General features: G+C 62.3%; 51 protein-coding genes and 3 tRNA genes (1 of these 54 running past the window's edge). 21 read left to right on the top strand and 33 right to left on the bottom strand.

Annotation, left to right across the window (positions count from 1 at the left end; all coding sequences use genetic code 11):
* From A9D15_RS16685 to A9D15_RS00345, 6 genes are all read left to right on the top strand, one after another.
* Positions 1–3872, top strand: a 3872-nt coding sequence (locus A9D15_RS16685; protein WP_216634364.1) for a DUF5801 repeats-in-toxin domain-containing protein, incomplete at its 5' end; no start/stop codon positions are given.
* Positions 3873–3905: 33 nt separating this feature from the next.
* Complete coding sequence (locus A9D15_RS17100; protein WP_066760682.1) at positions 3906–4601, top strand: OmpA family protein; 696 nt, start codon at positions 3906–3908, stop codon at positions 4599–4601.
* Positions 4602–4613: 12 nt separating this feature from the next.
* Positions 4614–6014 (top strand): TolC family protein, encoded by a 1401-nt coding sequence (locus A9D15_RS00330; protein WP_066760683.1) that lies wholly within the window; start codon positions 4614–4616, stop codon positions 6012–6014.
* Positions 6015–6053: 39 nt separating this feature from the next.
* Positions 6054–8225, top strand: a complete 2172-nt coding sequence (locus tag A9D15_RS00335; RefSeq protein WP_082924156.1) for a type I secretion system permease/ATPase — start codon at positions 6054–6056, stop codon at positions 8223–8225.
* Entirely contained in the window at positions 8200–9285 is a 1086-nt protein-coding gene (locus A9D15_RS00340; protein WP_066760687.1) for a cell wall hydrolase, read from the top strand. The genes A9D15_RS00335 and A9D15_RS00340 overlap by 26 nt, the downstream gene beginning before the upstream one ends.
* Entirely contained in the window at positions 9282–10553 is a 1272-nt protein-coding gene (locus A9D15_RS00345; protein WP_066760689.1) for an HlyD family type I secretion periplasmic adaptor subunit, read from the top strand. The genes A9D15_RS00340 and A9D15_RS00345 overlap by 4 nt, the downstream gene beginning before the upstream one ends.
* Before the next feature lie 26 nt (positions 10554–10579).
* On the opposite strand, the gene A9D15_RS00350 is transcribed toward A9D15_RS00345, so the two are convergent.
* The 4 genes from A9D15_RS00350 to A9D15_RS00365 form a co-directional block, all read right to left on the bottom strand.
* The gene (locus A9D15_RS00350; protein WP_216634365.1) at positions 10580–11557 is read right to left on the bottom strand and encodes a transglutaminase-like cysteine peptidase; all 978 of its coding nucleotides are present in this window, start codon (positions 11555–11557) and stop codon (positions 10580–10582) included.
* Between the two features lie 266 nt (positions 11558–11823).
* Positions 11824–12153, bottom strand: coding sequence for a 2Fe-2S iron-sulfur cluster-binding protein (locus A9D15_RS00355; protein ID WP_066760691.1), 330 nt, complete (start codon positions 12151–12153; stop codon positions 11824–11826).
* A 4-nt stretch (positions 12154–12157) separates the two neighbouring features.
* Positions 12158–13246: a cysteine desulfurase family protein gene (locus tag A9D15_RS00360; RefSeq protein WP_066760693.1), complete on the bottom strand. Its 1089-nt coding sequence runs from the start codon at positions 13244–13246 to the stop codon at positions 12158–12160.
* Positions 13243–14295: a cysteine desulfurase family protein gene (locus tag A9D15_RS00365; protein ID WP_066760695.1), complete on the bottom strand. Its 1053-nt coding sequence runs from the start codon at positions 14293–14295 to the stop codon at positions 13243–13245. The genes A9D15_RS00360 and A9D15_RS00365 overlap by 4 nt, the downstream gene beginning before the upstream one ends.
* A 161-nt stretch (positions 14296–14456) precedes the next feature.
* Between A9D15_RS00365 and A9D15_RS00370 the strand changes: the two genes are divergently transcribed.
* Positions 14457–15113 (top strand): alpha/beta hydrolase, encoded by a 657-nt coding sequence (locus tag A9D15_RS00370; protein WP_066760699.1) that lies wholly within the window; start codon positions 14457–14459, stop codon positions 15111–15113.
* Between the two features lie 4 nt (positions 15114–15117).
* Here A9D15_RS00370 and A9D15_RS00375 read toward each other — a convergent pair whose 3' ends face one another.
* The 7 genes from A9D15_RS00375 to A9D15_RS00410 form a co-directional block, all read right to left on the bottom strand.
* Complete coding sequence (locus A9D15_RS00375) at positions 15118–15468, bottom strand: PilZ domain-containing protein (protein WP_082924157.1); 351 nt, start codon at positions 15466–15468, stop codon at positions 15118–15120.
* A gap of 110 nt (positions 15469–15578) precedes the next feature.
* A complete protein-coding gene (locus tag A9D15_RS00380; RefSeq protein WP_066760704.1) occupies positions 15579–16910 on the bottom strand; it encodes an alkaline phosphatase PhoX in 1332 nt (443 codons plus the stop codon).
* Positions 16907–17914, bottom strand: a complete 1008-nt coding sequence (locus A9D15_RS00385) for a phytase (protein WP_066760706.1) — start codon at positions 17912–17914, stop codon at positions 16907–16909. Before A9D15_RS00385 ends, A9D15_RS00380 begins: the two co-directional genes overlap by 4 nt.
* Complete coding sequence (locus A9D15_RS00390; protein ID WP_066760707.1) at positions 17914–20772, bottom strand: TonB-dependent receptor; 2859 nt, start codon at positions 20770–20772, stop codon at positions 17914–17916. The genes A9D15_RS00385 and A9D15_RS00390 overlap by 1 nt, the downstream gene beginning before the upstream one ends.
* Positions 20773–20930: 158 nt before the next feature.
* Positions 20931–21164 (bottom strand): DUF6894 family protein, encoded by a 234-nt coding sequence (locus A9D15_RS00395; RefSeq protein ID WP_066760708.1) that lies wholly within the window; start codon positions 21162–21164, stop codon positions 20931–20933.
* Positions 21165–21642: 478 nt separating this feature from the next.
* A complete protein-coding gene (locus A9D15_RS00400) occupies positions 21643–22443 on the bottom strand; it encodes a hypothetical protein (RefSeq protein WP_156521591.1) in 801 nt (266 codons plus the stop codon).
* Between the two features lie 19 nt (positions 22444–22462).
* Complete coding sequence (locus tag A9D15_RS00410; protein WP_066760712.1) at positions 22463–22819, bottom strand: helix-turn-helix domain-containing protein; 357 nt, start codon at positions 22817–22819, stop codon at positions 22463–22465.
* A 472-nt stretch (positions 22820–23291) separates the two neighbouring features.
* Between A9D15_RS00410 and A9D15_RS00415 the strand changes: the two genes are divergently transcribed.
* A tRNA-Gly gene (locus tag A9D15_RS00415) sits at positions 23292–23365 on the top strand.
* Positions 23366–23426: 61 nt separating this feature from the next.
* On the opposite strand, the gene A9D15_RS00420 is transcribed toward A9D15_RS00415, so the two are convergent.
* Positions 23427–23502: transfer RNA gene (locus tag A9D15_RS00420), tRNA-Val, on the bottom strand.
* A gap of 86 nt (positions 23503–23588) precedes the next feature.
* Between A9D15_RS00420 and A9D15_RS00425 the strand changes: the two genes are divergently transcribed.
* Together A9D15_RS00425 and A9D15_RS00430 are read left to right on the top strand one after the other, a co-directional pair.
* Positions 23589–25307, top strand: a complete 1719-nt coding sequence (locus A9D15_RS00425; RefSeq protein WP_082924158.1) for a mechanosensitive ion channel family protein — start codon at positions 23589–23591, stop codon at positions 25305–25307.
* A gap of 44 nt (positions 25308–25351) precedes the next feature.
* Positions 25352–26410 carry an RNA-binding protein gene (locus A9D15_RS00430; RefSeq protein WP_066760714.1) on the top strand — a complete coding sequence of 353 codons (1059 nt, stop codon included), beginning with the start codon at positions 25352–25354 and terminating at the stop codon, positions 26408–26410.
* Here the strand turns inward: A9D15_RS00430 and A9D15_RS00435 are convergent.
* From A9D15_RS00435 to hemF, 3 genes are all read right to left on the bottom strand, one after another.
* The gene (locus tag A9D15_RS00435) at positions 26407–28497 is read right to left on the bottom strand and encodes a RelA/SpoT family protein (protein ID WP_066760719.1); all 2091 of its coding nucleotides are present in this window, start codon (positions 28495–28497) and stop codon (positions 26407–26409) included. The genes A9D15_RS00430 and A9D15_RS00435 overlap by 4 nt on opposite strands.
* A 150-nt stretch (positions 28498–28647) precedes the next feature.
* Positions 28648–29775, bottom strand: coding sequence for an MlaA family lipoprotein (locus tag A9D15_RS00440; RefSeq protein ID WP_229660343.1), 1128 nt, complete (start codon positions 29773–29775; stop codon positions 28648–28650).
* Between the two features lie 231 nt (positions 29776–30006).
* Positions 30007–30864 (bottom strand): oxygen-dependent coproporphyrinogen oxidase, encoded by an 858-nt coding sequence (gene hemF / locus A9D15_RS00445; RefSeq protein ID WP_066760722.1) that lies wholly within the window; start codon positions 30862–30864, stop codon positions 30007–30009.
* A gap of 46 nt (positions 30865–30910) precedes the next feature.
* Between hemF and pdeM the strand changes: the two genes are divergently transcribed.
* Positions 30911–31609, top strand: a complete 699-nt coding sequence (gene pdeM, locus A9D15_RS00450; protein ID WP_066760725.1) for a ligase-associated DNA damage response endonuclease PdeM — start codon at positions 30911–30913, stop codon at positions 31607–31609.
* Between the two features lie 196 nt (positions 31610–31805).
* Entirely contained in the window at positions 31806–32324 is a 519-nt protein-coding gene (infC, locus tag A9D15_RS00455; protein WP_066760726.1) for a translation initiation factor IF-3, read from the top strand.
* 30 nt (positions 32325–32354) lie between these two features.
* Here the strand turns inward: infC and A9D15_RS00460 are convergent, their stop codons facing one another.
* Positions 32355–32747, bottom strand: a complete 393-nt coding sequence (locus A9D15_RS00460; protein WP_066760728.1) for a VOC family protein — start codon at positions 32745–32747, stop codon at positions 32355–32357.
* Between the two features lie 113 nt (positions 32748–32860).
* Between A9D15_RS00460 and A9D15_RS00465 the strand changes: the two genes are divergently transcribed.
* Positions 32861–34234 carry an SLC13 family permease gene (locus tag A9D15_RS00465; RefSeq protein ID WP_066760730.1) on the top strand — a complete coding sequence of 458 codons (1374 nt, stop codon included), beginning with the start codon at positions 32861–32863 and terminating at the stop codon, positions 34232–34234.
* Here the strand turns inward: A9D15_RS00465 and mltG are convergent.
* The 4 genes from mltG to aspS form a co-directional block, all read right to left on the bottom strand.
* Positions 34231–35205: an endolytic transglycosylase MltG gene (gene mltG, locus A9D15_RS00470; RefSeq protein ID WP_066760732.1), complete on the bottom strand. Its 975-nt coding sequence runs from the start codon at positions 35203–35205 to the stop codon at positions 34231–34233. The two genes, A9D15_RS00465 and mltG, sit on opposite strands and share 4 nt — an antisense overlap.
* Before the next feature lie 5 nt (positions 35206–35210).
* Positions 35211–36470, bottom strand: a complete 1260-nt coding sequence (fabF, locus tag A9D15_RS00475) for a beta-ketoacyl-ACP synthase II (protein ID WP_066760734.1) — start codon at positions 36468–36470, stop codon at positions 35211–35213.
* A 123-nt stretch (positions 36471–36593) separates the two neighbouring features.
* Positions 36594–36830, bottom strand: a complete 237-nt coding sequence (locus A9D15_RS00480; RefSeq protein ID WP_047821044.1) for an acyl carrier protein — start codon at positions 36828–36830, stop codon at positions 36594–36596.
* 190 nt (positions 36831–37020) lie between these two features.
* On the bottom strand, positions 37021–38838 hold the full coding sequence (gene aspS / locus A9D15_RS00485) for an aspartate--tRNA ligase (protein WP_066760736.1): 1818 nt from the start codon (positions 38836–38838) through the stop codon (positions 37021–37023).
* Between the two features lie 185 nt (positions 38839–39023).
* Between aspS and A9D15_RS00490 the strand changes: the two genes are divergently transcribed.
* The 4 genes from A9D15_RS00490 (at position 39024) to A9D15_RS00505 (ending at position 43149) form a co-directional block, all read left to right on the top strand.
* Positions 39024–39989: a hypothetical protein gene (locus A9D15_RS00490; RefSeq protein WP_066760738.1), complete on the top strand. Its 966-nt coding sequence runs from the start codon at positions 39024–39026 to the stop codon at positions 39987–39989.
* Between the two features lie 10 nt (positions 39990–39999).
* Positions 40000–40965 carry a hypothetical protein gene (locus A9D15_RS00495; RefSeq protein WP_066760740.1) on the top strand — a complete coding sequence of 322 codons (966 nt, stop codon included), beginning with the start codon at positions 40000–40002 and terminating at the stop codon, positions 40963–40965.
* A gap of 85 nt (positions 40966–41050) precedes the next feature.
* Positions 41051–42253, top strand: a complete 1203-nt coding sequence (gene rnd, locus A9D15_RS00500; protein WP_066760742.1) for a ribonuclease D — start codon at positions 41051–41053, stop codon at positions 42251–42253.
* Positions 42250–43149: a hydrogen peroxide-inducible genes activator gene (locus A9D15_RS00505; RefSeq protein ID WP_066760744.1), complete on the top strand. Its 900-nt coding sequence runs from the start codon at positions 42250–42252 to the stop codon at positions 43147–43149. Before rnd ends, A9D15_RS00505 begins: the two co-directional genes overlap by 4 nt.
* 3 nt (positions 43150–43152) lie before the next feature.
* On the opposite strand, the gene A9D15_RS00510 is transcribed toward A9D15_RS00505, so the two are convergent.
* The 4 genes from A9D15_RS00510 to A9D15_RS00525 all read right to left on the bottom strand — a co-directional run bounded on the left by A9D15_RS00510 (position 43153) and on the right by A9D15_RS00525 (position 45935).
* A complete protein-coding gene (locus A9D15_RS00510; protein WP_066760746.1) occupies positions 43153–44694 on the bottom strand; it encodes a phospholipase D-like domain-containing protein in 1542 nt (513 codons plus the stop codon).
* Between the two features lie 46 nt (positions 44695–44740).
* Entirely contained in the window at positions 44741–45232 is a 492-nt protein-coding gene (locus A9D15_RS00515) for a hemerythrin domain-containing protein (RefSeq protein ID WP_066760748.1), read from the bottom strand.
* Between the two features lie 150 nt (positions 45233–45382).
* Positions 45383–45459, bottom strand: a tRNA-Arg gene (locus A9D15_RS00520).
* A 56-nt stretch (positions 45460–45515) separates the two neighbouring features.
* Positions 45516–45935: a (deoxy)nucleoside triphosphate pyrophosphohydrolase gene (locus tag A9D15_RS00525; protein ID WP_066760749.1), complete on the bottom strand. Its 420-nt coding sequence runs from the start codon at positions 45933–45935 to the stop codon at positions 45516–45518.
* 125 nt (positions 45936–46060) lie between these two features.
* On the opposite strand from A9D15_RS00525, the gene A9D15_RS00530 reads away from it, so the two are divergent.
* Both A9D15_RS00530 and A9D15_RS16015 read left to right on the top strand, forming a co-directional pair.
* The gene (locus tag A9D15_RS00530) at positions 46061–46246 is read left to right on the top strand and encodes a Flp family type IVb pilin (protein ID WP_066760750.1); all 186 of its coding nucleotides are present in this window, start codon (positions 46061–46063) and stop codon (positions 46244–46246) included.
* Between the two features lie 134 nt (positions 46247–46380).
* Positions 46381–46557: a Flp family type IVb pilin gene (locus A9D15_RS16015; protein WP_082924159.1), complete on the top strand. Its 177-nt coding sequence runs from the start codon at positions 46381–46383 to the stop codon at positions 46555–46557.
* A gap of 144 nt (positions 46558–46701) precedes the next feature.
* Here A9D15_RS16015 and A9D15_RS00535 read toward each other — a convergent pair whose 3' ends face one another.
* The 5 genes from A9D15_RS00535 to A9D15_RS16350 all read right to left on the bottom strand — a co-directional run bounded on the left by A9D15_RS00535 (position 46702) and on the right by A9D15_RS16350 (position 52301).
* A complete protein-coding gene (locus A9D15_RS00535; RefSeq protein WP_066761210.1) occupies positions 46702–48207 on the bottom strand; it encodes a M48 family metalloprotease in 1506 nt (501 codons plus the stop codon).
* Positions 48208–48333: 126 nt separating this feature from the next.
* Positions 48334–49302: an acetyl-CoA carboxylase carboxyltransferase subunit alpha gene (locus A9D15_RS00540; RefSeq protein ID WP_066760752.1), complete on the bottom strand. Its 969-nt coding sequence runs from the start codon at positions 49300–49302 to the stop codon at positions 48334–48336.
* Positions 49303–49312: 10 nt separating this feature from the next.
* On the bottom strand, positions 49313–50218 hold the full coding sequence (locus tag A9D15_RS00545) for a tyrosine recombinase (RefSeq protein ID WP_156521592.1): 906 nt from the start codon (positions 50216–50218) through the stop codon (positions 49313–49315).
* Between the two features lie 14 nt (positions 50219–50232).
* Positions 50233–52089, bottom strand: a complete 1857-nt coding sequence (locus A9D15_RS00550) for a hypothetical protein (RefSeq protein WP_066760756.1) — start codon at positions 52087–52089, stop codon at positions 50233–50235.
* A 56-nt stretch (positions 52090–52145) separates the two neighbouring features.
* Positions 52146–52301: a hypothetical protein gene (locus tag A9D15_RS16350; protein WP_156521593.1), complete on the bottom strand. Its 156-nt coding sequence runs from the start codon at positions 52299–52301 to the stop codon at positions 52146–52148.
* A gap of 110 nt (positions 52302–52411) precedes the next feature.
* Here A9D15_RS16350 and A9D15_RS00555 point away from each other — a divergent pair, with 110 nt between their 5' ends.
* A complete protein-coding gene (locus A9D15_RS00555; RefSeq protein WP_229660344.1) occupies positions 52412–53047 on the top strand; it encodes a shikimate kinase in 636 nt (211 codons plus the stop codon).
* A gap of 5 nt (positions 53048–53052) precedes the next feature.
* Entirely contained in the window at positions 53053–54174 is a 1122-nt protein-coding gene (gene aroB, locus A9D15_RS00560; protein WP_066761212.1) for a 3-dehydroquinate synthase, read from the top strand.
* On the opposite strand, the gene A9D15_RS00565 is transcribed toward aroB, so the two are convergent.
* The 4 genes in view from A9D15_RS00565 to A9D15_RS00580 are tightly spaced (at most 35 nt apart) and all read right to left on the bottom strand, a layout consistent with a single transcriptional unit that may run on beyond the window.
* On the bottom strand, positions 54149–54670 hold the full coding sequence (locus A9D15_RS00565; protein WP_066760757.1) for a DUF421 domain-containing protein: 522 nt from the start codon (positions 54668–54670) through the stop codon (positions 54149–54151). The genes aroB and A9D15_RS00565 overlap by 26 nt on opposite strands.
* Positions 54671–54705: 35 nt before the next feature.
* Positions 54706–55146: a DUF488 domain-containing protein gene (locus A9D15_RS00570; RefSeq protein ID WP_066760758.1), complete on the bottom strand. Its 441-nt coding sequence runs from the start codon at positions 55144–55146 to the stop codon at positions 54706–54708.
* Positions 55146–55517, bottom strand: a complete 372-nt coding sequence (locus tag A9D15_RS00575) for a tRNA-binding protein (protein WP_066760759.1) — start codon at positions 55515–55517, stop codon at positions 55146–55148. Before A9D15_RS00575 ends, A9D15_RS00570 begins: the two co-directional genes overlap by 1 nt.
* Positions 55518–56612 carry the 3' portion of an acetyl-CoA carboxylase biotin carboxylase subunit gene (locus A9D15_RS00580; RefSeq protein ID WP_066760764.1) on the bottom strand. It continues 945 nt past the right edge of the window, so only the last 1095 of its 2040 coding nucleotides appear in the window; its start codon lies beyond the right edge, outside the window — the gene reads right to left on this strand; the stop codon is at positions 55518–55520.

Consider the following 56612-nt stretch of genomic DNA (forward strand, 5'->3'; position numbering starts at 1 on the left):
TCATCTCGGCAACGCTGCTCTACGGCGCCGACGATGCGGCAGGCGCTCCGGCCTACACCCTTTCGCTGAGCGGTGACGGCACGACCTCGCTCATGACCTCGGACGGCGATCTGGCGATCACGCTCGAGCAGACCAGCGACACGGTCATCTCCGGCACCTACAACAATGGTGCGGACACGGCCTTCACTGTCGAGATCCTCGCTGACGGCTCGCTCAAGGTGACGCAGAACGTCGCGCTCGAGCATCTCGATCCCACCGACGACAACGACACGCTGGACCTGGCAGGGCTCATCACCGCCACCGTCACGATCACCGACAACGACGGCGACACCGACGAAGGCTCCACCGAAGTCGGCGGCGCGGTCACCTTCTACGACGATGGTCCGGCGGTCGCCGCAGCGGCCGCGATCGATGCCGGTGTCGCGATCACCAGCGACTCGGCCCTGCCCGATCAGGACGCATCATCGCTCTCGCTCGCCGACATCTTCGGCTACGAAGGCGCGCTTTACGGGGCGGACGGCGCTGGTTCGCTGACAGAAACCTACGGTCTTGCACTGCAGGTCGCCGAAGGCGGTGACAGCGGCCTAGACAGTGGCGGCGACGACATCCTGCTCTTCACCACCACCGACACGGCCGGATCCGTGGTCATCAGCGGCGCGACCGACAGCAACGACGTTGCCGGTTCCACCGTCTTCACGATCACCGTCGACAAGGCCACCGGTGCACTGACGCTCGACCAGTTCGGGGTGATCGATCACATCGAAGGCGGTTCTTTCGATGACCAGATCCCACTTGCCGATCTGAAGATCCAGGGCACGTATTCGGTTACGATCGTCGACGCGGATGGCGACAGCGAAACTGCGACGCAAACCGTCGATCTGGGCGGGAACATCGCGTTCAACGACGACAACCCGGACATCAATGCACAAGGTGACATCGGCACGCTGACCCTCGACGAATCCCCGCTGCCGGCTGATGGCGGTGACGGCGTCTATTTCGCCACCCAGAACCTCGCCGCGAACTTCACCTTCACCAATGCGGATGTGAACGCCGCCGGTTGGGGTGCGGACGGCCCGGGTACGGTGACCTACGCGCTGAACCTTTCTGTGCAGGACGTGGAATCCGGCCTGTTCGTCCTTGACGACAGCGACACGGCAACACCGGGCAAGGGCGAGGCGATCAAGCTCTACCAGGACCCCTCGGGCATCGTCCTCGGCTACATCGGCGACAGTCCGTCTGATGTTAATGGCACACATGAAGTCCTGTTCTTCATCACCGCCGACACAAATAACGGTCAGCTGACCGTTACCTATAGCGATCAGACCGATCCGGCGAACATCTGGCATGGCGACACGACCAGCGACGACGACGCCTCGGCGATCCAGCTTGCCGCTGATGTCCTGACGATTGTCGCCACGGCGACCGACTATGACGGTGACACCGACACGGCATCGATCGATCTGGGCCAGAGCCACTTCGTCTTCGAAGACGACGGGCCGGCGATCACGACCCCGATCGAGGACAGCCAGTTCGCCGAAATCGCTTCGGTAACCTACCCCCTCGAAGCAACCGGCGCCTTTGCCTTCGACGTCGGCACCGATGGCCTGCTGGACGGCAAGATCGACACCGCCATGACTTTCAATCTGACCGGCGGCACGGTTGCGGGCGTTGCGATCAGCAACATTTCCGACCCGACGTTCGATCCGATCACGGCTACGTGGACGTTCTCTTTCGATTATGTCGACAACGATGGCTCCACGCAGACCGCAAACGGCTTCATCGATTACGATCTGGGAACCGAGCAATATACCGTCGGTCTCGACACGAACTTCGAATTCACTTCGATCGTGCCGTTCTCCGACATCATCAGCCGCGATGGCTACAACCTCGCCGGCAGTTCGCCGAGCCAGTATGAAATCGTCGTCTCCGAGCTTAACGCGGACGAGCCGACTTTCGTGCAATTCCAGGCCTATGCCGGCAATCTCAGCGCGGGTGGCAACACCGTGCTTTCGGCCGGTGAGACCGCCTTTGGCGATCTCTCCTGGGCCTCGATCAGCAACGATGCAAACGGCGTCGCCGGCGATACGATCCAGCGTTACGAAGTGCTCGATTTCGACCTGTTCGACTACGATCCGGGCGGCATCTTTAGCGACTCCGGCAATCTCTTCGTAAACGGCCTGACCATCCAGATCGACGGTTTCGGCAATGAAGACCTGATCGTCGTGCTCAAGCTCGTCGATGCTGACGATCCGACCATCACGACGACCAAGATCATGATCGTCGGCACCGAAGATGTTTACACGGCGGGCGATGTCATCGGCAATTATAAGCCGACCCTCGACAACAATGACGGCTTCATCGTCATCGAAGAAAACGACTTCAACGGCGCGAACGAGAATTGGTTAATTTCGGGTGCCCAGTTGCTCTCGTCCTCGGCTGGCCTGTCCAGCTCGAGCACCGGGATCGAGCTTAACGGTGCAGTCGGAGCGAACGGTGGCACCAACCAGGTCGAAGTAACCTTCGCCAGCGTTGGCAACACCGATGACACCGACGTCGTCAAGATCAGCGACATCGGCCTAATCCAGACGCGCACTGACGCTCAGGCCGTTTCGCTCGACTTCGACGTGACGGTCACCGATGCCGACGGCGATACGGAAACCGACAGCTTTACGATCAACCCGGTCGTGCCGCCCGTCGTGCTCGACCTCGATGGCGACGGGATCGAACTGGTCGGCATGGAAGCCGGCATGACCTACGACTACGGCAATGGCGAAGTCGCCACGGCCTGGGTCGGCGGAGAAGACGGCATCCTGTTCCACGACAACGACGGCAACGGCGTTGTTTCGGGCGCGGAAGAATTCGTTTTCGGCGGCGACGGTCTGACCGATCTCGAAGCGCTCGGAGCTAATTACGATGGTAATGGTGACGGCGTCCTTTCAGGCAGCGAGCTCGACGGCTTTGGTGTCTGGATGGCTGACGGTTCGGTGGCTACGGCCGAAGCTCTGGGAATCACCGAGATTTCGCTGAGCACCGAAGGTCAGGGCTATATGGCCGCAGGCGGCGATGCCACGGTCTTCGGCGAAGGCAGCTTCGTCATGGACGGTGAAGAGCATGTCCTGGCCGACGTCGGCTTCGCCACTTCTTCGGATTACGAAGGTGAGCCGGCCGACAGCCAGCTTCGCCAAGCCGAAGCAGCCCTGCTCGCCGCGGCGGTTCCCGGCCTGCTGGTTTCGACCGCTCTCGATACCACCCCGCTTTTCGATGCCCCGGAAATGGTTAATTTCGAACCAACGGACATCGATTTTGCGATGGCTGTGAACGCGATCACACCAGTCGACGTCGATCTGTCACATGTCTCGCCCATGGCGAACATGCCCGGTAACAGCGCAGCGATCTCGATGGCCGATCACTCCAGCCACTTCTCCGACGAAACCTCCTCGGCTTCGCGCTCCACCTTCAATGCCGCGAATGACGCGCCGAAAATGGACGTTGCCGACCTTGGCCACTCGTCCGAGGCGGGTGCGGAATTCGTCGGCGCGAGCCACGCCGCAAACGGCGGCGTGAGCGGCGATGTCCTTGAGGCTCTGCTCTCCATCGGCGTGCCTGCCGGAGACGGTGCAGAGGGTGTCCAGGGCACCGGAGCGATGGATGCGGTACGCGTTGCACTGCAGGAAGTCACGGCGACCGATGACATCACTGCTCTGGTGAACCATGTTGTTGACAATGCACCGGAATCGGCTCAGCACGGTTCGGTAGGAACCGAGATCATGGAAGCGCTGCTGAACAGTGGGGTTGCAGGGCAGCACTTCCAGATGGCGGCACTGCCCGATGGCGCGGATGATGCCGCCCACCTCGCAGTCGCAGCAGCCTGATTGAGTTCTTAAGGTAATAGGGGGCCTTAGAAAATGAAAAGCTGGCAAGTCCTGGCGGGCGTATCCGTACTCGCGACGGTCGTAACCGTGCCTGCGTTCGCGCAGGAAGCTGTCGACCTCCAGTCGCTGGACGACGGTACACTCCGTTCGGAGCTGGAGATGCGGTATGAGGCATCGCTTGCTGCGACGCTTGATCCCGCGATCGTCAACGCGACCGACACCCGCTACATGTGGGCGTCGGAGGCGAAGGTGCAGTGCGCCATCGCCATCGGTTTCATGAAGAACGACCTGCGCGACGCGGATTCGATCCGTAAGTGCGATGCGGCCTACCTGCGCTGGATGGCACCGCCGGCGCCGCCCACCCCGCCCCCGCCCCCGCCCCCGCCCGCCGTGTGCAACACCGGCAGTTTCCTCGTGTTCTTCGACTGGGATTCGGCCGAGATCACGCCTGAGGCGGCCAACACGCTCGACAGCGCGATCGCGGGCTTGGCAGATTGCTCGACCGTCACGGTCACGCTTGGTGGCTATACCGACACCTCGGGTTCGGACAACTACAACATGGGCCTTGCGGGACGTCGTAACGACTCCGTCACGTCCTACCTCACCTCGCGCGGTGTGATGGATTCAGCCATATCCAGCTCTGCATTCGGTGAAACGAACCTGCGCGTTCCGACCGCGGACGGCGTCCGCGAGCTGCAGAACCGCCGCGTCGAAATCAACGTCCAGTAAGGGGGGACGGACATGAAAACCTATCTCAAGTTCGCCGCCGTCGCCGCAGGCCTTCTCAGCGCCTCGGTGTCCGGCACTGCCCTTGCTCAGGGCGCACCGATCTCGCTTGGCGAAGCGGTAGCAGTTGGCGTCGATTCCAATCCGCAGATCAGCCAGGCACAGATGAACAAGGAAGCCATCCAGTTCGAGCGTAAGCAGGCCCAGGGCCTTTATGCGCCGCGCGTGGACATCGAAGGCAACATCGGTGCCCGCAAGCTGGAAAATCCGACGCGCCGCTCTCTCGGCATCTCGGACGACTGGCTCTACCCGATGGAAGCGCAGGTGCGCGTCGATTGGACCGTGATCGACTTCGGTCGGCGCCGCGGTGAATTGCTGCGTCAGGCCTCACGCGTGGACGGTGCTTCGCTCCGTGTTCTCGAACGTTCGGAATTTGTCGCCCTCCAGATTGCGCGCCAATACCTCGACGTCATGCTTCAGCAGCGCGTCATGGCCGCTTCGATGGACAACACCGGCTTCCATCGCGAACTGGTCGGCAGCCTGAACCAGGGCGTCGAACAAGGCTCGATCTCGATCGCCGACCGCCAGCAGGCAGAGGAACGCCTTCAGGCCGCTCTGATTCGTGAGGCGGAGGCCGCCGAAACGCTTCAGAACGCGAAGATCCGCCTGCAGTCGCTCACCGGCCTGTCGATCGACAATGTCATGACCCCGCCCGATCTGTCAGCCATGCTGCCGCCGAGCGAAGCGGACGCCGTCGGTCTTGCGCGCACCCGCAATCCGCTCGTGCTCGAAGCGAAGGCTGACGTCGACGCCGCGCGTGCTCTCGCCGACAGCGCGAAGGGTGATCTGTTTCCGACTGTGGGTGTCGAAGCCTATGCCCGCACCGGCGACGACATCGACGGTTTCCGTGGCACCACCAACGACTTGATGGCCCGCGCCTACCTGCGCTGGAACATCTTCGACGGCGGCATCAACCACGCCAAGTATCAGGAAATGGTCCGCCGTTCGAGCGAGGCCCGCTTCCGCCTCCACACGCGTGAGCGTGAGGCCGAGGAAGACGTCCGCATGGCATGGAACGGCCTCGAAACGCAGCGCCGCATCGTTGGCGAGCTTGCCACGCAGAGCACGGTCACCGACAATCTGCTGGACTCCTACCAGAGTCAGTTCAATGTCGGCCGCCGGTCGCTGCTCGACGTGCTCGATGCGCAGAATACGCGCTACAACGTGCAGGTCCGTCTCGAGACCGCCCGTTTCTCGGAAATTTTCGCACAGTACCAAACTCTGGCAGCTACCAATCGCTTCCTTGAAGCGCTTTCGGTTCCGCCGCACTATGGTGCCGGTGAAAACGAACGCGAACGTTTCGACTACGGTCCGCACATCCCGGCCGAGCGCGAGAGCCGCGTCTATCCGAAGTAAGGGGACTGCCGCGCGCAGTTCCCGGGATCGAGGTCTTCGATGAATTCCGCTGCGCCGGAGAAGTTCGAACTCCCCCCGCAAACCGCAGGGGAACAGCAGGCCAGGCAGGTCGATCCGCTGATCGTCTGCCTGGCCCGTCTTGCCCGTCATTTCGACACGCCGTTCGCTCCGGCCACGCTGGCCTCATCGCTGGCGTTTGCGGTCGATGGCACCCTGCCCTGGCACCAGGCCAAGCCCGCGCTCGACCTGCTCGGTCTCAATCATGACGAGAGCCCGGCCAAGCGCCTGCCGGTTGCGAAGTCGTATTACCCGCTGATTCTGCGCGACGCAGCTGGCGAACTCACCGTACTACTCGACCGTGAAAGTGACGACGTTCTCGCATGGCGTCCGGGTGACACCGGGGACACGTGGCAGCCTGTCGGCCAGTTCAACGGTAGCGGCCCGTTCACGATCCTGTCGGTCGAAGGCGATCCCGCCACGCTGCGCGATGCAGGACAGCCCTGGCACCAGCGTGCGCGAAGCCACTGGTTCTGGTCTGAAATCGCACGTCGCCGCCGTGAATTCTGGCCGGTCATCACCGCATCGGTGATCATTAACTTCCTCGCGGTCGCACTGCCGATCTTCACGATGAACGTTTATGACCGCGTCATTCCGAACCAGGCGACGGCCAGCCTGTGGGTCTTGGCCATCGGCGTGTTCATCGCCTTCTCGCTGGAATTCGCGCTACGCAAGGCGCGAACCAACGTGCTCGACGAGATCAGCCGCGATCTCGATATCAGCCTGTCGCAAAAGATCTATTCACGCGTCATGTCGATGCCGCTTGCCGCGAAGACCGGCCACACCGGCAACCTTGTTGCGCGGGTCAGCGAATACGCGGTTGTTCGAGATTTCTTCGCGTCGACAACGATCGTCTTGCTGGTCGACGTGTTTTTCCTGTTCATCTTCATCGGTTTCATCGCGATCATCGCAGGCCCGCTGGCGTTGATCCCGCTCATTATCATAAGCGGCATGATCCTTCTGGGGGTCCGCCTTCAGCGAAAGATCACCGACAGCGCCCGCGACGCGCAGGCCGACTACGGCCTTCAGCAGACGCAGCTTGTGGAATCGATCGCCGGGCTGGAAACGCTGAAGAGCATCGCTGGCGAAGGCGAGATGCTGGGCCGCTGGCGCCGCATTTCCGACATGGCCAGCCGGTCGCAAAAACGCCTGCGCGAAGTGAACGCCACTGCGATCGGTGCCGCTTCAACCTTCCAGCAGATCTCCACGATCTCGCTAGTGATCGGCGGATATTACATGTTTGATGCCGGCATCATCTCGATGGGCGCTATCATCGCCATCGTCATGCTGGCCTCACGCGCGCTCGCCCCGGCAGGGCAGCTTGCCTACCTTCTGACGCGCTGGAAACAGGCGAGCGAAACGCTCGATTCCATCGAACACCTTTGGGACGGCGAGGATGAGCGCAAGATGGGCAGCAGCGCCCTGCCCCCGCAGGTGCGCAGCGCGAACATCCGACTGCAGAACGTGAATTTCGCCTATCCGGGGTCGAGCGTGCCCTCGCTCAAGGACGTAAACCTCACCATCCGTCCGGGCGAACGCATTGCCATCATCGGGCGTGTCGCGGCGGGCAAATCGACGCTGGGCCGCGTGATCTGCGGCCTGTTCCAGCCCGACGAGGGTGCACTTCTGATCGACGGCATCGATGCGCGCCAATACCGCCCGCACGACATTCGCCGCAACTTCCGCTTCGTAGCACAGGACTCCAGCCTGTTCTCCGGCACGATCAAGGACAACCTTGCCCTCGCGGGAAACCGGGCAAGCGAACAGCAGCTGATCGCCGCCCTGCGCAAGGTCGGTGCAGACCGTTTCCTTTCGCGCGATGCCGGCGGTTTCGACCGCGCCGTTGGCGAAGGCGGACGTTCGCTTTCCGGCGGACAGCGCAACTTCCTCGCTCTTGCCCGCGCGTTCGTTTCGCCCAGCCAATTGCTGTTCATGGACGAACCGACGGGTGCGATGGATGCACAGACGGAAAAGCTGTTTATCGACTCACTGTCACAAAGCCTGACACCTTCACAGACGCTGGTTGTGGCGACTCATCGTCCCGCGCTATTTGCATTGTGCAACAGGGTCATAATCGTGAACGACGGCAAGATCGTTGCCGACGGCCAGAAAGACGAGGTTATCAAGAGTGCCGGTATCGACACCCGCAGCTAAGCCCGGCCCTGCCGAGGCAAACGCGCCGCGCCGCATCGGCGTTCGCGCGCTGCTGCTTGGCGTCCTTGCGGCAGCGCCCCTGCTCGTCCTGTCGAGCACAACCTTAATGCCCGGTGGGCTAACCGGAGAGGCCAAGGCCGTGCCGCTCAAGATCGACCGCGTGGCCGCACAGAAGCGCGCCGTTGCCGCGTTGACCGAAGGCAGCAAGAGCGAGCTGGTCGCAAAGGGCGACACCGCGATCGAGCGTAATGCCGAAATCCGCTTCTCGGACCTTCCCGTCGAAAAGATGCGCGGGTTCAAGCCCGCAGCGGTTCCGGCCAATGCCGAACGCTGCCTGACCCAGGCGATCTATTACGAAGCAGGTTTCGAACCCGAAGACGGCAAACGCGCGGTCGCGCAAGTCGTGCTGAACCGTGTGAGTCACCCGGCCTATCCGAATTCGGTCTGCGGCGTCGTCTACCAGGGCTCGGATCAGCGGGTCTGCCAATTCAGCTTCACTTGCGACGGATCGCTTGGTCGCCGCCCAGCCGCCGGCGCGTGGGCGCAGGCAGAACGTGTCGCACGCTCGGCGCTTGCTGGCCATGTCGAGGCGAGCGTCGGCTCGGCAACGCACTACCATGCAGACTACGTGGTACCGCGCTGGGCCTATTCGCTCGGCAAAGTGCGCCAGCTTGGCCGCCACATCTTCTACCGCTTCAACGGCTCGCTGGGACGCTCGCAGGCCTTCAGCGCCCGTTACAGCGCGCGCGAGATGATCCCGAGCGTTCGCATGGCCGAGCTTGAGGAAAGTTTCGACACATCGAGTGGCCTTTACGAGAACGGACTGACGATCGCGCCCGACGTCAAGGATCGCCATGCGCGGGCCGACATCGGCGGACGTCTCGACACCACGAAGGCCTGGCGGCTCGAACTACCCAAGGCGGGCAAGTATCGACAGCTTGTCGCCAAGCACGGTGATGCGCCCTCTGCCGCAGCGCCAGCAGGGACAGCCGATGCCGCCGCGGTAAAACCGGGTCTTGTCACCGACCACGATACAGAAAGCGCGGAACCGGGCGCATGATCTCTAATCTGAAGGCACGCTGGGAACGGCTCGACGCGAGCCGAAGGCTGATCGTGGCGGCTGCCATTGGCGTTTTCCTTTTGCTGGTCTGGGCGGCCTTCGCACCGCTTGACGACATCACGCGCGGTCAGGGCAAGGTCATCCCGAACAGCAAGGTTCAGGTTGTTCAGGCTGCCGATCCGGCGACCGTGGACGAGATTCTCGTCCAGAACGGCGAACAGGTGAAGCGCGGCCAGCTTCTCGTCCGCTTGAACGACAGCGAGAGCGCGAGCCAGCTTGGCCAGCTCCAGACCGAGACCGACCGGCTTTCCGCGCGCGCCGAACGCCTGCGGCAGGAGGCATCGGGCGAAGGTGCCGGATGCCAACCCGGCAGCGTCTGCGCCGAAGAACAGCGCTTGCAGCAAGTCCGCCTTGCCGCCGCGCGCAGTCGTCAGACGGCTCTGGCGGCCGCTGTCGAGCAGCGCCGCCGCGATCTTCGGGAGGGCGAAGCCACGGCGTCCTCGCTCGAAAGCAACTTGAAGCTCGCGCAGCAACAGGTGAACATGCTGACCCCGCTGGCGAAGCAGGGCATTGTTCCGCAGACCGAACTACTCACCGCACAGCGCGACGTCGTCGATATTCAGGGCCGTCTTGCCGCTGCCCGCCAAGGCGTACAGCGCGCCCGCGCCGCAGTCAGCGAAGCCCAGGCCGACCTCTCAGGCGCACAGCTCGATTTCCAGCAGCAGGCGCTGAACGAACGTAGCGAACTGGCAACCCGCATCGCGGTGAACGAGCAATCGATAAAGGGCGCCGAGGCCCGCGTATCGCGCAACGAATTGCGCGCGCCTGTGGACGGCATCGTCAACGACTTGCAGGTTTCGACCGTCGGTGGCTTCGTTTCGCCGGGCGAGACGATCATGCAGGTCGTGCCGACCGGCGACCGGCTTCTGGTCGAGGCGAAGATCCGACCGTCGGATATCGCTTTCATCAAGGTCGGCGATCCGGCGAACGTGAAGGTCACCGCCTTTGATTTCTCGATCTACGGCGGTCTTCGTGGCAAGGTCCGTCAGGTGAGCGCGGACAGCGTCTATGACGAGGACCTGCGCGAGAGCTTCTACCTCGCCCAGATCGAAACCGACCGTGCCTATATTGCTCATGGCGGACAGAAGCTTGCGATCATGCCCGGCATGATCTGCGAGGTGGAGATCATCACCGGACGAAAGAGCGTGCTGCGTTATCTTTTGAAGCCGATCACACGCGGGCTGGATACGGCGCTGACCGAGAAGTAACCCGGCGCTGGATGCGACCTGCCTACTCAGTAACCGTGCAGGTAGCTGGCGTTCTTCCTGAACGACATGATCGGGCGATAGTCGTTTGCGCGGTCGCCATCGAGCAACGCGTCGCTCGCGTTGTCGAGCATGATTGCACGGCCGTCCAACTTCACGATGAGCACGGCGTGGTCGTCACGCCGCACGAGGTCGCGTGCGATCGTCAGGTACATGTCGTCGCGCGAGACGCCCATCGCGGCCAGGATTTCCATCTTGGCGATGGCGTAATCCTCGCAGTCGCCCTTCCCCTTGCTCAGCGTTTCGCGGGCGCTGGCCCAATAGTCGGCCTTGCCATAGAGCTTGGCGTCCGAGACATAGGCGACCTTCCGGTTCACCCAACGGTTTACGCCCGCGATCCGGTCTTCCATTGAACCTGCACCGCTGTCGGCAGCGACGACCGATGCCGCTGCAACGCCCTTGCCTGCGACCCGGCTCCAGTCCGCATCGAAGCTCGTGGTCGAAATCGGCAGGATGCGGCTTTCGAGGAAGTCGAAGCTCTTGTGGCCGATTCCCGGACGTGCGGCATCGAAGGTGGTGGCACAGCTGATGCCGAACTCGGCTGCCGGAACGGGCTTTGCCGCTTGGGTCGCCTGAGGCGCGGCGATGCCGCTGGCCTGCATGGCGATGGCGGGCATGTAGGCGGGGCGCTGGGCCACGGTGCCGGTCATGACGGCCGGCTGCGGGTTGGCCTGCTGCATCCGCATCTTTTCGAGCGCGGTCATCGCGCGCTGACGCGGACGGCTGACGAGAGCGGCGGTGCCGACGGTCTGCGCTGTGGTGAAGCTGGTCGCGCCGAAACGGTTGCACCCCGTGGCATGCGAGACATTGGCAACGGCGGTCGCGATGATCGCGGCCCCTGCCGAGCGCGCCTCTGCCTCACCGGGCGTGGCAAGGGCGAGAACGGCGGCACCGGCGGCGAGAATGCCGAGGGTTTTCGAACCGTTGCAAGAGGGCGCATTGAACATGCTCCTCTTTTCGCCCGCGAGCGATCAAGGAATGCTTGCGCCTTATGCTTGCGGACATTGGTTAACGAATACAGGGCCGCAGGTCGCTCAGACTCCGCCTGTTACCAGCATGTTAACCACCACTTCGTACGGCTGCGCGGGCGGTATGGCACCCTACAGGCTCGTTAACTGCCACCCCCCGATATGGGAGGTTCAGTGGTTAACACACGTTCGGAAAGCGCAAAATTTATCGCAGGGATTTGAGAAAGTAGCGCGATCGTGGCGCGTCAACGCTGAACGTTATGGACGTGGGCCGGAATCGCGACTTCGAGTCCATCGAGGCTTTCATCAAGCATGATCTGGCACGCCAGCCTGCTCGTCCCCTGCACGCCAGCGGCAAGGTCCAGCATGTCTTCCTCGTCCTCAGACGCGGTTTCCAGCTTGCCGAACCATTCGGGCGCCACCACGACATGACATGTCGAACAGGCCATTTGCCCTTCGCACGTCCCTTCGAGCGGCATGCCCGCAACCTGGGCGACCGTCAGCAGGCTTTCACCCGCATCGCCCTGTGCCGCGACCTTGTCGCCTTTTGCCGTCGTGAAGTTGACCCGAACCATGCGTTCAAATTCCCTGCGCCGATGCCGCAGCGTTAATCGCCGCTGCTGCCTCTTCGAGGTCATCCAGTCCCGTGTAGCGTCCGAACCCTAGGCGGATCGAATTTTTCACATGTTTGTCACTCAATCCGATGGCCTGCAAGACCCGGCTGGGTTTGCCTGATCCCGAGGCACAGGCCGAACCTGCCGAAAAAGCGACGTTGCGGACATCGGACATTAGTCTTGCGACATCGAGCCCGTCGCGCCGCACGTTGAGATTGCCGTGCCAGCGCGCATCGGCGCTGCCGTTGACAGTCCAGCCATCGAACAGGTCTAGCGCTTTGGCCCAGAGCGCCTCGATATGGTCCGCGTCCGCCTGCATCCGTTCCTGCGCAAGCTTTGCGGCGGCCCCGAAGCCGGCGCAAAGGGCCGGACTCAGAGTGCCGGACCGGATTCCACCTTCCTGCGCGCCGCCAGTGATGAGCGGGGCTAATTCGATCCCGTCACGCAGCCAAAGCGCGCCGATGCCTTTTGGTCCGTGCAGCTTGTGCGCGGAGATCGCGATGGCGTCGGCATGGGCGATCGGGATACGCCCCGCCGCCTGCACCGCATCACATAGGAACAGGGCACCCGCAGCTTTCGCAGCCCTTGCGATCTGCGCGACAGGCTGGATCGTGCCGATCTCGTTGTTCACCTGCATAACCGCGACCAGGCCAACCCCTTCTGCGATCGCGGGCTCAGGGTCGACCAGACCCTCGGTATCCACCGCCAACTCATGAAACGAATTCGATAGCGAGCGCGCCGTATCCCAGACTGCCGCATGCTCAATGGCAGAGACCGCGATGCCCGCACCTGCCCTCACCGGCTCGCACCCCCGGATCACGGTATTGAGCGCTTCGGTCGCCGAGCCCGTGAAATAGATCTTCCCGCCTGAAGGGAACAGCGCCGCCACCCGCTCGCGAGCAAGATCGACTGCTGCCGCGGCCTGCCGTCCTGGCCGGTGCGGACTATGCGGATTTGCGAACCCCATGCCATCCGGCCCCTCGAGCCAGCGCATCATGGCATCGCGTGCTTCGGGCGCGAGGGGGGTAGTGGCCTGATAATCGAGATAGATCATGCGCTGGCCCGCACCTGCTGCGCCAACGCCGTCCAGACATCGAGGAATGCGTCAATGTCGGCTTCGGTCGTGTCTGGTCCGACCGAGACGCGGATCACTTCAGCTGCAGCCTGTTCGTCCATGCCCATCGCGGTCAGGACCCGGCTGGCCTTGAGCGAGCCCGACGAGCAGGCACTGCCCGCCGAAACCGCGATCCCCGCGCCGTCGAGCCGGATGAGCTGAACCGCTGAACCGAGTCCAGGAATGCGGACCGAACCGATGGTGGCGATGCGCGGACTGTCGGCAGCGACAATCTCGCCGCCTGCCTCGATCACGGCATCTTCAAGCTTTGCACGCAGGCGCAGTGCCTCTGCCATCCACGCGTGGCCGGTTTCCATGGCGGCCGCCATGGCCATCGCGCCGGCGACATTCTCGGTCCCGCCACGATAACCACGCTCCTGTCCGCCTGTCGGCGCGAGCAGCGAGAAATCGCGAACCAACAGTGCGCCGATCCCCGGCGGTCCGCCGAACTTGTGAGCGCTGATCGCCGCCATGTCGCAATCGGGCAGCGGAATCTTGCCCGCCCCTTGCGCGCAATCGGCGAGAAGCACTCCGCCCCCTGCCCGCACGGCATCGGCAATGGAGCCGAGTGGCTGCAACACACCGGTTTCGTTGTTCACCTGCTGCACGGCGACAAGCGTGTCGGAAACATCACCCAGAGCGTCTGGATCGACCAGCCCGCGCGCATCGACACGCAAAACCCGTGCACCGGTGGCGTGGCGCGTCACCGCCTCATGCTCCACTGCCGAAACCGCACGCCGTCCGGCGTGAGTCCGGGTCAGTGCCAGCATCAGCGCTTCACTCGCCCCGCTGGTGAAGACCAGTTCTCCGTTCCACTCAAGCGACGCTTTCACCCGCTCCCGCGCATTTTCCAGCGCACGGCGAGCGGCGCGGCCGGCGGCATGCGGGCTCGACGGATTGGCGTCGAGCGCCAGCCCTGCCAACATCGCCTCGCGCGCTTCCGGCAGGATCGGCGCGGTGGCCGCATGGTCGAGATAAGTCCGCTTCATCGCTTGGAAAACTGCTCCGGGATCATACAGGACGCCACCTATTTCGGATGTGGTCGTCACCAAGATTGTCAATAGGCGCGCAATTTCTATATAGGCACCATCAAATTGTCACACCCGGCCCTTCTTTCAGGCCGGTGTTCGTCCCGAATTCACGAGGTTCCATGCCCTCCGTCATTTTTCCCGGTCCCGAAGGTCGCCTCGAAGGCCGCTATCATCCCGCCCCGCGTCCGCGCGCTCCGCTCGCGCTGATCCTGCACCCGCACCCGCAAGGCGGCGGCACGATGAACGAGCGTATCACGCAGGCGCTCTACAAGGATTTCGCGGCGCGCGGCTTTGCTGTCCTGCGGTTCAACTTTCGCGGCGTCGGACGCAGCCAAGGCAGTTTCGACAACGGCATCGGCGAATTGTCGGATTCGGCAGCGGCGCTCGACTGGGTGCAGACGGTTCATCCCGAGGCGCAGGTCACCTGGGTTGCAGGCGTCAGCTTCGGTGCGCTCATCGGCATGCAGCTCCTGATGCGTCGTCCGGAAATCCGCGGCTTCATCTCGATCGCGCCGCCGGCGAACATGTACGACTTCTCGTTCCTCGCGCCCTGCCCCGCGTCGGGCATCATCATCCAGGGTGCGGCCGATACGGTCGTCACGCCGGGTGCGGTTCAGAAGCTGGTCGACAAGCTGCGGACGCAAAAGCACATCACTATCCACCACGACGAGATCCCGCGCGCGAACCACTTCTTCGAGCACGAGTTCGACGATCTCATGCGCTCGGTCGACAATTACCTCAATTTCCGGCTCAACCCGGACTGCCCGATCCGCTGATCGATCAAGGGGCGTGATCGCCCTCTGACACCTCTAGCCACTGCTGCGGGACCAGCTTCACGCGTCCCGCACAGTGCGCGACCAGCAGGTCCAGCTGCTCCGCATCGACTGCATCGACAAAGCGAAACCCCGCCATGATCCCGCGGGCGTGCCAGCGTACCTCAGCCTCGTGCGGGTCGAGCCCATCGACGAAGACAGTAACCCTGTCGCCGACGAAGAGGTTGCGCGACGGGTTCAGCACCCGGCAGCCGTATTCCGAAATGTCGGCTACCGAGACGAAGACGTCTGCGCCTGCAGGCGACCGGTATGCCCCGGCGACCCTGATGTCCCAACGCGGCTGACTACGCCTTCCCACTGCTTGACCTTCTCCTTAAAGCGGCATGTCAATCGACATGCCGGTCGCAAAAATCGGTCTATGGCAGCCTAGGAATTCGTACTTAACGCCCTTAACGGCATACGTCGCATTTACGACAGATAGGCGCCGCCCACATCAATCGCGACGGTCGTGCCGGGTGAGTAGAGGTTCACGAAAAGCGTCCGTCCGTCGGGCGAGAAGCATGCCCCCGCCAGTTCGGTTTGCAAGCGCAGGCGCGCGAGAGGAATGGCCGTGCCGTCGGGCATGACGCAGCGCAAGTGATTGTCAACGAGGTCTGTGTACTGGTCTTCGCAGACGATCAGGCAGCCGTTGGGAGCGATCGTGAGATTGTCGCCGTAGTCGAACTGCGCCTGGCTGTCGCTTTCGAAGAAGAGCTGGATACGATCGGGCGCGCCACCCGCTCCCGGGAAAAGGCGAAAGATCTGACCAAGCTTCGCCGCGCCGCCCGAGGTGCAGCAGAAATAGAGCTCACCCTCGCCCATGTGAATCCCCTCACCCCGCGCGAAGATTGCGCCGCCGGCCGCTGCGGCGCGGAAGCGCAGGTCGTCTTCCGGCGCTTCGGGATTGTCGAGATCGATCCAAGTAACCTCGGCCCATCCACCCGGAGCAAAACCCGTACCGTCCCAATTTCGCGTGTCGGCCATTTGGCCGGTCACTTGGGCTGCTTGAAGGCGCCCGCCTTCCGACAGATGGCCAGCACGGTTCGGAACGAAACGATAGAGCGCGCTCTCGTCGCGGTCCTCGGTCATGTAGATGATGCCCGTGCGCGGATCGACAGCGGCGGCTTCGTGCTTGAAGCGACCCATTGCGGTCAGCGGAACCGCATCTACCATGCCTGGCGCCGTGACGGGGACTTCAAAGACCCAGCCGTGGGGCTTCGTCGCTTCGTCGCCGGGGTTGGTTACGTCTTCCTCGCATGTCAGCCAGCTGCCCCAGGGCGTGATGCCGCCCGCACAGTTGCGGATCGTGCCCGCGAGCGAGCGGTGCTGGCTTTTCACTTCAAGCGTCGCCGCGTCGAGGATCAGTGTCGTCGTCCCGCCCGGCAGCACAGCCCCGCCCGGAGCCGTGTCGAAGCCTGAGGCGAGGTTGCCGCCCGGAGCATCTTGGACCTTTAGTTCGTGATTGCGAACCAGCGCCAGCGACCCGTCGGCAAGTTCGATGCACCCCATTCCGTCCGCCTTGTCGGGCACGGTGAGGCCATCGTCCATCACGTCTCCAAGCTTCGAGATGATGCGGTAGGACATGCCCTCGGGCAGATCGAGAATGCCAGCCGGATCGGGCACCAGCGGCCCGAGCGCGGAAGGCGTGGCAGAAGCGGCGGACAGGCTGCGTGCCGTGCAGCCGCTGGCGAGCAGGGCCGCAAAGGCCCCCGCCGTCGACTGAAGGAAACGACGACGCGAAGCGGTATTTTCGTGAATCATTTCAGTTCCAGCGCGGCGACGATTTCGTCCCAGCGGACCATCTTGAAATTCTGCGCACCGGCGGCGTTGATACCGTCCTGTGCAATGAAGATTCCGGCAGGAAAGATCGGGCCGAAATTGCCGGCCTTAACCTCGATCCCGTCGGTTTCATCGGTTGCACCGTACTCGCCCGCGACGACACGAAACCGCCCCGCATAGCTCATGTCAGGAAGGCGATAGACCGCGTAGGCACTGTCACCCTGGCTCGATGCGACGAGCCAGCCTCCGCTGTCACCTTCGGGCACGAGGGCGAGCCCTTCGACGTCGGCAATCAGCTGCGCATTATCGATCGGAGCGACGATCTCGCCGCTGGTCGCGCCAGCTGCGAAACGCCAGATGCCAGCGTTTTCTTCACCCACGTAAAGCGTACCGTCGCGCGGATCGACGACGCAGCCCTCGGCCTGGCTTGGTACGCTGAGTGAACGGAGCGGGGTCGAAGCAGGCGTTGCGAGATCGAGCGCGAACTCGGCAATCGTGCCGTCCTTGAGGACCGAGAAAGCATGGAGAGCGTCAGCCGCCTTGTAGAGGCAGAAGCCATAGCCCTCGCCCGTCCCGCCCGGGACCTTGCCCAGCGCCGTCAGCTTGCCTTCGGGAGCGAGCCGGTAGAGCCGGATGGCAGCGTTCAATTCGTCGGTACGGTCGCTTGCCGCAACGATGATGCCTGCATCGCCCATGTCGGTCAGATCGACATTGTTGAGCCGTCCGTCAGCGACGTAGTCCAACACCACCCCGTCCATCGAATAGACGTATAGCCCGGCCTTCTTGTCGGTTCCGACGATCAGGCTGGCTGTGGGGTCGGCGGGATTGCGCCAGATCGCCGGATCGTCGGCGGCATCGGCATTTGCCGTTCCGACCGGCGCAGTCTCGCCCCGCGCCACGACTTCTGCCGTGGCGAGAGGCGAAACGATCGGGGTGGTGGCGCAGCCGCTCAGGGCCGCTGCGCCGATCAGCGCGATGGCGCGCATCAGAAGACCACCCGCGCGCCGAACTTGGCAGTCCAGTCGTACTCTTCGTACTGGTACAGGTTCCGCTGGTTACCGAGGTTGTTGTAAGCGACGTACTTGGCGTTGTTGATGTTGATCCACTCGCCGAACAGCTGGACCATGTCGGTCAGCTGATACTTCGCGCTGAAATCCAGCTGGAAGTGGTTGTCGACGTAGCGGTCCTCATCTGGCTCGTCGCCAAGCTCGTCGAGGTACTTGTCGCGATACGTGCCCGAAAGGCGCAGCGAGAGCGGGCCCTTCTCATAGCCGAGCACAGCGTTGAACGTGTGCTTGGATGTCGAAGGCAGCGTGATCTTGCGAAGATCGGTCGCGTCGCCATCGGTCGGGACCATGCCGGTCGCATCGGTGTAAGTATAGTTCGCCTGCACCAGCAATCCGTCCAGCGGGGCCGGAAGCATCGTCAGCGCCTGCGAGAAGCTGAGCTCCGCGCCGAAGACTTCAGCGCTGGGCCCGTTGATCGGGATCACCGCTTCGTCGGCGTAGATGCCGTTGAAGGTCACGCCTTCCTGCACCGTGTCGACGATGTAGTTCTTCACGTCCTTGTAGAAGACCGCGGCGCTGATGCCGCCCGTGCGCGACATGTACCATTCGAGCGAGGCGTCGAGGTTCCACGCCTCATACGGATCGAGGTCGGGGTTGCCGAACTCGCCCTCGATCTCGTCCTCGTCGTTTACCTCGACGGCAAAGCGCGGGGCGAGCTTCGAGAGCTTGGGACGGACAAGACTGCGATAACCGGCAAGGCGGACCAGCAGGTCCGGCTGAACCTCGTACCTCAGGTTCAGGCTCGGCAGCAGGTGGCCATAGTCCTTCTCGTACTGCACGGGCGCAAATACGACGATATCGTCGGTTGCGGTCGTGCCGTCGGGAAGCGTCGCGTCTTCCTCGTAAAGCGTGACCGTGTTGCCGAAAATGTCGTTCTTAGTGTGCTCGTACCGCACGCCGCCAATCGCGCGCAGCGGGCCGTTGTCGTAAGTCGCCATGACGTATCCCGCCATGATGGCCTCATCGACACGGTAATCCTCGACACTTGAGTCGAACTCGCTGTCGATTTCCTGCAGCTCGAACTGATCGAAATTGCCGTAGAAGTAGTCGGTCGGCGCGGTGAAATCGGGCAGAGGCGAGATGCCGATGATGTCGTAGGTCTGGTAACCCTGGACCATGTCGAGCGTGTAGTCGCCATCACCGTCCCACTCGTAGAACTCTACCGTCTTGTCGTAGGTCTTCTTGCGGAAACGGCCCTTGGCGCCGGCCTGGAGCGTCAGGCTCGCGTTGCCCATGAACATCTCGTACTCCGCGTCGAACTGGCCGGCGTACTCTTCGTCTTCCGCGCTCGAGAGCGCGGTAAGCTCGATGTCCTTCAGCTCGTAAGCGGCCGGATCGAAGAAGCCCGAGGTGTTGCCCGCTGCCTGGTAGAGCGGCACGCGCGGGTCGGAGTAGTCGACCGCGATCAGCAGTTCGTCGCCGATCACATCACCGTCGCCTTCGAAGTCCTGTTCGAACTGCGTCGGGTCCAGCGAGCCGTTCTCTCGCTCGCTGGCCTTTGCGTAGCTGGCCGAGTATTCGGCGAAGAAGCCGCTATCGAGCTTGGTCTCGCCGCCCAGCACGATCGAGTAGATGCGCTGGCGTTCGAAACGATCCTTCACATCGCGTTCGACGGTAAATTCGGCCGTGTCGGAAGAGAACGTCGCCGTGCTGCCCACGAGGGTCGGCAGGTCCTCGTCTTCGAAGTCGCCGAAATCGAACGTCAGGCGGCGACGGTATTCCTGGTCGTCGAACTGGCTCCACGTGCCCTTGATGTAGAGCTCCGTCGTCTCGCCCGCGCGGAAATCCATACCCAGCGTCGCGCTGATGCGCTCGCGCTCGACATCGTAGTCGCGGTACTGGATTTCCTGCGCGTAAGGCGTGCCGCCATCATCGGTCCAGTCGTCGGCCTCGATGTTGTCGGTTTCGAACGTGCGCTGGTAGTAGGAGACGCCGCCCGAAATGCCGACGTTCTCGCCAAGCCGGCTGGCAAAGTCGAGGCTGGCCTTGGGGGTCAGCTCGTTGGCCTTCTCGTTGTAGCTGCCCTCGATCTTGGCGACGAGCAGGTCCTTCTCGCGGTCGAAGGCGCTGGTCGTCTTGATCTCTACGCTGGCGCCAATGGTGTCGGCATCCATGTCGGGCGTGAGAGACTTCTTCACTTCGATCGATTCGATGATATCCGAACTGATCACGTCGAGCGCGACCGAGCGAACATCGCTTTCCGGGGCCGGCAGACGAACGCCGTTAAGTGATGTCGAATTCAATTCGGGATCGAGACCGCGGACCGAGACGAAACGGCCCTCTCCCTGGTCGTTGAGGACGTTGACGCCCGGCAGGCGGCGCAGCGATTCCGCGACGTTCTGATCGGGGAACTGGCCGATGGCATCACGCGTGATGACATCGCTGACGGTATCGGCGGCGCGCTTACGCGAAAGGGCGCTACCAAGATTTGCACGCTGGCCGACGACGAGGATCTGGCCGTCGATACCGGCGAGCGTGAAATCCGCATCTACCGAACCCGTTGCCGGGACCGTCACGCTCACTTCCTGCGCCTGCGCGCCGATATAGTCTGCGCGGAGGGTATAAGTGCCCGCGGGAACGTCGACGAAGCGGAAGCTGCCGTCGCTGGCCGTGGCGACCTTGCGGTCCAGTTCTTCGATTTCGACCTCGACGGCGCGAAGGCCAGCCGTGCCGGTCGCGTCGATGACGTTACCTTCGATTTCCCCTGCGATGGCCGGCGCGCTGCCCAGCGCGATTGCCCCCATTGCGGCCCCGAGGAGCCAACGTGACGATCCCATTACTCAACCTCCGTGATGTTGTCGGGAGGCCGGATAGGAGCATCATCTTACTGATTCGCGACGTTACGAAGACAGTCGCATGACGCACGTGCGAATGCTGTAACAGACTGGAAATATTACAAATAAGACACGCATGCTCGCACGCGCAGCTTATCAGGTCATGAAATGCAGATCGCGTCCTCCAGCGGCACGCTATCGACCAGCAGGCCCAGTTCATCCTCGATCAAAAGCAGCTGCGACAAGCGCAGGCGACCTTTGAGAATATCCTTGGCGGCAAGTTGTCTGGCGACATATTTCGCGGTCAGGTGCGCTGACGGGAGGTCGGGGCAATCCATCACGCAATCGCGCTTGTTTGGCGCGTTGTCCTCCAGTCGGAAACGGTACTCGGGCATTGCAACTCCATCCGTAATTCCGCGATCGGGACGACCGGACTTTTGGCAGAATTGGTGCAAACCGGCAATGAGACTATCCTGACCGCAATATGACATTTGCGCTGCGGTTTCCCTTTTGGTGGACGACGTCGAAATTTTCTCCCGACCTCGGGAACAGACCTGCTGCTATTGTTTTACACCGTGGAAGACGGCGCTGCCTCCCTGGCTCCCAGACGTCAAAGAACGCACCGTCAAGGACTCCCTTGTCATATTTGCTTTCGCCTCACGCCTGCTCTTGCGGCAACGTTTTGCGAATCGTTTGACCTTCCGACAAAGCTTTGCGAATTGGAGCCCGCCTCGCGGGTGTAGCTCAATGGTAGAGCAGCAGCTTCCCAAGATTAGACTATCATTGAAAATAAACGATAAATTCCCGAATAGCCGTCCAACATTGACCACTTAGATCGATAATGTTGGACGGATCGGTTTGATGGTTTGGCGTTTATCCAATGCCGAGAATTGCTGAGAAGGCACCGAGCGCATGGAGCAGACCTGGAGTCGCTACCCCTCCCGCAGCCCCGCCTACCGCACCCTCAATAATCGTACGAAGCGATTTACCGGCCTCCTGCAGGATTGTTGGATTTGGCTCTAGCTTTTGAAGTTGCGATTTGATGGTTTGGATATCCGGTTCAGCTTCTCTCCGGATTTCTTCGTTGGGGATGGAATTTTCCAGACGGTCAAGAGCGGCCGAAATCTCTTTTGAAGTCAACGTGACCACCGTCGATTGGGAAGCCTGCCCATTCCCTTGCTGAACTCCACCAATAATCGTGTCTGCATTCACGACGTAAATGGCACGATCTTCTCGTGACTTGCGGCTTCCTACTCCCAATGCAAATGCTCGGATCTGGACGCCAATGTTAGAACGCACTGTTCCTACCATCTGCTCCAGTGCCTCTCTTTGACTATCGTTAATCTTCGCACTGCCATGTCGAAATGCATAAGGCGGGATTGCGAGCTCATCGACCACTTGCTGAAGATGGGCGACGGCGATTTCGCGAGCTTCTGGCATCTGCAAATTTGCGCCTGACCAGTCAGCAGTAATTTCGATTATTTCGGCCACATGAGATCGGAGTACTTCCTCCAAATTTTGCACTCCACTCAGTATTGCCGCTCCGCTGTTGCTGAGACCTCTCTTGCCCATTGCAGCCAAGTTTTTTTCGCGTGCTTGCGCGGCGCTGACACTCAGCTCTTTGAAGCGATGATTGAGAAAATCTTTGAAATCTTGAGGCGATGCGTCACTCATCTGTGAAATCCAAAATCGTTTAGGACGTCATTCGATCATGGTCTAAGTTTTTCACATCACCGCGGTGAGCAAGCAAACTTTTAAGTATCACAATCACCAATTTTTGGTCAGAATCGTTCAGTTGATTAAGCATCGAGAGGACCGTCCTCTGTATCTCATTCGAGACATATGGATTATCTAACTCAGATAGAAAATCGACTGGATGTACCTCAAAAATCCTCGCAAATGTGCGCATGTAGTCAAGCGACAACGGCCGCGTGTTGTTCTCAATCTGGCTGATCGCAGGCTGCGAGATGCCTGCTGCAGCAGAGAGGTCGCTCTGAGAGAGCTTCGCCCTTTTTCGAATTTCTCGTAGACGATTGTCCGCTTTGTTCATGATTGCGACCTTCCGCTTTTCACGGAGACCGCAGCAGGATCTAATTCACTCGTAAACTTCGGCCTATGCGATTTACGCGAAGTGATCTGAGATGACTGCCGAATCACCGTTTCGCGATCGTCATAAGCTTTTGAGGCTTACGATGGCTGCAAAAATTGCATTTTTTAGCAAAGGCTTGCGGCGATCCGTCCAACAAACCTATCCAATCAGAGGTCTTTTCGATCAGCCAGAGACTTATGACGAGCCTGATAACGCATTAGTTTCAGAACGTTAGGCGGTTGGACGCTTCGGTCAGAAAAGAAATATAATTAATTTTCAGCAACTTATTCGAAAAAGAGCTGACGATCTAGACATGCCAAGTGCCTGAATTTAAAGGTTTGCGATCAAATCTTGGCCAAAATATCCGTCCAACACGGTTTTTTTGAGGTCCGGAGGTTGGATCGCAAATAAAGTCATTATTCTTCAATGACTTGCGGGTGTAGCTCAATGGTAGAGCAGCAGCTTCCCAAGCTGACGACGGGGGTTCGATTCCCCTCACCCGCTCCAGCGCATATGTTACAGCAATGTCAGGAAATCCACGCCGCGCGATCATTCTCGCGCCGGGTGATGGTGGGCGGTGAGGGGCTCGAACCCCCGACCCTCTCGGTGTAAACGAGACGCTCTACCAACTGAGCTAACCGCCCTTGCCCGGGGGCGCTTAGCGCAAAGTAGTGCGCTGGGAAAGACGAGTTTTCGTGAACGAAACGGCGCGGTCCGCGTTCGATCATACATGATCGCAAAAATTGCAGCTTTCCGCCGATCTTGGCTTATCGTCGTTTTTGCTCTCAGCTTCGTAATCTGTCTGGCGGCTCCGGATGTCTCATTCGCCCAATCGGCAAACTCGTCGTCCGAGCCTTACGTCTATGAAGTCGATGCCATCAATCCGGGGGCGGGCAACACCTTCTCCGGCTCTGATAACGACACGCCGCAGGCGTTGATGGAAGCGTTCATGGAGGCTGGACGGAACGAGGACTGGCGCAAGGCGTCGGGGGCTCTCGACCTGTCCTATCTTCCCGTCTCCGAACAGGCGGCCAAGGGGCCGGAGCACGCCCGCAAGCTGCATTCGGTCATCAAGCGGGCGATGACAACCGACTGGGCCGGCCTTCCCGACCGTCCCGACGCGGTCGATGTGACGAGTTCCGACAAAAACCCGATGGCAGGCATACCTCGGCGAAACCTGATGCTGGCGCGGGTCTCGACCTCGGACCGCAGCGTTTCGATCCGGATGCACCGTCTTCAGGTCGATGGGGGCGAGCCAGTCTGGCTTTTCGCAAGCCAGACGGTTGAAAACGTGCCTGAACTCTACGAACGTTTCGGCCCCACCGAGTTCGAGCAGAAGATGCCGCCATGGCTACGCGCACCCGCGTTCTGGACGCTGGCGTGGTGGGAAGTCATCGCGATCCCGCTGGTCCTGCTGGTCGCTCTTCTCGCCGCCGCCGCGACCTGGGCCGGTATCCGCGCCTTTTGCCGCAAATTTGGCAAGAAACTTCCCGGACGCATCCTGGCCGCCATGAAGGCGCCTGCCGCGATTCTGGCGTTTGCGGGGACATTCGCGGTTGTCAGGCGCATTGTTTTCACCTTTTCGGGCGCGATCAACACGCTGCTCGATCCGCTGCAAACGCTGCTGATCGTCATCGCTATTGCTGCGGTGTTCCTTGCCGTGATCGAGGCGATCCTCGACATGGTGGCCGACAGTCAGATCGACGATCTCGGCAAGCCGGAACACGAGAAGGATCGAAATTACTACACCACGCTTTCGGCCATCCGCCGCATCGTCATCGTGCTCCTGATCCTTCTCGGGATCGGGATCGTGCTCATCCAGACCGACGTGACCGATACTCTCGGCTTCTCGCTTTTGGCAGGCGCGGGCATGTTCTCGCTCGTCCTTGCCTTCGCCGCACGCCGGATGCTCAGCGATATCATGGCCTCGATGCAGATCGCCTTTGCCAAGACCGCGCGGATCGGGGACGCCGTCGAGTTCAATGGAGAGTGGTGTTACGTCGAAAAGATCGGCTTTACCCACTTGCGCCTGCGCACATGGGACGATCGCCGCATCATGGCGCCGGTCGCCTCGTTCGTGCAATCGAGCTTCGAGAACTGGACCAAGCAGGACGCGAGCCTTCTCAAGCTCGCCCACCTGAGGCTCGACCACCGCGCAGATGTCGACGCCCTGCGCAAGGAATTCGCCAGATTCGTGGATGACGAGGATGGCATCTGCGACAAGGAGAATGCCAAGATACAGGTGGTCGACCACGACGCGACCGGCATGTGGCTGCGCCTGATCGCGCGCGCCCCCGATCCGGCGACAGGTTGGGACATGCATTGCCGGATGCGCGAATACATGCTGGCTGCCGCCGCACGGCTCGATGCAGCTGCCGGGAACGAGCCTGCCCCCGCCTACCTCCCGCGCGAGCGCGAGGTTCGGATCGATCTTGCGGACAAGGGCTGATCGAGGGCTTGCACGCCGGGCGCAGCGCGGCAAGTCTCGGGCCCATGAAAATCAGGACCTTGCTCGGCACGCTTTTCGCTGCTTCCGCCCTCACCGCCCCTCTCGCCGCGCAAGAGGTCGAGGACGTCGCGCTAACGCCCGGCGGCGTGGTGAAGGCTGCCGATCCGTCCGAGTGGCGCGACATTCCGGCCGAAGACCTGCTGGTCATGACACTTACGCCCGATGCCGCTGGAAAGACCCGCGAAGTCGTGATCCAGTTGATGCCGGAACCGGTCTCCAGCGCGTGGACCCAAAACATCCGCACGATGGCGCGGGCGCACTGGTGGGACGGGCTTTCGATCTATCGCTCGGTCGACAACTGGGTCGTGCAATGGGGTAACGGCGAGGACCCCGAAAACCCGGAGCCGAAGCCGCTTCCGGGCGGCATCGTGCCGACGAGCGAAGACGCCTACACGATCGCCTGGCAGGACGGCCCGATCCGGACGCTTTGGGGGGCCAGGGGTCGCCGCGAAGTCGAAGCGTCGAGCCAACTTGCCCCCGCGCGCAAGAGAGACAACTCGCCCGATTTCAGCGACCCTTATTCCGATGCATTCAGCTATGTCCGCGGACTTCCAGTGGCGGTCGAGCTCGGCTCTTACGAGGTAAGTGATGGCAAAGCCCCCGTGATGACCCGCCCGACCAGGGTGTGGCCTGTGCACTGCTACGCCTCTGTCGGCGTGGCGCGTGACCTCTCGCCCGATGCGGGCACCGGCGCGGAACTCTATGCCGTGATCGGGCACGGCCCGCGCCAGCTCGACCGCAACATCGCGGTCGTCGGCAAGGTGATCGAGGGGATTGAGCACATGGCGATCCTGCCGCGCGGCACGGGCGAATACGGCGTTTACGAAACCGAGGCCGAACATACACCTATCGTCTCGGTGCGGCTCGCCAGCGACTTGCCGGAGCAAGAACGCCCCCGCTTGCGCTATCTCGACACCGACAGCGCGAGTTTCGCGAAGTATGCCGATGTGATCGCCAACCGAAGCGATGATTTCTACAAGGTCGCGGCAGGCGGCGCAGACGTGTGCAATGTGCGTGTGCCGGTAAAGAGCGTCGAGGACTAGATCCGGTCCGCCTGCGCGACCGCGTCACTGGCGCGCAGGGCGCTGATGATGCGGGTCAGGTGCGCCAGATCGCGAACCTCGATCCCGACCTCGTAAGTGCCGAACAAGTCGTCGCGCGACTGGAGCCCCAAATGTGTGATGTTCGCGTGGTTCGCCGCGAACACGCCCGTCATTTCCGACAGGGTACCGAGCCGGTTGTAGAGCATGACGCGCAAGTTGCCTGTCGCCCCGTCGCTGCGCGGGTCCCATTGCAGGTCGATCCAGCGCTTTCCGTCCTCGTCGGCCAGCATCATGCAGTCGATCGAGTGGACCTCGACCTTGCGGCCTTCCTTGATGCCGACGATACGGTCGCCGGGGACGGGATGGCAGCAGGTCGCCAGCGCGAACTCCGCGCTCTTTGGAAGGCCGCGCAGGCGAACCGAACGCGCCGGGGCGTGCCAGAAACTGTCGTCGGGAAGTTCTGCCGCGCTACCGGGGACGAGCGCCTCCATCACCTGCTTCTCGGTCAGCTTGGCACTGCCAATCGCCAGCATCAGCGCGGTCTCGTCTTCGAGATCGAGCCGCTTGAGCGCACCGCTCAAAGCTTTTTTACCGATCTTCATCGGCATTCGCGCGACGATGGAATCGTACAGCTCGTGCCCGATGCGCGCGGTTTCCTCGCGCTCTTTCAGGCGGACCGAACGACGTATCGCGGCGCGGGCCTTGGCGGTGACCACAAAAGAAAGCCACGCCAATTGCGGCTCGCTGTCCGGCCCCTTGATGATCTCGACGATATCGCCATTCGCCAGCGGCGTACGCAGCGGCATGTGGCGGCCGTTGATCTTGCAGCCCACCGCGCTGGCCCCAAGGTCGGTATGAACCGAAAACGCGAAGTCGACCGGCGTCGCTCCCTTGGGAAGCTGATAGAGCGCGCCCTTTGGCGTGAAGGCGAAGATGCGGTCCTGGTAGATTGCCAGCTTCGCATGTTCGAGCAGTTCTTCCGCATCAGCAGCGGTATCGAGAATCTCGATCAGGTCACGCAGCCAGCCTACCTGCCCGTCCGGCGTGCGCCCGCCCTGCTTGTAGGCCCAGTGCGCGGCAAGGCCGAACTCGTTGGTCCTGTGCATCTCCTGCGTGCGGATCTGCACTTCGACGCGCATCGAGTTTTCATAGACCAGCGAGGTGTGCAGCGATCGATAGCCGTTCGACTTGGGCGTCGAGATATAATCCTTGAACTTGCCTGGAATCATCGACCACGTCTGGTGCAACACGCCCAGCGCGCGATAGCAGTCTTCCGGCGTATCGGTAATCACGCGGAAGGCCATGATGTCGGTGATCTGCTCGAAGTTCACATGGCGTTCCGCCATCTTCTTCCAGATCGAAAACGGGTGCTTTTCGCGGCCCGATACTTCGACATTCACACCGCCTGCGGCCAGCGCCTGCTTGATACGGAATGCAATGTCGTCGACCCGCCCGCCTTCCTGACTGCGGATCTGGGCAAGACGGCCCGTGATCGTTGCATAGGCAGCCGGCTCCAGCTGCTCGAAAGCGAGAAGCTGCATCTCGCGCATGTACTCGTACATGCCCACCCGCTCTGCCAGCGGAGCGTAGATGTCCATCGTCTCACGCGCGATGCGGCGGCGCTTCTCCTCGTTCTTGATGAAGTGGAGCGTGCGCATATTGTGCAGCCGGTCGGCAAGCTTGACGAGCAGGACACGCAAGTCCTCGCTCATCGCAAGGAAAAGCTTTCGCAGGTTTTCTGCCGCACGCTCGTTCTCGGGCATCTGCTCGATCTTGGACAGCTTGGTTACGCCGTCGACAAGCCGCGCCACTTCGGCCCCGAAATTGCGCTCGACATCGTCGATCGTGGCAAGCGTATCTTCCACCGTGTCGTGGAGCAGCGCGGTGATGATCGTTTCCTGATCAAGCTTCAGGTCGGTCATCAGACCGGCGACTTCGACCGGATGGCTGAAATAGGGATCGCCCGATGCGCGCTTCTGCGTGCCGTGCTTCTGCACGGTATAGACATAGGCGCGATTGAGCAGCGCCTCATCCGCCTCCGGATCGTAGGCCTTTACACGTTCGACGAGTTCATATTGGCGCAGCATCGTGATCCTGATGTGCGCATTCGCAGTTGCGATGCAATGACAATTTTACGCGAATGCGCCGCAGATCTGACGGCGCGTGACGAATTGCCCCCGCGGGACGCACTTATCGTCAGATTGGATCAGGTGAGATGAACTGATCGATACAGGCGTTCAGACGGCAAAGCCGGGCTGCGGAATGGCGCCAACACGATCAGCGTCCGAAACTTCTTCCTCCATGATCGGCTCAGCCTCGGGCGAAGGTTCGATCTCCGGCTCCTCGACCGTTTCCTCGACCTGCACGGCGTCCTCGTCCTGGAGAAGCGTGGTCTGCCCCTCGACGAAGCTGTCACCGTCCTGCGGGACGACCCCGGTTTCGATCTCGATGTCGCAGTTGAACTCGAGGCGTTCCTGGATTTCGCCAAGGTCTGCGGTCACACGACCGCGCAGGCGGTCGATCTCGACCTTGCGCTGGATTAGATAAAGATCGCGCGTTGCCGCATAGGGATCGCCGCACTTCTCGCGGATGGCGTCGATCTGGGAATCGGTCTCGATCCGCGATTCGAGCGAAGTCAGCGCGCCGACGGGGATCGCAAAATAGGGATCGTTGAAAGGCTTGCCCGCCACCGCCGGAACGATCGACAGGTCGACAAGGCGGCCCGCAAGATCGCGCACCGTCGTCGAACCGATGAATGGCAGATAGAGGTAAGGCCCCGAGCCGACACCGTAGTAGCCGAGCGTGTTGGCAAGACCGTTGTACTCGTACTCGAGGTTGATCGGGTCTTTTGCCGCGATGTCGAAAAGGCCCGCAACGCCCAGCGTCGTATTGATCGCGAAACGGCCCAGCGACTTCAGCGCCTTGCCCGGCTTCAATTGCAGCAGCGAGTTCAGGATGTTTATCGGCTCGCCCAGGTTGCGCAGGAAATTCCCAAGCCCCTGACGTATCGGTTTGGGCAGGGCTTCGTCGTACACTTCGGCGATCGGTTCGACCACCGCGGCGTCCACTGCCTGCGAGACCTTGAACGTGGCCGCGTTCAGCTGTTCGGCGGGATCGCCCTCAGGCGCGCCGCTCTGCCCCTCGACAATGATGACATTCTCGTCATCAGGCGCGTCGGCACCGACTTCGTCCTCGGGCTTGGCGTCAAGCGCGCCGGTGTCGAGATCGGCAATCGAATCCTCGGGCGCGTCCTGAAGCAAGAGCACGACAGGCTTCGGCATGGCCGCGATATCGCCGCGATACAGCGGCGTCGCCGCATCGGCGCGCGTCAGCGCCGGGTCTGCAACACAGTCGACGTCGCGCACGCACGCAGGATGCGGCGTCGCAAGCGAAACCGTCAGTGCAAGACCGGAAATTAGCATAGAACCCTCACGATACCCTGCCGCCACGACTCTTTGTGGGCGGGCAGGTTCCCCGAAAATGTCAGGCAACTTTCTCGCACGCGACAACGCGCGCAAGTGGCGACCACCCCGCTTACAGCAGATTAGGACCCGATGGTTAAGACCGCGTTGTCACAAATCCGGTCGAAACTTTGCTCAGGTCCAGGTCGCTTCGGGCGGAAGGCTCATCAGGATCGCGTCGATATTGCCGCCGGTCTTCAATCCGAACAGCGTGCCGCGATCATAGACGAGATTGAATTCTGCATAACGCCCGCGCCATTCGAGCTGGCGCTGCTTGTCCGCCCGGTCCCACTCCATGCCCATGCGCCGGCGGACCAGTTTTGGAAACACGTCGAGAAACGCCTCGCCCACATCGCGGGTGAACGCGAAGTTGCGCTCCCACGCCGGCAGGTCCGCACATTCGAGGTGATCATAAAAGATGCCGCCTACCCCGCGCGCCACATTACGGTGCGGAATAAAGAAGTACTCGTCCGCCCACTTGGAAAAACGCTCGTAATAGGTCGGGTTGTGCTTTGCGCAGGCAGCCCGGAACGCGGCGTGGAATTCCTCGGTGTCTTCCTCGTAGGGGATCGGCGGATTGAGATCGGCACCGCCCCCGAACCACGCCGCCTGCGTCGTCAAAAACCGCGTGTTCATGTGAACCGCGGGAACGTGCGGGTTCGCCATGTGCGCGACAAGGCTAATGCCGGTCGCGGTGAATTCAGGGCTTTCCTCGCTCGCGCCGTTGATCGACCCGGCAAACTGCGGCGCGAACGAGCCGTGGACGGTCGAAACGTTGACGCCGACTTTCTCGAATACCTCGCCCTTCATGACGCCGCGCACGCCGCCGCCCGGGTTCTCGTTGCCTTCTTCCTCGCGGCTCCAAGGAGTATATTCGAACGACGCCTCGCTTCCGGCTTCGCGCTCGATCGCCTCGAAGGCGGCGCAGATACGGTCGCGCAGGGTTTCGAACCACTCTTTCGCGGCGGCGGTCTGTTCTGTCCACTCGGTCATGCAGCAGCGCTTGCCAAACCACGGGCGCTGCGGCAATAGCGCTCTCATGGTTCCCGTTTCGTTCGCATCCTTTTCCTTCGCTAGTGAGGAGTGGCACATGGTCGATGGCCGTGCCCTCTTTTGGCCGCGCGAAAACGCGCTGCTGGTTGCCGACCTGCACCTCGAAAAGGCAAGCTGGTACGCGAAGGCGGGGCAGCCCCTGCCCCCGTATGATAGCCGCGAAACGCTCGAAAGGCTGGCCAATGCGATCAAGGCGACAGGCGCGAGGCGGGTTTTCACGCTGGGCGACAATTTCCACGACGGCGAAGGACCGGACCGGCTCGAACCGCACGCAAAGGGGATGCTCGACGCGCTGACTCGCGTAGTGGACTGGGTCTGGATCACCGGCAATCACGACGAGAAACACGGGCTGCGCCGGGCGCCGGGCGGGACGCAAGTGACCGAGATGGAAGCAGGCGGTCTGCTGCTGCGCCACCAGGCGAAACCGGGCGAGACGCGGCCCGAACTGTCGGGGCATTTCCACCCTCGCCTGCAAGTCTCGATTCGTGGCCGCCGCATCGTGCGCCCCTGCGCCGTCGCGAGTGAGAGCCGCATGGTCCTGCCCGCATTCGGCGCGCTGACCGCAGGAATGGACGCCGCCGACCCCGTGATCCGCGCCGCGTTGCAGCCTGCCAGTAGCGGCGATGCCATCGTGCCTGCGGCCGGAAAACTCCTGCGTTTTCCGCTCTGGTCTACCGCCGCATAGCGACCAATCGGCTACACCGCGGGGGCATCTGCGCAATTAGCGGCGGGTTGCCCCTTTAAATACTTTCGTTTTGGCTCTAAACCGCGCGCGACGAGGGGGGAGCCGTTTGCAAAGCCGCACTGCGGACCCCACCTATCATTAGTAGTATTCAGCCGCCTGAGGAGAAGGCCCCATATCACGTCCACCCCGCCGCTCAATTCAACCGCCGGTCAAGAGCGGGCCGCGATTCAACAATTTCATTCAGGTCGACAAAGTCCGCGTCATCGATGACGAGGGCGAAAACCTTGGGGTGATGTACACGCGCGAAGCGATCGACCGCGCCGCCGAGGTTGGCCTCGACCTGGTCGAAGTGTCGCCGAACGCAGATCCGCCGGTCTGCAAGTTCCTGGACGTGGGCAAGTTCCGCTACGAGGCGCAGAAGAAGGCGAACCTCGCGCGCAAGACGCAGAAGACGCAGGAACTCAAAGAGATCAAGATGCGTCCGAACATCGACGACCACGATTACGATGTGAAGATGAAGAACATCGTCAAGTTCCTCGAACATGGGGACAAGGTGAAGTGCACGCTGCGCTTCCGTGGCCGCGAAATGGCGCACCAGGAGCTTGGCCTCGACCTGCTCAACCGCGTTCGCGCCGACGTCGAAGAGATCGCGAAGGTCGAAGCCTTCCCGCGCCTCGAAGGCCGCCAGATGGTGATGGTGCTGGCGCCCAAGTAAGGCGCCGCACCAATATCCGCCCGTCAGCCTTCAGGTGGCGGGCGGCTCCCACAATTCGATAGCGTTGCCGTCCGGATCATGGATCCGGACGAAACGTCCTGTCTCTGGCGAATCCCATTCGTCGCACCGCTCCGTCTCGATACCGCTCTGGCCGAGACGGGCAACGAGCGCATCCAGGCCCGACACACGCAGATTGATCATGAAGCCCTTGTCGGCAGCGAAATAGTCGCTGTCGGCCTTGAACGGCTGAAACACCATCGGACCTGCTTCGGGAAACCAGAACCAGTCGGCAGCAGGGTGACCTTCCGCGTCTCCGCAACCCGGCCCGATGCCGAGATGCTGCTTGTACCACGCCGAAAGCGCATCGGGGTTGCTGCTCCGGAAAAACAGCCCGCCCATGCCGAGCACCCGTCCCTCGCTCATTACCCACTCCTTTCTTGCCCTCATCGGAAGCGAGGCTAGAACCGCGAAGGGACGAGCGGAAGGGGAATTGCGTGTCGGGGGCAAGGATCGGGTTCTGGTTAGGGCTGGCGCTAATGGCGATCACAGTCCTCTTCCCGCCGCTCGCCGGGATGGCAGCTGCCGCGTGGCACACCGCAGGGCTCGTACTGTGGATGGCGACGTGGTGGATGACGCAGGCCATCCCGCTTTCCGCCACGGCGATGCTTCCTTTCGTCGTCCTGCCGATGGCGGGTGTATCTCCGGCCAAGACCGTTGCTTCGTCCTACTATTCGCCGATCATCTTCCTGATCCTCGGCGGCGCCATGCTGGCGCTGGCCATCGAGCGGACGGGACTGCACCGCAGGCTTGCCCGCGGCCTTGTCCGGCTCGGCGGGCATAGCGCGTTCTCGATGTTGCTCGCCTTCATGGTGGCAACGGCGCTTCTCTCGATGCTGATCAGCAATACCTCGTCGGCGCTGATCATGATCCCGATGGCGCTTGCCGTCATCGCGGGCGGAGCAGCGCAGGAAAGCGGGGAGCCGGTCCAGACCGGCATCGCGGGCGCTTTGCCGATAGGCATCGCTTTTGCAGCTACGATCGGCGGGTTCGGCACGATCGTCGGCACGCCGACCAATGCCATCGCGGTTGCACTGCTGGACGAAATGTTGGGCGTGAAAATCAGTTTTGCCCGCTGGATGGCGTTCGGTCTGCCGCTGGTCGCAATTTCTCTGCCGGTCGCCGCGGTTCTCATCGCGCGGGTTCAGCGCCTGACCGAGGACCGCTTCGACGTCGACGCGGCCCGCGCCTCTCTCGCCTGCACAGATCACTGGACTCAGCCTCAAAAGCGGATGAGCGTGATCGTCGCCCTCGCCTTCGTCGGGTGGCTCGTCGCGCCTTTCCTCACCGATAGCCTGCCCGATGGCGCGTTGACCGACGGTAGCGTCGCAATCATCGCCGCACTGATCCTCTTTGTCCTGCCCGATGGGACGGGGCGCCCCATGCTGACGTGGAAAGAGGCAAACCGCGCCCCTTGGGATGTTCTGTTACTTTTCGGCGGCGGGCTGGCGCTGGCGGGCGGCATGGGGGCATCAGGACTGGCCGACTGGCTGGGCCAGATGCTCCTGCCGTTGCAAGCCGTGCCGCTTTTCGTCGTCGCAATGGCGATCTGCGCCCTGGTTATCGTGATCACCGAGTTCGCCAGCAACGTCGCAACTGGCAGCGCCATCATTCCAGTCGTCGCCGGGCTTATAGCAGCGCTTGGCGTCGATCCCATCCTGCTCGCCATGCCCGCCGCCATCGCGGCTTCGTGGGGTTTCATGCTTCCGGCCGGCACGGGGCCGAACGCGATCGCGTGGTCTTCGGGGCACATCGCCCTGCCCGCGATGATCCGTTCAGGCTTCATGCTCGATCTGGCAGGCGTGATCCTGTTGCCCGGCGTGATCTGGATCGTGGCGTTCTTGCTCGCCTAGGGGATTTCGCCCCGCTCACGCCTGATCCTGCGCCACTTCACGACGTTGTCGTTGTGGTCCGAAAGACTATCCGCAAAGGCATGTCCGCCCGAACCGTCTGCTACCATGTAGAGCGCCTTGGTATCGGCAGGATGCAGCACCGCCAGGATCGATTCGCGACCCGGATTGGTGATCGGCCCGCGCGGCAACCCGTCCATCGAGTAAGTGTTGTAACCGTTCACCGCGTCGATCTCGGACCGCTTGATACGCCGCCCCAGGGGCTTGCCCTTGGTGATCGGGTAGATGATCGTCGGATCGGCCTGCAACCGCATGCCGACCTTGAGGCGGTTCGAATAGAGCCCTGCCACCATGCGTCGTTCACTCGGCACGCCGGTTTCCTTTTCGACGATGGCAGCAAGGCTCAGCGCCTCATTCATCGTTTTCACCGGAATGCCCGGATCGCGCTTGGGCCATTCCGCGGCGAGGAAATCGGTCATCGCCTGCTGCATGCGGGCCAGCACGGCAGCGCGGGTATCCCCGCGTTCGAAATCGTAACTGTCGGGCATGACCGAGCCTTCGGCAGGCACCTCGACCTCGCCGGTCAGCAGCGGTTCTGCCATCAGGCGTTCGTGCACCATGATCGAGGGTAGACCCTCTGGCACGGTGACCATGCGGCGGATCACTTCGCCGTGCTGCAAGGTATCGAGAATGTTTGCCGGGCTGGCGCCCGCGGGCAACATGAATTCGCCCGCCTTTACCGGATCGCCGCTGCCAAGGATCTTGGCGCGCAGGAGGAAGGCATCGGACGAGGCGATCAGCCCTTGTTCTTCCAGCTTGGCCGCAGTCGAGGTCAGCGACGCGCCCGACGGCACGATGAACGCAGTGTCCTCTTCGATGGCGGAGGCCGCGTACCAACCGGATGCGAACCAGCCCGCAATGCCCGCGATGGCGACGACCGCCACCGCGAACAGCACGAGAATTCCGCGTTTCATGACGCTTAGTCGACCGCCTTCATGATCAGCGAGGCGTTCGTACCGCCAAAGCCGAACGAATTGTTCAGCACGGCCTTCACTTCACGCTTCTTCGCGACCTTGGGGACAAGGTCGACACCTTCAGTGCCTTCGTCCGGATCGTCGAGGTTGAGCGTCGGCGGAACGATCTGGTCGCGGATGGCAAGAATGCAGAAGATCGCCTCAACCGCGCCCGCACCGCCCAGAAGGTGGCCGATGGCCGACTTGGTCGAGCTCATCGATGCGCCGCCAAGGTCGTCGCCCAGCACGCGCTTAACCGCGGCCAGTTCGATCGTGTCGGCCATCGTCGAGGTGCCGTGCGCGTTGACGTAGTCGATGTCGCCTTCGCCAAGCCCCGCCTTCTTGAACGCCATACGCATCGCGTTTTCCGCGCCCTTACCTTCGGGGTGCGGCGCAGTGACGTGGTAAGCATCGCCCGACAGGCCATAACCGACGACTTCGGCATAGATCGTCGCGCCGCGTGCCTTGGCGTGCTCGTACTCTTCGAGCACGACGACGCCCGCGCCCTCGCCCATGACGAAGCCGTCACGGCCCTTGTCATAGGGGCGGCTGGCCTTTTCCGGCGCGTCGTTGGACGAGCAGTTGAGAGCCTTAGCCTGCGCGAAGCCTGCAATGCCGATCGGGCATATCGTGCTTTCCGCGCCGCCTGCCAGCATGATGTCGGCATCGCCGTCCTTGATCATGCGCGCCGCGTCACCGATCGAGTGCGCGCCGGTCGAGCAGGCCGTAACCACCGCGTGGTTCGGACCCATGAGGCCGTACTTGATCGAGACCTGCCCCGAGATCAGGTTGATCAGACGTCCGTGGACGAAGTGCGGGCTGACGCGGCCCGGTCCCTTGTTGGCCAGAACCAGCGATTCGCTTTCGATACCCGGCAGACCGCCGATGCCCGAACCGATCGAGCAACCGGCGCGCAGTTTGGTTTCCTCGTCCATGTCGAGCAGGCCTGCGTCTTCCAGTGCCTGACCGGCAGCGTCGATGCCATAGACGATGAACGGATCGACCTGACGGCGGATCTTGAAATCGACGCGCTTGTCGGGATCGAAACCGTATTCGTGATCGGCGGGCTTCACTTCGCAGGCGATCGTGCACTTCTGGTCGGAAGTGTCAAAGCGAGTGATCTGTCCCGCGCCGCTCTTCCCGGCGATCAGGTTGTTCCAAGTCGTTTCGACATCGCCACCAAGCGGGGTGACGAGGCCAAGTCCGGTTACGACGACACGGCGCATCTTAGTATCTCCGGGAAACTCTTCGCGGCAAATCCGCTACAAACGCAACAGGCCCAGCCCAGCGGGCCGAGCCTGTCGTTGAAGGCCCGATCCGCTATTGCGGCGGGCAGAACAAACGGGTGATTAGCCCTTGTGCTCTTCGATGTACTTCACGGCGTCGCCGACAGTCGTGATCTTTTCGGCAGCGTCGTCCGGGATTTCGACCCCGAATTCTTCTTCGAAAGCCATGACCAGCTCGACGATGTCGAGGCTGTCCGCGCCCAGATCGTCAATGAAGCTCGCATCCATAGTCACCTTGTCGGCTTCAACGCCCAGGTGTTCGACGACGATCTTCTTAACGCGTTCCTCGGTGTCGCTCATTGATAACCCTCTCGGTAAAAGCGGTATGTTGAAACTCGCCGCTTGCCCTAGTCAAGCGGCACAGGCGTTGCAAGGGGAATGAAAACGTAATGATCCCTTCTTCACAACCCTGCTCGCGCGGCGGTAGCGTCAGGTGCGCTTCCCCGGCGGAAAACGCCGACAGACGAAAGGTCGGCCACGCGGGATGCGATCAGTCCCCGATCTGGTCGACGCGGACCTTTTCGGCTTCAGTCGCCTTGGGCGGCTCGATCGTGCGGATGTGCAGTTCGCGCAGCTGCTTGGGGCTGACCACGGTCGGGGCCTGCATCATCAGGTCTTCGCCCTTCTGGTTCATGGGGAAGGCGATGACTTCGCGGATGGCCTGTTCGCCGGCCAGCAGCATGACGATGCGATCGATGCCCGGTGCCGAACCGCCGTGCGGCGGCGCGCCGAACTTGAAGGCATTGATCATGCCCGAGAAATTCGCGTCGACTTCTTCCTGCGAATAGCCGGCGATTTCGAACGCCTTGTACATGATGTCCGGACGATGGTTCCGGATCGCACCCGAGGACAGCTCGTAGCCGTTGCAGACGATGTCGTACTGCCACGCCAGGATGTCGAGCGGGTCCTTGGTCTCCAGCGCCTCCATCTCGCCCTGCGGCATCGAGAAGGGGTTGTGGCTGAAGTCGATCTTCTTGAGGTCCTCGTCGTACTCGAACATCGGGAAGTCGACGATCCAGCAGAACTTGAAGCAGCCCTGTTCGATCAGACCCAGTTCCTCAGCCACGCGGGTGCGAGCGGCGCCGGCCAGCTTGGCGGCGTCCTTTTCCTTGCCGGCGGCGAAGAACAGGCCGTCATCGGGGCCAAGTCCAAGCTCGTTATAGAGCTCTTCCATGCGCTCGGGACCGTGGTTCTTGGCGATCGGGCCGCCGAACTCGCCGCCCTTGCGGGTAACGTAACCGAGCCCTGCGAAGCCTTCGCCGCGAGCCCAGTTGTTCATGTCGTCGAAGAACTTGCGGCTCTTGTCCGCCGTGTTCGGTGCCGGAATCACGCGGACCTTGCCGCCCGAACCGACGATCTTCTCGAACAGTCCGAAGCCTGACTGTTCGAAATGGCTCGAAACGTCCGAAATGATCAGCGGGTTGCGCAGATCAGGCTTGTCGCTGCCATACTTCAGCATGGCCTCGGCATAAGGAATGCGCGGGAATTCACCGGCAGGCGTGACGGTGAAACCGCCTGAGAATTCCTCGAACACGCCGGCAAGAACGGGTTCCAGCGCCTGGAACACGTCTTCCTGCGTGACGTAGCTCATTTCGAAGTCGAGCTGGTAGAATTCGAGACTGCGATCGGCGCGAAGGTCTTCGTCGCGGAAGCAGGGCGCGATCTGGAAGTAGCGGTCGAAGCCCGACACCATCAGCATCTGCTTGAACATCTGCGGTGCCTGGGGAAGCGCGTAGAACTTGCCCGCATGGAGGCGGCTGGGCACGAGGAAATCGCGCGCGCCTTCGGGGCTCGATGCCGTGAGGATCGGGGTCTGGTATTCGAGGAAACCCTGATCCGTCATGCGGCGGCGCAGCGAGGAGATCACTTGCGAACGCAGGACGATGTTCTTGTGCATCGTCTCGCGGCGAAGGTCGAGGAAGCGGTACTTGAGGCGGATCTCCTCCGGATATTCCTGCTCACCGGCCACCGGCAGCGGCAATTCGTCGGCGCGGCTCTGCACCGTGATCGCGCGGGCGAACACCTCGATCTCGCCCGTCGGCAGGTTCTTGTTAATCGTCGATTCGGCGCGGCTCTTCACTTCGCCGTCGATGGTCACGACCGATTCCACGCGAAGCTTGTCTAGCACTTCCAGGGCCGGGCTGTCTTCGTCGGCGACGATCTGGGTCATGCCGTAGTGGTCGCGAAGGTCGATGAACAGGACGCCGCCGTGGTCGCGCTTGCGATGGACCCAGCCCGAGAGGCGTACAGTGGAACCGACGTCGGCCGCCGTCAGCGCGGCGCAGGTGTGAGTGCGATAGGGGTGCATGATGCTTTTACGCTCGAACAATCGAAAATGAATGGATTGGCGCCGCCCCTAGGCCATGCCGAGGGGGATTTCCAGAGGCGGTTTCATGCTCGCCACATGGTAAACGGCATTTCAAGCCTGTGACTAAAACTCTTCTTAACCATCGCCCCGTTAGAACCATGCTCAGATGACTTAAGGGGCCATGCATGTTTGCGAGCAACATTTTCGGCAGCGAGGACGAGCTTTTCGCCTTCCTCAGTGACGTGGAGGCGCTGCTGCGTCGCGGTCAGCCGGACGTTGCGGCGGGCATTCTGGAAAGCCAGCTTGGCGACCTTGCCGACGAAGGCAACGAACTTGCCAAGCTGTGCATCAAGGTCCCGGTAAGCGCGGTTCGCATCGTCGGCTGGGAACAGCTGGCAACGAAACTTGAAAAGCTCGACCGCCCGAACCGCCCCATCACTGCCGTCAGCGTCGATATCTCAGCCCCGTTCGAAATGCCGCAGTTGGAACAAAAGCACGGCAATTTCTACGAACCGGACATCGACACGGTCTATTACACCGACAGCCTCTACAAGTTCACCGGCTCAGATCGTGACACGATGCTCGATGCCTATACCCCGCAGGGCGCACCTTGGCACGGCCACTTCGAAAACGTCGATTCCACAATCGGCGTGCGCGGCCTTGGCGGAATCTACGGCGAAGTCCTGATCGCGCAGAAGGCCTGCCGCGCCGACGATCACGACGACGCGATGGAACAGGACGCAGCCGCGATCGCATCGGCCTTCATCGCCGTCCGCCTGCACCAGGCCATCAAGGCCACCGCCGAGGGACGCGGAATGCCCCGTCCGATGACGCTTCTGGTCGGCAACAATGAAAGTTTTCCGTTCTTCGATGCCCCCGTCGTCACGCGCCTTGCGTATGAAGACATGCTGGATGCCGAGGGTGAAGAGGACGATTGCGGCAATTACGACGCCATGTTCGCCCCGCTGCAACTGGCGCCGATGCCCGACGACTACGATCCCTTCGCAAGTGTGCCCGGAGAGGAACAGGTCTCCGGCGCCTCGCTGCGCAAGCGGCTGCGCGAAGCGGAACCTGAGCAGGAAGCGGCCAACGACCAGTCGCCGGGCGGCTTCGGCGGCTTCCTCAACAAGCTCTTGAAGCGCAGCGCCTGAGGAGAACCGCATGGTCTTTGCCAGTCAGCTTTTCGCCACCGAGGAAGAGGAACGCCGCTTCCGCCTGAAGGTCGAGATGATGCTGCGCGAAGGCAAGCCTGACGCGGCCCTTGCCGCCGTCGACGCACGACTTGGCGAGATTGCCGAGCGGCCCTTTGCCAGGCTCGCCCTTTCGGCCGAGCCCGAAAATGTCACGATCACCGGCTGGGACAAGCTGGCGACGACTATCGATTCGCTTGATGTGCACGGACAACCGATCAGCGCTTTCGGGATCGATTTCTGCAATCCGGCCCAGTTCGGTAACAAGCCCGACGACGCGATGAACCTTCGGCCCGTTCTGGAAACCGCGTTCTATTGCGACGACGTTTTTCCGTTCACGACCAGCGACCGGCAGGCGCTTGTCGCAGGATACGGGCGCGCCGGACCTCGCTGGCAAGGCGGGTTCGATCATAACGACAACGAGATCGGCGTGACCGGCCTCGACGCGATCTACGGCCGCTATCACGCGGTTCTGCCGCACATGGAAGCGGGAGAACTGACCGAGCTTGCCGATTACGATGCCCCGCGTCTTACCGCGATGCGCACGGCAGTCCTGCTGCACATTGCCGTGGCCCGTGCCATTGAGGAACAGGGGCTGCCCCGCGCGATGGCCGTGCTGGTGGGCAGCAACGACGATTATCCGTGGTTCGACGCGCCCGTCATCACGCGCGACGAATATGACGAGGCTACCGACGCGCAGGCCGAATCGGGCGATACCGACGAAACGCTGTTCACCTCGCTCGCCACGCTCGCGCCGGTTCGCCAAAACTCGACCTATCGTTTCACGCCAGAAACCGAGCATGTTTCGGGCCGATCCTTGCGTCACAAGCTGGTGCGCGACGCGCAGGAAGCGAGCGCCGGGGTGGATACCGTCGTCGCGGGCGAAGCGAACGAGCGCACGGGACTTTTCGGCCGCCTCTTCCGCCGCTCTGCCTGAAACGGGCACAAAATCCCTGAAATCGGGGCACGACGGCGCATGCGCCGTTGAATGAGACCGGCCGGTGGACTAATGCGCCGTTTCGATGAAAATACACGATCTGATCACGTCTACCGATGAGCTTCGCGGCATCTGCGACCGCTTTGCCACTGCGGATTTCGTCGCCGTCGACACCGAATTCATGCGCGAGTCCACGTATTGGCCGCTGCTCTGCCTCGTCCAGATTTCCGACGGCAAGGAAGCGGCCGCGGTCGATCCGCTGGCCGAAGGCATCGATCTCAAGCCCCTGCTCGACCTGCTGACCGAGAATGAGGACGTACTGAAGGTCTTCCACGCGGGCGGACAGGACGTGGAGATCATCTACAACCTGACCGGCAAGACCCCGCATCCGATCTTCGACACGCAGATCGCGATGATGGCGATCAGTCAGTCGGAACAGATCGGCTATTCCAACCTCGTCGAATCGTGGCTCGGCACTGCGATCGACAAGGGCGCGCGTTTTACCGACTGGTCGCGCCGCCCGCTGACCGAACGCCAGCTGGAATACGCCGTCGGCGACGTCACCTACCTGTCGAAGATATTCCCCAAGATCCTCAAGAAACTGGTGAAAACCGGACGCGGCGCATGGCTGAACCAGGAGATGGAGCGGCTAGCCGATCCGTCGAACTACGCGACCGATCCCGGCACGCTCTGGCACCGCGTGCGCGCATCGGGCCGCAATCCGCAGATGCTGGGCCGCCTCAAGGCGCTGGCCGCCTGGCGCGAGAACGAGGCGCAGGACAAGAACATCCCGCGCGGCCGCATCATGCGTGACGAGACGCTGGCCGACCTTGCCAGCCATCCGCCGAAGAAGCAGGCCGACCTTGCCAAGGTCCGCGGGCTGTCGAACGGCTGGAAGGACAACGACATCGGCAAGCGTCTGATGAAAGTACTCGACAACGCCGAACCCTTGCCTGCCGACGAAATGCCCGAACGCAAGCGCGGCGCACCGCTGGGCAAGGAAGGCGCGCTGGTCGCCGACCTGCTGAAGCTGTTGCTCAAGATCCGCGCGCGCGAGATCGACGTTGCCGCACGCCTGATCGCACGGTCTGACGACATGGAACAGCTCGCCGCGGGCGTACGCAAGGGCCTGCCGATGCTGGAAGGTTGGCGGTTTGAGGAATTCGGGCGCGACGCGCTTGAGCTCGTCGAAGGAAAGCTCGGCTTCGGGGTCGAGAATGGCCGCCTCAAGATCGCCCGTATCGGCGAAGGCCCCCTCGCCCCCGTGCCGGAGAACCAGGAAGCGTGAGCGCGACCTACCTGCCGACGCTCAAGCAGTTGCAGTACCTGATCGCGCTGCATGAGCATGGGCATTTCGGTCGTGCCGCCGAATCGTGTTTCGTTTCGCAATCGACCCTTTCGGCGGGCATCCGCGAACTCGAATCGCTGCTGGGCGTCACGCTGGTGGAACGCACGCGCCGCGTCGTGCGCTTCACGCCGCTGGGCGAGCAGGTCGTCGCCAAGGCGCACCGCCTGCTGCGCGAGGCCGAAGAGCTTTCCGATCTCGTCCAGTCCGCTGGACAGCCCTTGTGCGGCGAATTGCGGATGAGCGTGATCCCGACGATCGCTCCGTTTCTGCTGCCGCGCATCCTCCCGCGTCTTCGCAAGGAACGGCCGAAGCTGAAGCTGTTCCTGCGCGAAGAGCCGAGCGCCGATGCGATCGAATCGCTGCATCACGGACGGGCCGACTGCGTGTTGCTCGCCCTCCCCTTCCCTACCGGCGAAGTCGAATCGGAAAAGATCTGCGACGATCCGCTCTACGTCGCTTTCCCCAAGGACGATCCGCGCGATCCGCCCAAGGAAGTGCCGCCGTCGATGATTGACGAGGCACGGCTCATGCTGCTGGAAGACGGGCACTGCTTGAAAGAGCACGCACTCGCGGCCTGCAACCGACCGGAAATGCGGGCGAGCGCGACAATGATCGGCACGTCGCTCCACACGCTCGTTCAGATGGTCGACAATGGCCTTGGTCTGACGATGCTGCCCAAAATGGCGCTCGACGCAGGCATCCTGCATGACACGCAAGTCGTAGCGCGCCCGCTGAAGTCCGACAACGCGAGCCGCGAGATCGCTCTCGTCTGGCGCAAGGGCAGCCCGCGTGCAGACGAGTTCATACTTCTCGCTAACGAGCTGCGCGAAGGCTGAGCGCTACTTCGGCCTGCGGATCCGGCGGAAAAGTCCCTTCCTCTCGCTGATCGGCTCGAACATGTCTTCCGCGCTTTCCGGGTCGAGCAGTTCCTCGTCCGCCAGTGCTTTCTCGATGCCGTTCAGTTTAGGAATCTTGTAGATACGAAGCGCCCGTCCCGGTTGCGGGTGGTTCTGGATGAGCGCGTGCATCGATCCGTACTTCTCCAGCAGCGGACCGACTTCGTCCGGCTCCAGCCCGCAATGCTCTGCCAGCAGCGAACAACGCAGGCGGCGTATTTTCTCGACCTCGTCCTCGTTCCCGAAGCGCGTGGCATCGAGCAGCAGATCGCATTCCGAATCGAGACCAAGCGACCGATTATTCATATTGGCAGAGCCAAGTTTCAGGATTTCATCGTCGACAATCATCAACTTGGCATGGACGTAGATCGGGTTGTCGCCCGCCGTGCGCGGCATATAGACGCGGAAGCGCTTCTTGGTGTCGACCTTGCCGATAGCCTTCAGAAGCCGCGCGCGGGCGGTGTCCATCGCCTGCTGTTCCAGCCAGCCGTCGGCCTCTTGCGGATTGACCAGGACGATTTCGGGCGGATCCTCCTCCGCCATGCGCTCGGCGATCGCTTCGCCGATCTTGCGTGACGCGAAATACTGGCTTTCGGCGTAGATGAACTTCTTTGCCCGCTTTATCAGCGAGACGAACAGCGTCTCGATCTCGCGGATTTCGTCATAACCGTCGAAAGCGGCGCGGGTCCGCGAAATGCCGAGCATGATGTTGTCGAAGCTGGGCTCCAGGTCCTCAGGCCAGACGCTATGCGGCTGTTCTGGCACGGGATCGAGATCGCTGCCGCTGGCAATGTTCCAGCGCTTGCGGCCCAGATCGTCCAAGGCACGTGCGACGTCGCCTTCGACCAGCATCGTCATGTCGTGCCACGGCATATAAGTGCCGCCACCCGGTTCGCGGCGAAGCCGGTTGCCGTCGAGATGCTCGCGCGTGTCCCACCGATCGGCCGTCATGTCGATGCCGCCGCATACGGCAAAGCGGTCATCGACAATCACGATTTTCTGGTGGTGGCTGCAGCCGACGGGATGGGCCGCGTCGAATTTGAAGTGGATGCGCTTGTGCTTGTACCAGCGCCAGATGTCGGCAAGCATCCGCCCGCGGAAGAACATCTTCACCGCGCCGAAATTCCATTTCAGTACGTAGATCTCAAGATCGGGCCTGCGATTGGCGAGCCAGACGATGAAGCGCCCCAGACGACGCGGCGGACGGTGGCGCGGCAGGAACTGCCACCAGCGTCGTCCACGGCCCAGCGCGATGCGCGTGTCGAAGTCCCAACCGATAAGGAAGATGCGCTTTTCGGCGCGCATCATCACGTCCTGCATGACTGTAAAGTAATCGGCCGCATCGACGATGACGCGCGCTTTGTCGGCGTGCTCGAATCGCCAGACCCCGGGCTCGACGCTCTTGGCGAAGTCTGACCCGGGGCCCTCGTTCTCGATTTCGGCCGGGACGCCCGGCTGGTCCGGACGAACCGTGTTGTCCGTCATGCTAACTCCTGGCGATGCGACCCGGCCTGCACTCTATAGATACGCCTTATTCCTTGGCGTCTTCCATCTTTTCCGGCGTGACTTCCTGCTCGCTGCATTCCGCTTCCTTGCGGTGCTTGAAAACCGAACGCATGTGCGCAAGATCGGCGTCAGTCAGATACTTCTCGAAGTCGGGGAAATGATCTTCCTCTTCCTCGTCGATGTGATGCTCATAACGATGGCGAAGGTCCTTGAACTTGGCCAGCCAAGCGCTCGAGCTCATATCGGTAGCAGCGAGATCATTGAGCATTTCCTCGATCTCATGGTGTTCAGCGACCGAGTGGCGGGTCTCACCCGTGGTCTCGGGCTTCCGCAGCATCGTGGAATAGAGCGCCTGCTCCTCGGCGGCGGCGTGGCTTTTCACTTCGACGGTAAACTGTTCGAGCAGGCTGGAGCGTTCGTCGCTCGCGCCTTCGGTCTCTGCCATCTGCTTCAACAGCTCACGATGCTTGTCGTGATCTTCTTTTAGGCGATCGAAAATGCCGGTCGTGTCGGCCATGGGATACTCCTGCGATTGAATGTGCGTTTGCAGGAATAACCGGATTTGGCAGGTGCGGTTCCGGGGAAAGGCGAATCGTCGCGCCTCGCCAAGTTCGGACCCCAAAAAGCACTTCGCCCCGCTCGCCGGGTGGCAAGCGGGGCGAAGTGTTGGCGCGCCCGAAAGGATTCGAACCTCTGACCCCCAGATTCGTAGTCTGGTGCTCTATCCAGCTGAGCTACGGGCGCGCTGTGGAGCCGGCATTTAGGCGGGGGGTCAGAGCTTGGCAAGCCCCCCACGCAGGTTATTTTTCACAAGCCTGAAATAATCTCTCACTCTGCGACTGCGACAGCAGGATACGGTCCAGCGGAGCAAGGTCCAGAACCTCGCATGCGCCCCGGTCGCACCACGCAATGCCCTCGCCCTCGAGCGCGCGTGGCTCTCCTGACCAGTGCCGACATATGTAAAGAAGGATTACAAGTTCGCCGCTCGCTCCGGGCGGCGGCGGTCCGTTCACGAAGGATAACGGCTCAAGCCACGCCGGATCGACCGCGATTCCCAGTTCTTCGCGCAATTCTCGGGCAAGCGCGGCATCAGGCGATTCGCCTTTATCAACCTTTCCGCCCGGAAACTCCCACAAGCCACCATGATGCTTGCTCAAGGGACGCTGGTGCAGAAGCGTACGGCCCGCCCCATCTAATAGCGCTGCTGCAACGACTAACATGGTTTCACGCCTGTTTACCCGGAGAAGGTGTCGGAAAGTTTTTCAATGGGGTGGCTGCTCTAAACCAAAATTTAAGAACTGACCGCCATTCTCGGTGACGGACCACAGGAAGAGGCCCGGAACCAATGTTGACCACCATCGCAAAATTTCGCGACGACGAGAACGGGGCGACCGCCATTGAATATGGCCTGATCGTCGCGCTCATCGGCATCGCAATGATGGTGGGTCTCAACGGCGTTGCGGGCGCTACCAACAACATGTGGACCTATGTTGCTGACAGCACAACTGAAGCAATGCAAAAATCTGGATAGGTTTACGCATTATTCAGAATTTGTGTCTAGGCAAGTAAACGCTCGAAACATGAACTGGGGGCACCGAAGTTAACTTCGCCAGTACTTGATTAGGGCCGGGTGAACATAAGTAAATTTGAACCAGGAGACCTACCATGCAGTTTTTCAAGAACCTTCTCGCTGACGAATCCGGCGCGACCGCAATCGAATACGGCCTGATCGCCGCTCTCATCGCAGTCGCCTGCATCGCGACCCTGACCGCTGTCGGTTCGGAACTGAACGAAACGTTCGGCACCGTCGAAACGGCTCTGACGACCGCGAACGGCAACTAATAGACGGTACTACCGTTCTTGAGCGAGCGGGCGGCAGGAAACTGCCGCCCGCTTTGCGTTTGGGGCCTGCAATTTAACCAGGTCACGACGAAAAAAAGGGCGCGGCGGCATTTGCCATCGCGCCCTTTTGGTGTCTGGAATAGATCAGTAGGTAACGATCTTGACCTTCTGCCCGACCTGGAGCGAACTGTTGCTGTCCAGCGAGTTGAGGACCAGGAAGCGCTCCATCTTGTAATTGTCGTAAGCCATTCGGCTTGCCAGAGACGAGAGGGTGTCGCCAGACCTGACAGTGACGACATCGATCTTGCGTGCCTTCACGGCGGCCGCCTGCGTTGCGTCGATCCGCTGCATGCTCGAATACATCGAATTGAACACACCCGCGTTGCCCGCCTGCGTGATCGTCACGAAGTGGAAAGCCTGCGAGTTCGAGAATTCGTAGGCGAAGACGGTGACGTCCACCGCACCATTACCCGAATCGACACGCGCGGTACCGTAGGCGGCGGGAATGCCGTTCACGGTCGTGCGCTGGATCGAGGACGGCGTGATCTGCTGCTGTCCGTTGGTCAGCCCGTTGAACGCGTTCTGGATGTACGTGTTCATGTCGCCGTTGTAGGAACCGGCGGTAAGCTGGCCCTTGCCCGACTGGCCGCTGATCGACACGGCCTGCGTGCCATTGACCATGAAGTAGCCGCTTGGAACGCTGAACTTGAAGCGATAGACTGGGTGGATGAACGTATTGCCTTCAACCACGCCCTGCTTCGGATCATCACCATACATCATGCCGTCGATGCGGGTCAGGAAGGTGTCCTTGTTGGTCACGTTGCCCGGCATGCCCTGAGCCTCGGTCAGGGCGCGGCTGACGCGGCTGGCGGGATCCGGGTGGGTCGATGCCCATTCCGGCACCTGGTTCGAAGACCCCATGCGCTGCGCATCGAGTGCGTTCTGCGCGGCGAGGCTCTGCAGCACGGTCGCCATCGCCCGCGGGTCGTACCCGGCATTCGACAGATAGGCGATGCCCAGATCGTCGGCCTGAATTTCCTGGCTACGCGAATACTTGAGCGTCAGAAGCTGCGAACCCTGCATGGCAAGCTGCTGGCCCAGCTGGCCGATCTGGCTGTTGCCGAACAGGACACCCGACAGGATCGCGCCGACAGCGCCAAGGATCGAGTTCTGTTGCGCCGCCTGCTGGCGCTGCTGCGCATGACGGGCGGCGACGTGGCCGACTTCGTGACCCAGCACGCCGGCCAGTTCGGCCTCGTTGTCCATCAGGGCGACGAGTTCACGCGTGGTGTAGATATAGCCGCCCGGAATCGCGAAGGCGTTGTTTACCGGCGAATTGAGGAGCGTGACGGTAAACGCGGTACGCGCATCGCCAAGGCCCGACTGGACCGCGATATTCTTGCCGACCTGTTCGACGTAGGCTGCCTGCGGGCCGGTATAGGCGCCGCCGAATTCGGCGAGAAGCTGCGGATGCGCCTCTGCGCCCAGCTGGCGTTCCTGTGCGGTCATCACGGCGGCCTGGCCGGGTGTGACCGGCGCGGTGGACGTCGCTGCACAGCCGCCCAGGGCAAGCGCAAGCGCGCCCGCAGAGGCGAGCGCGGCGAACCGGCTGGTTCTGGAAGAATTTTTCTTGGCAGACGGGATCGGCATCTTCGGCTCCTCGATCATATAGCTAAAGAGGAGCCTCCACCCTGCGACGGATGGCGAACGTCCCCTCGTTCGAGGATAAAAACCGGAGATGCCGGGGGTTTGTTCCCGACACCTACCCAAAAGGTATCAGGCGAGAGATCCGATCTGGAGAAAGCGCCTGGCCCGCGCGTCGCGCAAATTGTCTGCGCTCTTGCCCGAAAGCCCGCCCAGTTCCTTGGCAATCGCCATGCCAAGCGACTTGGCAGCAGCCACCGGATCGCGGTGCGCACCGCCAAGCGGTTCGGGCACAATCGAATCGATCACGCCAAGCTGCTTCAGGTCCTGCGCGGTCACACGCATCGCCTCTGCCGCGTCGGGGGCACGATCGGCGGTGCGCCACAGGATCGAGGCGCAGCCTTCAGGGCTGATCACCGAATAGACCGCGTTTTCCATCATCAACACGCGTTCGGCGCTGGCAAGGGCAACCGCACCGCCCGAACCGCCCTCGCCCACGATGGCGGCGACCATCGGTACCGGCAGGTTGAGGCACGCCTCGGTCGCGCGGGCGATGGCTTCGGCTTGTCCGCGTTCTTCGGCTTCGACACCGGGGAATGCGCCAGAAGTGTCAACGAGCGTGACGACCGGAAGGCCGAATTTGCCCGCCATTTCCATCAGGCGGATCGCCTTGCGATAGCCTTCGGGCTTGCCCATGCCGAAATTGTGCCTGATCCGCGACTGCGTGTCGTTGCCCTTTTCGTGGCCGATCACCATGACCTTGATACCGCCTTCGGGCGTGTCGAGCGTGGCGAAACCGCCAAGGATCGCCTGATCGTCGGCAAAGGCGCGGTCACCGCCCAGCGGCACGAAATCGGTAAAGGCGTGTTCGATGTAGTCGCCGAAATGCGGACGCGACGGATGACGCGCGACTTGCGTCTTCTGCCAAGGCGTCAGCGACTTGTAAATCGAGGCAAGCTGCCCCTGCGCCTTCTTTTCAAGGCGCTCCACTTCCGCGTCGATATCGACGGCGACATCGTCCTGATCGGCGGCGGTACGCAGCTCAGCAATGCGGCGCTCCAGCTCGGCCAGCGGCTTTTCGAATTCGAGATAACTGGTCATCGCACTTGCGCTAGTCGTCCTTCGCGGGCGGGGCAAGTGGGATAGGCGCACCTCTGCCCAGAGGATGCCGCGCGTTCACCAGTTCGACGAGCCGCGCCGAATCGACATGGGTGTAGATCTGTGTGGTGGCGATATCGGCATGACCGAGCAGGGTCTGGAGAACGCGCAAGTCCGCCCCGCCCTCCAGCAGATGGGTCGCAAAGGCATGGCGCAGGACGTGCGGGCTGACCGATTCGGGGGCAAGCCCTGCCCTGCCCGCCAGTTCGCGGAGCATCTGGAAGAGCCGGATGCGGCTGATATGCTTGCCGCGCGAGGGGAAGACATAGCGCCCGCCCTTTGGTCGCACCTCAAGCCAGCGCGACATCGCGGCGCGGGCGCGGCTCGACATCGGGACCATACGCTGCTGTCCGCCTTTGCCGACGATCGTCAGCAGCGGCGCATCGCGCGGGACGGTGTCCATCGTGAGCGAAACCAGTTCCGTCGCGCGCAGGCCCGAGCCGTAGAGCATTTCGAGCAGGGCCAGCATACGGATCGCATGGGGTTGACCGGTCGCCGCCTCTTCCTCTGCCAGCGTCAGCATAGCCAACACCTGCTCCTTGCTGAGGAGGCGTGGCAACGGGCGGCGGATGCGAGGGCGCGGCAAGGCGTCGGACGGATCGTCGTCGCGATAGCCTTCATCGATCAGGAAGCCGAAATACTGACGAATGGCGGAACAACGCCGCGCAAGGCTGGACGGCGCGAGCTCCGCCCACGCTTTGCCCAACCCCGACAGGTCAGACGGCTGCGCATCGGCGAGAATCGGCACTTCCTGCTCTGCCGCCTCCAGGTCGCGGCGATAGGCGGCAAGAGTGTTCGCCGCCGCCCCGCGTTCGGCGGCCAGCATTTGCAGAAAATCGTCTATGCCCGGCGTTTTCATCCGAGCCGTTCCCGTCAGGCGCGAGTGACCGCTTCGGCCGCGATCATCCTCGCTTCTGCACCAAGGCCAACTTCATTGAGCGCCTTGACGATGTGGTAGAGGTGCACCGGCGTCATCTGCGACCAGCTGTCCCCCTGCATCCCGAGCGCCATGAGGTATGTCACGAGCACCTGGTTCTTGCGCGAGGCAGCGAGGTCGATCGCGCGGGTCCAGCGGGTTTCGCGACCGAGATCGAAACCCAGCACGCCCGAAAGCTCGTTCGATTTGTCAGGAGCCATGCGGCCGAGCCCAGCGAGCGAGGCCACGAGGAACTGCGAACGCCGCTGCGAGGTACTCTCGTCCTCGTCCATGAAGGTTCGAACCGCGCTTTCGCTGACGGTTTCGCTCAGCGCCGGGCTGCCGACCATCAGCACACCCCAACCGAGGCTGCCGGTCTGTACCGTGCTGCCCCAGCGGACCGCGTTCGCGTCGAGCCCCGCCGCCATCATCGCGCCGATCAGCAGGCCCGCATCGGCCTCGAACGCGGGATCGATCGGCAGCCGAGCCGCAGCATAGGCGGTCATCACGAGGCGCGTGTAGAACCGCTTGGACAAGTCCTTCTCGCCCCAGATGTCGCGCATGGCGGCGAGGCGTTCTTCAGGCTCACCCACATAGGCTTCACGCAGCAGCGACGCGCGTGAAGCTTCTTCGCCGTCGATCTCCGGGTCGGAATAGATCTGCGAATAGAGGTCGACCAGTGCAGTGCTGGACAGAACGCCCTCACCCGCTGCCATGTCCGCGGCCCGCGCACGCTGCACCAGCGGGACCGCGGGCAAGATCGCGGCAAGACGTTGATACGTGGCGCCGCCCGCATCAACGAGGCTCGCCGGAACTTCGGCGCCGGTCGCCGTTGCAAGTGCATAACGCCAGACGGTCAGCTCATCGACATCGTCCCATTCCAGCGTCACCGCACGGCGCGTGCTGCCGACCGAGCCGGCATACTTCTGGGCCAGCAGCGAATCGATCTGCGTGCCTTCGCTGCGGCGACGCTGCTGTTCGATCCGGTCCATGCCGCTGCTCTCGCCCGAAAACGAGCTGCAGATACCGCGCAGCAATTCCCACTCGCGATCCTCTCGCGCTCGTCCGTGGAGGCGGACCATCGGGCAAGCGCCCGTGAAATCGCCGGTCGAGACGTAGGAATCGAACGCGCTGGCGATCAGCGCGGGCGAATAGTCGGCACTGTCGACTTCCTGTACCACGGCGCGCGCGATCGGCGCTTCGCCCATCCGGTTCAAAAGGCCTGCCCGCAGTGCGGCAAATTCGACGCCTTCCATCCCCTCGGGCGCGGCAAGCCTGCTGGCGAGCGCGCGGCGGGCAAGGATATGGCCCCAGCGCGAGACCAGCGCACCTTTCGTCCCCTCAAGGATGCGGCGCACGAACAGCGCCTTGTAATTGCCGAGTGAATTTTCGCGCATCCCGCCCTCGGACGGGGCGAGAATGCCGACCACGTCGGTCGAGCGGCGCGCGGCGTCGGGAATGTCGAAAGTCGGTTTCAGGCCGAGGATCTCGTCAATCTCGTCCGTGTCCATGTCTTCAAGCTCGTCGAGGCTGGGAAGCCTTTCGAGCAGTCGGCGCGCTGCATCGGCGCGCGAGGACGATGCCGTTGTGGGCGTGGCAGACGAATTGTCGGGCACTTGCTGGACCACCGGCTGCGATACGCTGGGCGCTGACTGTCCGCCGCCTTGCGTCGAAGTCGGCGTCGGACGCGGCGCGGGCGCGGGCGTCGGGGCCGGTGCTGGGTCGTCAAAGCCCGGCGGCAAAAGCGATTCAGGACCGTCCTGCGCGGAAAGCGCAACTACGGGAGCAGCCGCCAGCAGCGCGGCCACGAACATCGTACGCCGGGAAAAAGGACGGCGCGAAAAAGGACTGGGGTAATTTGCGGGGCGCTTCACTGGCCGTTCTCCGACCCGCCCGGTCCTTGCTGCACCGGCAATTCCTCCTCGATCCAGCGGGGCTCCTCGCGACCGCCGTCGATATAGGCGTAGACGAGCAGGATCAGGATTGCGAGAGCAAGGATAAGCAATACGCCCTTGGTTCCGCGCATGAAATTCCTTCTCGACCTGATCAGCTGCTCAACTTTATCGCCAATTGCGCATCGGTGACACGGGCATGGCGCTTGCGCGACCGCCTAGCGCAACTATAGGCGGGGCTGCAATGGACCAGAGTGACCCCATGCCCGGCAATTCGACCGGGAATGACAACGCATCGGCGCATGACGGTGCAGCACTGCCCGATGCGCGCGCGCTGGCAGAGCTTTCGCGCAAGCTGGATCGCCCGGTCGTGCTGGTAGGCCTCATGGGGGTCGGCAAGTCGACCATCGGGCGCAAGCTGGCGCAGGCGCTGGGCACGCGGTTCGTCGATGCCGACGACGCCATCGTCGAAGCGGCACAGATGTCGATCCCCGAGATTTTCGAAAAATTCGGCGAAGCCTATTTTCGCGACGGAGAGCGTCGCGTGATCGCCCGCATCATCGAGGACATGCATGGCCACCCCGCCGTAATCGCGACCGGCGGCGGAGCCTTCGTCGATGCCGAGACCCGCGCGATGATCCTCGACAAGGCGATCGCGGTCTGGCTCGACGGCGATCTCGACGTTCTGGTCGAACGGGTGAGCCGCAAGAGCACGCGCCCCTTGTTGATCGGCAAGGACCCGCACGAAGTGCTGTCGCGGCTGATGGAAGAGCGCCGCCCGGCCTATTGCCAGGCGCATATCCGCGCTGTCAGCGATGCAGGGCCGCAGGCGGCAAGCGTGGCGCGCATCCTTGCCGCGCTGGAGGAGTACGAGGGATGAGCGACATGCGCACGATCGAAGTCGAACTCGCCGGGCGCCCATACGAAGTGCGCGTCGGGCCGGGCCTGCTGGAGCGGCTTGGCGCGGAATGTGCAGGCATGCTCCGCAAGGCTACCGTTCCCGTCATCACCGATGCCCATGTCGCCTCGCTCTATCGCGGCAAGGTCGATGCGGCGCTGAACGCCGTTGGCAAGGAAGCGCGCTGGCTGGTCCTGCCCGCGGGTGAACAGACCAAGAGCTGGGCGCACTTGGCCCACGTCATCGACTTTTTGCTGGCCGAAGGGGTCGACCGGAACGACCGGATCGTCGCGCTTGGAGGCGGGGTCATCGGTGACCTTACCGGCTTTGCAGCCGCGATCCTGAAGCGCGGCTGCGGGTTCGTGCAGGTGCCGACGACGCTTCTGGCACAAGTCGATTCCAGTGTCGGCGGCAAGACCGCGATCAACGTACCGATGGGCAAGAACCTCGTCGGCGCGTTCCATCAGCCTGCTCTGGTGCTGGCCGACACCAATGTCCTGTCGACCCTACCGCCGCGCGAACTGCGTGCAGGTTATGCCGAAGTCGTGAAATACGGCCTGATCGACGATGCGGACTTCTTCGACTGGTGCGAACAGCACGGCCCCGCCCTGCTGGACGGCGATGCCGACGCACGGATCGAGGCTGTAAGCCGCTCTGTCGCAGCAAAGGCCCGCGTCGTCGCCGCTGACGAGCGGGAAACCACCGGCACCCGGGCCCTGCTCAACCTCGGTCACACGTTCGGCCACGCGTTGGAGGCGGAGACCGGCTATTCGAGCGATCTCCTGCACGGCGAAGCCGTAGCCATCGGCATGGTCCTCGCCGCCCGCTATTCGGTGCAGCGCGGGTTGATGGAACAGCTTGAGGCAGACCGAATCGCGGCGCACTTCAAGGCTTGCGACATGAAGGCCGAGGTCTCGGAACTCGGTCTCGAATGCGGCGGTCAGAAGCTGGCCGACCACATGCTGCACGACAAGAAGATGGACGCCGGCACCCTGCCCTTCCTGCTGATGCGCGGGATCGGGCAGACCTTCCTCGCCAGGGATGTCGAAATCGGCGACGTCGCCGACTTCCTCGATGGCGAACTCAGGTCTCGCCACCCGGCTGATTGACGGGGCCGAGCACGGTCAGGCTGTCGCACGGTCCGTCGGCAAGGACCGACAGGCTCCCATCCGATTCGAGCACCACAGCGGCAATGTCCTCGTAGCGCCCGTGCCCTTCCTTGCGAATTTCCGCGATCACCTCGTCGCGGGTAAAACGCTCGTTCAACAGGGCCTCGTCGAGGAATTCGCCGTCGCGTAGCAGTAGCTTCGGCTCGCTGCGCACTAACTTGGCGAACCGCTGCCAATGGGCGGACGCCTTCGAGACGATGAACTGCATTGCCAGCAGCGCCGCAAAAGCGAGAATGCCTTCAACGAGCTTGGCGCTCTTCGACAGGATCGTGCTGGCTAAGGTTGAGCCCAAGGCGATGGTCACGATGAAGTCGAAAGCATTGAGCTTCGACAGCGAACGCTTGCCGTTGATGCGAAGGATCATGATGACGGCGGCATAGGCGATTGCCGTCGCCGCGAGGATGCGCAGGAATGCGTCTGGCGAACCGATGAACATGTACCACCTACGCTCGGGCGGGGTGATGGGTCCGGTCAGCTTACAGGTGAGAGGTGGACGGCTTCGAAATCCCCGAGCATGGCGTCGTGGAGCAAAGATCGGTGACACTTGGCCGCATCGCCGCAAAAGCAGAGAAGCGCGACCCGTTTGCGCGATGCCAGATCGCGAAGCTCTCCTCCGGCGGCCAGCGCTTCGGGCAGTTCGAGCTGGCCTGAATAGACCCGCTCCAGCCCCTTGCGGTCGCCCTTGCGCGCAGCCTCGCGCCCATCCTTCGGCGTGCCCAAGGCCTTGAAATGGCGATATTCAAGCCCCGCTTCCTGCGCCGCACCGGCAAGGGCCGTCTTGGAAAAGCCGGGACGCCGCGATAACGGCAGGGCGCGGACATCGGCCAGAACTTCAACCCCGGCCCCGACAAGAGCATCGATCACTGCCGGAACCGTTGCCTGTTCATAGCCGATGGTCCAGACGCACTTCATCAGAACAGGCGCGATCCGTTCGGCACGGACTTGTCCGGCGCGAACAGCGTGACCTCACCCGCCTCGTCGGCAAAGCCCAGCGTCAGGACTTCGGACTTGATCGGGCCGATCTGACGCGGCGGGAAGTTCACGACCGCCGCAACCTGCCGCCCGACGAGTTCCTCGCAAGCGTAGTTGGCGACGATCTGCGCGCTCGATTTCTTCCTGCCGATGGTCTGGCCGAAATCGATTTGCAGAATGTAGGCAGGCTTACGCGCCTTCTCGAAAGGCTCTGCGGCAACCACAGTGCCGACCCGGATGTCGATCTTCAGAAACGTGTCGAAGTCGGTCGGGTCGGCAGCGGGGGCCGTGTGATCGTGGAGTAAGTGCATTTACTCCAGTTCGAGGATAATCGCGTCGACCGCAAGGCTGTCGCCTGCCTTGGCGTTGACCTTGGCGACCACGCCCGCCTTCTCGGCACGCAGGATGTTTTCCATCTTCATCGCTTCGATCACGGCAAGCGGCTGCCCCGGCTGAACCTCGTCGCCCTCGCCCACGTTCAGCGAAACGAGCAGGCCCGGCATCGGACAGACGAGGAACTTGCTCATATCCGGCGGGATTTTTTCGATCATGTGCTTGTCGAACTTCGCCATGCTGGTGGGCAGAACCCGAAGGGCATGCTTTGCACCGCGCGTAGTGAATTCGAAACCGGCGGGCACGGGCTTGATCTGGACGATCAGCTGTTCGCCGCCTTCGCCATTTTCATCACTGTCGAACACGGCGGCGAGCGTGCGCTGCCCAGGCGTATATTCAAGCGCCATGTCAACCGCTTCGCCGTCGACCGAAATCGCGTCGCCGGAAAGTTCGGCATTGTGGAACTCGCCGTCGATCTTGACGCTCCACTTTGCCGGCGGGCGCAGGCGGTTGCCCAGTTGCCCGTCGACCCGGCGGGCGCGATCGGCATAGGCCGCCGCGACGAATGCGCCGATCGCGGCAAGCCGGGTGCGCAGAACGCGGCCCGCAGGTGCGCCTTCAAAGCCTTCGGGATATTCCTCGGCGATGAAGCCGGTGGTCAGTTCGCCCGAACGGAAGCGTGGATGCTGCATGATCGCCGAGAGGAAGTCGATATTGTGGCCCAGCCCCTCGATCTCGAACGCGTCGAGCGCCTTGATCTGCAGGTCCGCGGCCTCGTCACGCGTAGGCGCCCAGGTCACCAGCTTTGCGATCATCGGGTCGTAGAACATGGATACCTCGCCGCCTTCCATGACGCCGTCGTCGACGCGGATACCGCCAGGGCCTTCCTCGACGCCGCGAATGCCGCCCGTCCAGCCCGGCACCGGCGGATCGTAGCGTACCAGACGGCCCGTCGAGGGCAGGAACCCGCGATAGGGATCTTCGGCATAGACGCGGTTTTCGATCGCCCAGCCGTCGATCTTCACGTCGTCCTGCTTCAAGGCAAGCTCGCCGCCGGCGGCCACCTTGATCAT

It is taken from the genome of Croceicoccus pelagius (assembly GCF_001661915.1).
Lineage (GTDB): Bacteria > Pseudomonadota > Alphaproteobacteria > Sphingomonadales > Sphingomonadaceae > Croceicoccus > Croceicoccus pelagius.

Excerpts from the sequence above, each read along its gene's own strand:
- A9D15_RS17100 (WP_066760682.1), top strand. The coding sequence starts at position 3,906 with ATGAAAAGCTGGCAAGTCCTGGCGGGCGTATCCGTACTCGCGACGGTC.
- A9D15_RS00330 (WP_066760683.1), top strand. The coding sequence starts at position 4,614 with ATGAAAACCTATCTCAAGTTCGCCGCCGTCGCCGCAGGCCTTCTCAGC.
- A9D15_RS00335 (WP_082924156.1), top strand. The coding sequence starts at position 6,054 with ATGAATTCCGCTGCGCCGGAGAAGTTCGAACTCCCCCCGCAAACCGCA.
- A9D15_RS00345 (WP_066760689.1), top strand. The coding sequence starts at position 9,282 with ATGATCTCTAATCTGAAGGCACGCTGGGAACGGCTCGACGCGAGCCGA.
- A9D15_RS00350 (WP_216634365.1), bottom strand. The coding sequence starts at position 11,557 with ATGTTCAATGCGCCCTCTTGCAACGGTTCGAAAACCCTCGGCATTCTC.
- A9D15_RS00355 (WP_066760691.1), bottom strand. The coding sequence starts at position 12,153 with ATGGTTCGGGTCAACTTCACGACGGCAAAAGGCGACAAGGTCGCGGCA.
- A9D15_RS00360 (WP_066760693.1), bottom strand. The coding sequence starts at position 13,246 with ATGATCTATCTCGATTATCAGGCCACTACCCCCCTCGCGCCCGAAGCA.
- A9D15_RS00365 (WP_066760695.1), bottom strand. The coding sequence starts at position 14,295 with ATGAAGCGGACTTATCTCGACCATGCGGCCACCGCGCCGATCCTGCCG.
- A9D15_RS00370 (WP_066760699.1), top strand. The coding sequence starts at position 14,457 with ATGCCCTCCGTCATTTTTCCCGGTCCCGAAGGTCGCCTCGAAGGCCGC.
- A9D15_RS00380 (WP_066760704.1), bottom strand. The coding sequence starts at position 16,910 with ATGATTCACGAAAATACCGCTTCGCGTCGTCGTTTCCTTCAGTCGACG.
- A9D15_RS00385 (WP_066760706.1), bottom strand. The coding sequence starts at position 17,914 with ATGCGCGCCATCGCGCTGATCGGCGCAGCGGCCCTGAGCGGCTGCGCC.
- A9D15_RS00390 (WP_066760707.1), bottom strand. The coding sequence starts at position 20,772 with ATGGGATCGTCACGTTGGCTCCTCGGGGCCGCAATGGGGGCAATCGCG.
- A9D15_RS00395 (WP_066760708.1), bottom strand. The coding sequence starts at position 21,164 with ATGCCCGAGTACCGTTTCCGACTGGAGGACAACGCGCCAAACAAGCGC.
- A9D15_RS00400 (WP_156521591.1), bottom strand. The coding sequence starts at position 22,443 with ATGAGTGACGCATCGCCTCAAGATTTCAAAGATTTTCTCAATCATCGC.
- A9D15_RS00410 (WP_066760712.1), bottom strand. The coding sequence starts at position 22,819 with ATGAACAAAGCGGACAATCGTCTACGAGAAATTCGAAAAAGGGCGAAG.
- A9D15_RS00425 (WP_082924158.1), top strand. The coding sequence starts at position 23,589 with ATGATCGCAAAAATTGCAGCTTTCCGCCGATCTTGGCTTATCGTCGTT.
- A9D15_RS00430 (WP_066760714.1), top strand. The coding sequence starts at position 25,352 with ATGAAAATCAGGACCTTGCTCGGCACGCTTTTCGCTGCTTCCGCCCTC.
- A9D15_RS00435 (WP_066760719.1), bottom strand. The coding sequence starts at position 28,497 with ATGCTGCGCCAATATGAACTCGTCGAACGTGTAAAGGCCTACGATCCG.
- hemF (WP_066760722.1), bottom strand. The coding sequence starts at position 30,864 with ATGACCGAGTGGACAGAACAGACCGCCGCCGCGAAAGAGTGGTTCGAA.
- pdeM (WP_066760725.1), top strand. The coding sequence starts at position 30,911 with ATGGTTCCCGTTTCGTTCGCATCCTTTTCCTTCGCTAGTGAGGAGTGG.
- A9D15_RS00460 (WP_066760728.1), bottom strand. The coding sequence starts at position 32,747 with ATGAGCGAGGGACGGGTGCTCGGCATGGGCGGGCTGTTTTTCCGGAGC.
- A9D15_RS00465 (WP_066760730.1), top strand. The coding sequence starts at position 32,861 with ATGGCGATCACAGTCCTCTTCCCGCCGCTCGCCGGGATGGCAGCTGCC.
- mltG (WP_066760732.1), bottom strand. The coding sequence starts at position 35,205 with ATGAAACGCGGAATTCTCGTGCTGTTCGCGGTGGCGGTCGTCGCCATC.
- fabF (WP_066760734.1), bottom strand. The coding sequence starts at position 36,470 with ATGCGCCGTGTCGTCGTAACCGGACTTGGCCTCGTCACCCCGCTTGGT.
- A9D15_RS00480 (WP_047821044.1), bottom strand. The coding sequence starts at position 36,830 with ATGAGCGACACCGAGGAACGCGTTAAGAAGATCGTCGTCGAACACCTG.
- aspS (WP_066760736.1), bottom strand. The coding sequence starts at position 38,838 with ATGCACCCCTATCGCACTCACACCTGCGCCGCGCTGACGGCGGCCGAC.
- A9D15_RS00490 (WP_066760738.1), top strand. The coding sequence starts at position 39,024 with ATGTTTGCGAGCAACATTTTCGGCAGCGAGGACGAGCTTTTCGCCTTC.
- A9D15_RS00495 (WP_066760740.1), top strand. The coding sequence starts at position 40,000 with ATGGTCTTTGCCAGTCAGCTTTTCGCCACCGAGGAAGAGGAACGCCGC.
- rnd (WP_066760742.1), top strand. The coding sequence starts at position 41,051 with ATGAAAATACACGATCTGATCACGTCTACCGATGAGCTTCGCGGCATC.
- A9D15_RS00510 (WP_066760746.1), bottom strand. The coding sequence starts at position 44,694 with ATGACGGACAACACGGTTCGTCCGGACCAGCCGGGCGTCCCGGCCGAA.
- A9D15_RS00515 (WP_066760748.1), bottom strand. The coding sequence starts at position 45,232 with ATGGCCGACACGACCGGCATTTTCGATCGCCTAAAAGAAGATCACGAC.
- A9D15_RS00525 (WP_066760749.1), bottom strand. The coding sequence starts at position 45,935 with ATGTTAGTCGTTGCAGCAGCGCTATTAGATGGGGCGGGCCGTACGCTT.
- A9D15_RS00530 (WP_066760750.1), top strand. The coding sequence starts at position 46,061 with ATGTTGACCACCATCGCAAAATTTCGCGACGACGAGAACGGGGCGACC.
- A9D15_RS16015 (WP_082924159.1), top strand. The coding sequence starts at position 46,381 with ATGCAGTTTTTCAAGAACCTTCTCGCTGACGAATCCGGCGCGACCGCA.
- A9D15_RS00535 (WP_066761210.1), bottom strand. The coding sequence starts at position 48,207 with ATGCCGATCCCGTCTGCCAAGAAAAATTCTTCCAGAACCAGCCGGTTC.
- A9D15_RS00540 (WP_066760752.1), bottom strand. The coding sequence starts at position 49,302 with ATGACCAGTTATCTCGAATTCGAAAAGCCGCTGGCCGAGCTGGAGCGC.
- A9D15_RS00545 (WP_156521592.1), bottom strand. The coding sequence starts at position 50,218 with ATGAAAACGCCGGGCATAGACGATTTTCTGCAAATGCTGGCCGCCGAA.
- A9D15_RS00550 (WP_066760756.1), bottom strand. The coding sequence starts at position 52,089 with ATGTTCGTGGCCGCGCTGCTGGCGGCTGCTCCCGTAGTTGCGCTTTCC.
- A9D15_RS16350 (WP_156521593.1), bottom strand. The coding sequence starts at position 52,301 with ATGCGCGGAACCAAGGGCGTATTGCTTATCCTTGCTCTCGCAATCCTG.
- A9D15_RS00555 (WP_229660344.1), top strand. The coding sequence starts at position 52,412 with ATGGACCAGAGTGACCCCATGCCCGGCAATTCGACCGGGAATGACAAC.
- aroB (WP_066761212.1), top strand. The coding sequence starts at position 53,053 with ATGCGCACGATCGAAGTCGAACTCGCCGGGCGCCCATACGAAGTGCGC.
- A9D15_RS00565 (WP_066760757.1), bottom strand. The coding sequence starts at position 54,670 with ATGTTCATCGGTTCGCCAGACGCATTCCTGCGCATCCTCGCGGCGACG.
- A9D15_RS00570 (WP_066760758.1), bottom strand. The coding sequence starts at position 55,146 with ATGAAGTGCGTCTGGACCATCGGCTATGAACAGGCAACGGTTCCGGCA.
- A9D15_RS00575 (WP_066760759.1), bottom strand. The coding sequence starts at position 55,517 with ATGCACTTACTCCACGATCACACGGCCCCCGCTGCCGACCCGACCGAC.